Raw genomic sequence first — 56,934 nt, forward strand, 5'->3', positions numbered from 1 at the left:
GCCGCCGTTACCCAAAAAACGGATATGTACATAAATCTAGAAACCGTCAGCGGCCGTGACCGCAGAAACGGATATGTACACAATCAAAGAGCCCGGTCGGCTATCAGGCCACCTTCGCAGGCAAGCCAGCTCCCACAGGGATGATGAACATCTGCAAGAGCCTGGTCGACTATCAGGCCGCCTTCGCGGGCAAGCCTCGCTCCTACGAAGACGGGCGATAACCGCCAGCCGCCGTTACCCAAAAAACGGGTATGTACATAAATCCAAAGTCCACCTCCCGCCCCTAAAAACCATACCCCCCATCAGTCGCCCATCCAAAGCAATTGGCTCACTTCCTGCAAGTCCCCCATATATCGCCATAAAACCTTCACTCCAAAGGCGTGAAGGCCCCAGTGGCTGCGGGTAAATGATGTGCATCTGACGGTTCGCCGACCCTTGCGGGGGTGGCCAAACCGCGTGAAGAGCAAGAGGACAGCGATGAAGGCAGTAATTCTGGCGGGTGGTCTCGGTACGCGGATCAGCGAAGAGTCGCACCTCAAGCCCAAGCCAATGATCGAGATCGGCGGCAAGCCAATTCTTTGGCACATCATGAAACAGTACTCGGCCCACGGGATTCATGACTTCGTGATCTGCCTTGGCTACAAGGGCTACGCAATCAAGGATTTCTTCGCCAACTACTTCCTGCACACCTCCGACGTCACCTTCGACATGTGCAACAACCGCATGGACGTTCACCAGAACTACAGCGAACCATGGCGCGTGACCCTGATCGACACCGGCGAAGACACCATGACCGGTGGCCGCCTGCGTCGCGCCGCCCGTTACCTGGAAGGCGAACAGGCGTTCTGCTTTACCTACGGCGACGGCGTCTCGGACCTCAATATTGGTGCGTTGGTGGACTTCCACCTGGCCCACGGCAAGATGGCTACCGTGACCGCCGTACAGCCGCCAGGCCGTTATGGCGCGCTGGAGCGCGACGGTGACAGCGTTAAAGGATTCATTGAGAAGCCACGCGGTGACGGCGGCTGGATCAATGGCGGTTTCTTTGTGCTTTCGCCAAAAGTGCTGCCGTACATTGGCGACGATCAAACTTCCTGGGAAGCCGAGCCGCTGGCCGCGCTGGCCAGCGAACAGCAGTTGCAAGCTTTCCAGCACGACGGTTTCTGGCATCCGATGGACACCCTGCGCGACAAAAACCACCTTGAGCAGTTGTGGCTGAGCGGGGAGGCCCCATGGAAACAATGGGATTGAGCCCGGAGTTCTGGCGCGGCAAGCGCGTTCTGCTGACCGGCCACACCGGTTTCAAGGGCAGTTGGCTGACGTTGTGGCTGCAAAGTCTGGGTGCCGAGGTCAGCGGTTTTTCGCTTGACCCATCGACTGAGCCGAGTCTGTTCGAACTGGCGCGTGTGCATGAAGGCATCAACGATCAGCGCGGCGACCTGCGTGACCTGGGCGCGTTGCTAGAGTTGATCGCCGAGACCCAACCGGAAATCGTCCTGCACCTGGCGGCCCAACCGCTGGTGCGCGAAGGCTATCGCGACCCGCTGGGGACTTACTCCAGCAACGTCATGGGCACCCTCAATCTGCTCGAAGCGATCCGCCAGGTCGGCGGCGTGCGCGCCTGCGTGCTGGTGACCACCGACAAGGTTTACGCCAACAAAGAATGGCTGTGGCCGTACCGCGAAGACGAAGCCCTGGGTGGTCACGATCCTTACAGCAGCAGCAAGGCTTGCTGTGAATTGTTGGCGCAATCTTATGCAGCGTCGTTTTTCCCGGCTGACAAGTACGCCGAGCATGGTCTGGCCCTGGCCACAGCGCGTGCCGGCAACGTGTTGGGCGGTGGAGATTTTGCCCCGGAACGTTTGATTCCTGACGTGCTCAAGGCCTGGTCCGCAGACGAGCCCGTGACCCTGCGCTACCCGCAAGCCGTGCGCCCGTGGCAGCACGCGCTTGAGCCTTTGGCGGGTTATCTGCAACTGGCCGCCGGCCTTTACGAGCAAGGCCCGGAGTTTGCCGGTGCATGGAATTTCGGCCCGAGCGAAGCGGACATGTGCAGCGTCGGCGAAGTGGTCGAGCTGCTCGCCAACCGCTGGCCGCAAGCGCGTGGTTTGCGCATCGAACCGAGTGATTTGCATGAGGCCGGTCTGCTGCGCCTGGACAGCAGCCGCGCCCGTCAACGGTTGGCCTGGCAACCGCGCTGGTCGTTGCAGCAATGCCTGACCCAGACCCTCGATTGGCACCTTGCGTGGCAGAACGGCGATGACATGCGTGAAGTCACCCTGGGCCAGTTGAACCTGTACCGAGGCGCGCTGTGAGCGAGTTTCTGTTGAAAGCCTTGCCGCTGGCCGGTCTGTTCAGCGTGCAGCACAAACGCGTCGAAGATGATCGCGGGCACTTCGCGCGGCTGTTTTGCGAAGGCAGCCTGAGCGCCTTCGGCCAGCCGTTTCATATTCGCCAGATCAACCATTCCTGCACCCGCGAACGCGGCAGTGTGCGCGGTTTGCATTACCAAAACGCCAATGCGCCGGAAGCCAAGTTGATCACCTGCCTGCGTGGTGAGGTCTGGGACGTGGCGGTGGACTTGCGGCCCGACTCCGAGACATTCCTGCACTGGCACGCCGAACACCTGCGGGCCGGCGATGGTCGCAGCCTGCTGATCCCTGCCGGGTTCGCCCACGGCTTCCAGACCCTCACCGATGACGCCGAATTGCTCTACCTGCACAGCGCCGATTACACGCCTGCGCATGAGGGCGGTTTGAGCGTGAACGATCCACGGTTGGCCATCGCCTGGCCGTTGCCTGTCAATAATCTGTCGGCGCGGGATTCCAGCCATCCCTTGCTCGATGAACACTTCGCTGGAGTGCGTGTATGAATTGCCGTGGTTGCGGTACTCCTCTGGCTTTGCCGCTGATTGACCTGGGCACCTCGCCACCGTCCAACGCTTACGTGCGCGCCGATCAACTTGAGCAAGCCGAACAATGGGTGCCATTGAAAGTTGCGGTGTGTCAGCAATGCTGGCTGGTGCAAACCGAGGATTACACCAGTGCCGACAGCCTGTTTGACGCCGAATACGCGTATTTCAGTTCGTTCTCCAGCACTTGGCTGGCCCATGCCGAGCGCTATGTGGCCGAGATGGTCGAGCGCTTCGGCCTGACCGCCGACAGCCGAGTGGTGGAAATCGCCGCCAACGACGGTTACCTGTTGCAGTACGTGGCCGGGCGCGGCATCCCTTGCCTGGGCGTCGAACCGACCCGCAGCACCGCGCAAGCGGCGCGGGAAAAAGGCCTGGAAATTCGCGAACTGTTCTTCGGCCGTCAGACCGCCGCGCAGCTGAACAGCGAAGGCTGGGCCGCCGACCTGATGGCCGCCAACAACGTGTTGGCCCACGTGCCGGACATCAATGATTTCCTCGGTGGTTTCGCCACCTTGCTCAAGCCGACCGGCGTGGCGACGTTCGAGTTTCCGCAACTGCTGACGCTGATGGCGGGGCAGCAGTTCGACACGCTGTATCACGAGCATTATTCCTACCTGTCCCTGACCGCCGTGCAGGCCTTGTGCGAACGCAATGGCCTGGAGGTGTTCGATGTCAGTCAGCTGTCGACCCATGGCGGTTCGCTGCGGGTGTTCGTCCAGCGTATCGATGGCGAACGACGCGAAGTGCAGCCAGCGGTTCAGCAGCAGTTGCAGGCCGAACTTGCAGCGGGGGTGAAAGCGCCCGAGTACTACGCGACCTTGGCGCCCGCTGCCGAACGCATCAAGCACCAACTGCTGCGCTTTCTGTTGCAGGCCAAGGCCGACGGCAAGCGCGTGGTCGGTTATGGCGCCGCCGCCAAGGGCAACACGTTGCTCAACTACGCCGGGGTCAAACCGGACTTGCTGGCCTGGGTTGCCGATGCCAATCCGCATAAACAGGGCAAGTACCTGCCAGGCAGTCGCATTCCAATTGTTTCGCCGGCGCAGATCGATCTGGAGAAACCCGATTACATCCTGGTTCTGCCATGGAATCTGTTGCACGAAGTCAGTCAGCAACTGGCGCAAGTACGGCAGTGGGATGGCCGTTTCGTGATCGCCGTGCCTGAGTTGACCGTGCTGTGAAAGTGCTCGTGACCGGTGCCACCGGGTTCGTCGGCCGACACTTGGTCGAAGCCTTGCTCGCCCGTGGCTGTGAAGTCCGGGCCGTGGCGCGTAACGCCGAAGCCGCTGCGAGTTTGCCGTGGATCAATGCCGTGGAGTTCATCGCGGCGGATATTCACGCCGACGATCTGAACATCGCAGCGCTGACCGATGGTATCGACGCCCTGGCGCATCTGGCGTGGCCGGGGTTGCCGAACTATCAGGCGCTGTTCCATTTCGAGCATAACTTGATGGCCGATTACCGGTTCATCAAGGGCGCGGTCGAGGCGGGTGTATCGCAAGTGTTGGTCACCGGCACCTGTTTCGAATACGGCCTGCAGAGTGGGCCGCTCAGCGAGCAGACCGCGCCGCAACCGAGTAACCCTTATGGGTTGGCGAAAAACACGCTGCGGCTGTTCCTCGAAAATCTGCAGAGGGTTCAACCGTTCACCCTGCAATGGGCGCGGTTGTTTTACCTGCACGGGGAAGGGCAGAACCCGAACAGTCTGCTCGCAGCGCTGGACCGGGCAATCGAGGCGGGAGACCACAGCTTCAACATGTCCGCCGGCGAGCAGCTGCGCGATTACCTGGCGATTGAAACGGTGGCCGGTTACCTCGCCGCGATCATGCAACAGCGCGAATTCGACGGTGTGATCAATTGCTGCAGCGGCCAGCCGATATCGGTCAGAGCGCTGGTCGAACAACGGCTGCGTGAACGCGGCGCGTCGATCGATTTGAACCTGGGTCATTACCCATACGCGACCCATGAGCCGATGGCGTTCTGGGGCGTGGCGGACCGCTTGCAACAGCTACTGGGAGCAGAGCATGAAGCATGAGTTGTATCGGGTCGCCGACCTGCCGGTGTTGCAGAACCGCACCTTTGCCGACGCGCAATCGGCGAAAGCTTCTGCCAGCGCCGACATGGTGCTGGTGCAGGACGAGCAGAGCGGGCTGATCTTCAACCAGGCCTTCGATGCCAACAAGCTCAGCTACGACGCCGATTATCAGAACGAGCAGGCGCATTCCGGCCAGTTCCAGAAGCACCTGAGCGATGTCGAAGGGATCATTGCCCGTCACTTCAAGGGCCAGGAGCTGATCGAAGTCGGCTGCGGCAAAGGCTACTTTCTTGAACTCCTGAAAGGCCTGGACTACGCCATCACCGGTATCGACCCGGCCTACGAAGGCGACAGCGCCGATGTGATCAAGGCGCCGTTCACTCGCGGCCTGGGTCTGTCGGCAGACGCTATCGTGCTGCGTCACGTGCTGGAGCATATCCAGGACCCGGTGAATTTCCTCGCCGAGATGGCCGATGCCAATCAGGGCGGGCAGATCTACATCGAAGTGCCGTGCTTCGACTGGATTCTGGAGCATCGTGCCTGGTTCGACCTGTTCTACGAGCACGTCAATTATTTCCGCCTCGATGACCTGTGCCGGATGTTCGGCACGGTGCATGAGGCCGGTCACCTGTTCGGTGGCCAATACCTGTACATCGTCGCCGACCTTGCGACATTGCGTCTGACGCCGGAGCAACCGGTGCCGCGCCTCGAGCTGCCTGAAGGTTTCACCAGCAGCCTTGAGCACGCGGTGCAGATTATTCAGGCCGCACCCGAGCAAGGTTCGGCGATCTGGGGCGCGTCGTCCAAAGGCGTGATTTATTCGCTGTTCCTGCAACGAGCGGGCGTGGCGGTGGATCGCGTGGTGGATATCAACCCGGCCAAACAGGGCCGATATCTACCCCTGAGCGGCGCGCGGGTGTCCTCGCCGCAAGAGGCCATGGATGCTCTGCCCGAAGGCGCCAACCTGTTTGTGATGAACTCCAATTACCTCGAAGAAATCAAGCGGATGACCGGTGGACGCTACGTCTACCACGCCGTCGACAGCGCTTCGTTCCAGTGACTATTGAGATTCCAGAAATGACCGACAACACTATCAATAAAGCCTTCGAAGCCGAATGCCAGGCAGAAATCGCAGCCCAGGGCGACGACCAGAAACTCACCGGCCTGGCCCAGGATTTCTTCAACCAGTCGGCCAAGCACAAGTACAGCTACCACTTCTCGTGGATGGGCCGTCCGATCATCCAGTTGCCGCAAGACATGATGGCGATGCAGGAAATCATCTGGCAGGTCAAACCCGACCTGGTGATCGAATGCGGCATCGCCCACGGCGGTTCGATCATTTACTACGCCTCATTGCTGGAGCTGCAAGGCCACGGTGAAGTGCTGGGCATCGACCTCGACATTCGCCCGCACAACCGCGAAGCCATCGAAAGCCACCCGATGAGCAAGCGCATCAAAATGATTGAAGGTTCGAGCATCGACGCGGCCATCGCCGAGCAAGTGCGCGCTGCGGCCGAAGGCAAGAAAGTCATTCTGGTACTCGACTCCAACCATACCCACGACCACGTGCTGGAAGAGCTGCGCCTGTACGCGCCACTGGTTTCGGTTGGCAGCTACTGCGTGGTCATGGACACCGTGGTCGAAGACATGCCGGCCGATTTCTTCCCGGACCGTCCATGGGGCCCGGGCGACAACCCGAAGACCGCCGTGTGGAAATACCTGGAAGAAAACGCTGACTTCGAAATCGACCGTCAGTTGCAGAACAAGCTGCTGATCACCGTGGCGCCGGACGGTTATCTGCGTCGCGTTCGTTAATCATTATTGAATGTAGGTTCTCGGCGTCTGGCCGGTTGTGGGGATAGAAATATGCGCGTTCAAAACACTGCTCGAAACGATGTGGCACCGCTGAATGAACGGTTGACGGTGGTGGTGATCTCCCACAACCGCAATGCCTATCTGCGGCGTACCTTGCAGTATTACAGCAGCTATCCCTGCACGATTCTGGTTCTGGACTCTTCGCTGAAGAGCGACGAGAACATCGCCCGTGATTACCCGATGGTCGATTACCGGCACCTGCCGCAATTCACTTACACCGGGTTGCAGGAAAAACTCGCCTATGGCGTGAATCAGGTAACCACGCCGTACATGGTGCTGGCGGCCGATGACGATTTCCTGCTGCACGATGCGGTCACCGAGTCGCTGGAGTTTCTGGAAGACAACGCCGACTACGGCATGTGCCACGGCTACGGAATCATGTACCTGGCCCGCGCCACGGAAGTGAATTACTTCCGTCGCGATCGCAAGGGGCCGGAAGATTACTGCTCGGATCAGGCCGAGGAGCGCCTGATGCAATTCATGGGGCACTTCCTGCCGCCGTTCTACGCGGTCAGCCGCACAGCGTTGCTGCAAGACTGGCACAACGCGCTGCTGCCGGGCACCAGCTTTGAGTGGCAGGAAATCGGGCATGCCTATTACATGCTCGCACGCGCCAAGGCGCGGGTTTTGCCGATCCCGTTCGCCGTGCGGGAAATCCCCTACGGTGCCTCGGAGCACAACACCAACGTCTTGACGGTGTTGACGCTCAAGGACGCGAAAACCGTTGCCGACCGCGAGCACTTTGCCGAGTTTCTGGCCTCGTTGCCCACCGGTATGAGCCACAAGACGCTGGCCGAGGGCAAGCAGGTTGCACTGGACAGTTTCGCCACCATGGCCGACTGCCTGAATAACATGCGTTCGCTGAAGGGGACGCTGATTTTCACCTCGGCCTGGCTGGAGGCCGGCAAAGAACCGGTGCGTACGTTTAATACCGAGCAGTTTGTCGAGATGCCGTTCTACAACCAGCCGGTGTTCGATCTGCTGACCGAATTCGAATTCCTTCTGCACACCATGCCCGCCGGTAAATTGCAGTTGCAGGAACTGGAAGGCATTTTGCTCAAGCAGCATGAACTGATGCGCGTTCATCCCAACGACAACGAGCGCACCCTGCGTAGCCGATTGTGGGAAGCCCTTAGCCTCTATGCGTTCAACCGCACCGTCATTGCACGTCTGACCGCGTCGTTGAAAGGCACCGAAGACGAGGAAGAAGGCCTCAAGCTGCAAGCCTGGGCCGAACGCCTGGCGTCGGTGCCGGCACAGGACGAACAGTCACTGTTCCAGAACATGCCGTCCGGGCGCCTGCTGAACTGGTTGGACGCGCGCAGCCCTGATGCGAAACAACTCAATTCGATTGCGGCGCACTTGGCCAAACACAACGGCGGTCCGCAATTCGGGATCATGTTGCTGGACCTGGACGCTGACATGGTCAAGTTGCAGAGCACCTTTGATAGCCTGGTCAGTGGCCATTACAAGGCGTTCAAACTGGTGGTGTTCACCACTGGTGATTTGCCGGCAACCACTTCGCCGCGTGACACCGTGCATTTTGTCAAAGTGACCGCGACCAATTACGTCGAACGCATCAACCAGAGTGTTGCCCAGTCTACCGCCGACTGGCTGGTGCTGGCCGAAGCCGGTGATCAGTTCACCGCCAGCGGCCTGCTGCGCGCCAGCCTCGAGTTGATGGGCGCTGAAGGCGTGCGCGCCGTGGCCATGGACGAAATCCAGCGTCAGGAAAACGGTTCCCTGAGCGATGTGTTCCGTCCGGGCGTCAACCTTGATCTGCTGCAAACCGTACCGTCGCTGATGGCCCGGCATTGGTTGATTCAGCGTGACGTTCTGGCTGACGCCGGTGGCTACTCGACTGAATATGCATCTGCACTGGAATTCGACTTGCTGCTGCGCCTGATCGAAAACGGCGGGCTGGGTGGCCTGGCGCATCTGGCCGAGCCGCTGCTGATCTGCAACGCTCCATCCGCCGAGGAAAACCCTCACGAACGCCAGACCTTGACCCGTCACCTCAGGGCGCGCGGTTATCGCGGTCAGGTCAGCTCCGAACTGCCGCAAACCTGGCAGATCGACTACCAGCACGCCGAGCGGCCGAAGGTGTCGATCATCCTGCACAGCCAGGACAATTTAGAGTCGCTGCAAAGTGCCTTGGTCAGCGTGTTGCAACGCACCCGTTATCAGCAGCACGAAATTCTGATTGCCGATAACCACAGCCAATCCGAAGAACTGGCGACCTGGTTGGCCAGCCTGGAAGGCAAGGGCGATCGCCTGCGCGTCTTGCGCTCCGGCAAGCGCCTGAGCACCTCGGCGCTGCATAACTTTGCCGTGCGCGAAGCCAAGGGTGCCTATGTGGTGCTGATGTCGGCCGACGCCGTGGTGGTCAACTCCAACTGGCTCGATAGTTTGCTCAATCAGGCCCAGCGTCCAGAAGTCGGGATTGTTGGCGCCAAGCTGATGGACATTCGTGGCGTCACCACGCAGGCCGGCCTGGTGCTGGGCTTGAACGGCGTGATGGGCTCGGTGTTTATCGATGAGCGCAAAGATGCCAAAGGCTACATGCACGGTCACCAGGTCGAGCAGAACTACTCGGCGGTGTCCGGGGCTTGCATGATGGTTCGCAAGGACATTTATGAAGCGGTCGGTGGTCTGGACGAAGAGCACTTCGACGAAGCTTTCGGCGATATCGATCTGTGCCTGAAAACCGCCGATGCCGGCTACCTGATTGTCTGGTGCCCTCAGGCGCAGCTGCTGCACCCGGGCCTGTTGCCTGACGCGCCGCAGACGGCCGCGGCCCTGCAAGACAAGTGGCAAGTGCGCTTCGCACACGATTCGGCCTACAACCAGAACCTGGCCTTGACCGGCAAGGGCTTTACTCTCAGCGAACCGACCAGCGTGAACTGGGCGCAGTTGCTCGCATAAGCCTGGCTGACAGGTAAAAGGACTCAAGGCATGTTCAACGGTAAATCGATTTTCATCTCTGGCGGCACCGGTTCGTTCGGGCGCAACTTCATCCGCCGGCTGCTGGAGCAATACCAGCCCAAGCGCGTGGTGGTGTTTTCCCGCGATGAGCTCAAGCAGTACGAGATGCAGCAGACGTTCAACGCGCCGTGCATGCGTTACTTCATCGGTGATGTGCGCGATGCCGACCGATTGCGTCAGGCCATGCGCGGTATCGATTACGTGGTGCATGCCGCGGCCCTGAAACAAGTGCCGGCGGCGGAATACAACCCTACTGAATGCATTCGTACCAACGTCAACGGCGCGGAAAACATCATTGCCGCGGCCATCGATAACGGCGTGAAAAAAGTCGTCGCGCTGTCCACCGACAAGGCCGCCAGCCCGATCAACCTGTACGGCGCGACCAAGCTGCTGTCGGACAAGTTGTTCGTGGCCGCCAACAATATTGCTGGCGAACAGCAGACTCGTTTTGCCGTGGTGCGCTACGGCAACGTCGCTGGCTCGCGGGGTTCGGTAGTGCCGTTCTTCAGCAAACTGATTGCCGAGGGCGCCAAAGAGCTGCCGATCACCGACGAGCGCATGACGCGTTTCTGGATCACCCTCGATCACGGTGTGAAGTTTGTGCTCGACAGCTTCGCCCGCATGCACGGCGGTGAAGTGTTTGTGCCGAAGATCCCGTCGATTCGCATCGTCGATCTGGCGCAGGGCATGGCTGGACATTTGCCGCACAAAAACGTCGGCATTCGTCCGGGTGAAAAACTCCATGAACTGATGGTGCCGCTGGACGACGCGCGCATGACCCTGGAGTTCGATGATCACTACACCATTCAGCCGTCGATTCGCTTCACCAGCGTCGACGTGGATTTTGCCGTCGACAAACTGGGCGAGCAGGGCCGGCCGGTGAGCGAAGATTTCGAGTACCGCTCCGACACCAACCCGCACTTCCTGTCGGTCGGCCAGATCGCTGATCTGCACGCGGAGCTGTCGGCATGATTCCCTACGGTCGGCAAAGCCTCGATCAGGAAGATATTGACGCGGTGGTTGCCGTGTTGCAGTCCGACTGGCTGACGCAAGGGCCGACCATCGAGCGTTTCGAACAGGCCATGGCCGAGCGTTGCCAAGCCGATTTCGCGGTGGCGGTATGCAATGCCACGGCGGCGCTGCACATAGCGTGTCTGGCGACAGGACTCGGGCCAGGCGATCGCTTGTGGACCACCCCGAACACCTTTCTGGCCTCGGCCAACTGCGGTCGCTACTGCGGCGCCGAGGTCGATTTTGTCGACATCGACCCGCTGACCTGGAACCTCGACGCCTGCACCTTGGCATCGAAGCTTGAGATCGCCGAGCGCGACGGCACTCTGCCGAAAGTGCTGGTGGCGGTGGCGTTCTCCGGGCAAAGCTGCAATATGCGCGTGATCGCCGAATTGGCCGAGCGCTATGGTTTTACGGTGATCGAGGACGCTTCCCACGCGGTCGGCGCATCTTATGCCGGACGTCCGGTAGGGTGCGGCGATTTTGCGGCGATGACGGTGTTCAGTTTCCACCCGGTGAAGATCATCACCAGCGCCGAAGGCGGCATGGTCCTGACCAACCGCCCGGAACTGGCCGAGCGCTTGCAGCGCCTGCGCAGCCACGGCATGACCCGTGACCCTGCGCAGATGACCGAACCCAGCCACGGTCCCTGGTACTACCAGCAAGTGGAGCTAGGCTTCAATTACCGGATCACCGACCTGCAAGCGGCCCTCGGTCTGTCGCAGCTGAACAAGCTCGATGGCTTCATCGAGCGTCGTCGCGAACTGGCGGCGCGTTATGAGCGGTTGCTGGCGTACTTGCCGCTGACCTTGCCCAGTGCGCAGCCCGAGGCCGAATCGGCTTGGCATCTGTACGTGGTGCGCTTGCAGACTGACCGAATCAACCTCAGCCATCGACAGGTGTTCGAAGGCTTGCGAGCGGCCGGGGTGGGTGTGAACCTGCACTATATTCCGCTGCACTTGCAGCCGTACTATCGCGACCTGGGTTTTGCCGAGGGGGATTTCCCCCAGGCCGAACGTTATTACGCCGAGGCCATCAGCCTGCCGCTGTTTCCTCTGCTGAGCGATGAACAACAGGATTATGTGGTCGAGCAATTGCGACGACTGATCCTTGATGAGCAGTGACTTGAGGAGTAGTGACTCTTGAGCAGTGTTGCGATCATTCCGGCCCGCGGTGGCAGCAAGCGAATCCCGCGCAAGAACCTCAAGCCGTTCGACGGCGTGCCGATGATCGTCCGTTCGATTCGCACGGCGCTGGCGTCGAACCTGTTCGACCAGGTGATCGTCAGTACTGACGATGAAGAGATCGCCGAGGTCGCACGGGCCAATGGGGCTCAAGTGCCATTCATGCGGCCCGCGGCGCTTGCCGACGATTTCACCGGGACCGCAGCAGTGATCGTACATGCCTTGAAGCAATTGCCGCCGTTCGACTATGCGTGCTGCGTCTATGCGACGGCGCCGTTGTTGCAGGCGCGTTATCTGCGTCAGGGGCATGAGTTGCTGGTGCAGCATCCGGACAAGTCTTTCGCGTTTTCAGTCGCCGGTTTTGGTTTCCCGGTGCAACGGGCCTTGACCCTCGACGAGCAGGGCGCCTTGACCTCGCTCTACCCGGAATTTCGCGAGACCCGTTCCCAGGACTTGCCCGAAGCTTTTCAAGATGCCGGCCAGTTCTACTGGGGACGCAGCGAGGCCTGGTTGCGTGGCGATGTGCTGTTCTCGCCGGCAAGCCTGCCGGTGATTCTGCCGCGTCATCTGGTGCAGGATATCGACACGCTTGAAGACTGGACGCGTGCCGAATATCTCTATTGCGCCTTGAAGGCTGGGGGTGAGCTGCAATGAGGGTGCTAATCCGCGCTGATGCGTCGCCGACTATTGGCAGCGGCCATATCGCCCGTTGCCTGACCCTGGCCAGGGTGTTACGCAAGCAGGGCACGCATGTTGCCTTCGCGTGTCGTCAGTTGCCGGGGCATCGGCTGGACAGTCTGCAGGCTGAGGATTTCGAGATTTTCGCGCTGCCGGAGCGCTATCCCGATGAAGACCCACAGCAGGCCATCGAGTCGATGCTGCCGTGGCAGGCGGACATCGCTGCGCTGGGGCAAGCATTGGAAAGTCATCCGGCTTTCGACTGGATCATCGTCGACCACTATGGTCTTGATCACCATTGGCAGACCGCCGCGCGCCGTTGGGCTCCGCGAATCGCGGCGGTGGACGATTTGGCCACTCGGCAATACAGCGTCGATCTGCTGCTCAATCAAAATCTGTCAGGCACGCCAGAGGCTTATGCCTCGCTGCTGACGCCCGATTGCCAGACTTTGCTCGGCCCACGGTTTGCCTTGCTGCGCGATGAGTTCTATTGCCCGGCGATCGAGATCAAACCTCGAGCCAGGCGCGTGCTGGTGAACTTCGGCGGCTTCGACGCGGCCATGCAGACTCACCACGCGATGTTGGCGCTGGCGGACCTCCATGAGCTGGAAGTCGATTTCGTCGCGGGTGCCGACAACCCGGCCTGGGAGCAGATGCAGAGTCTGGTGGACTATCGTCCGAACTGGCGCCTGCACCGTTTTGTCAGCGATTTCTACCAGCTGATGACCGAGGCCGACCTGTTCATTGGTGCCGGTGGCGGTACCAGCTGGGAGCGGGCGGCCATGGGACTGCCGACGATCTGCATTGCGGTTTCGAATAATCAGCAGGCCAACGGTGAGGTGATGGCGACCTCGGGTGCTCATGTGTTCCTGGGCAACCGCGAGCGGGTCAGCGTCGAGCAGTTGCATCAGACCATCGGTTTTGTCGTGGGCAATCAGGGGATTCGTCAAAGTCTGGCCGAACGTTCGCGGCAGTTGGTCGATGGCCGTGGGGCGCAGCGGGTGGCGGCAGCGCTGGCGGGGGCGGTGTTGCAGGTTCGTCAGGCCACTCAGGACGATGCGCAATTATTGTTCGAGGGGCGCAATGCCGAGGTGGTACGGCGCTGGTCTCTGGACACGCACGTCATCGACTGGCAGCGGCATCAGGCCTGGCTGGCCGCGAGCCTGAGCAATCCGCGGCGGCTGCTGTTGATCGCCGAGGCGGATGATGGCCCGGTCGGTGTGCTGCGTTATGACCTCGACGATGCTCGTGCCGAAGTCTCGATTTATCTGTTCGAAGGCCGATTTGGCCTGGGTTGGGGCAGGGCGTTGCTGGCGCGGGGTGAAGCCTTCGTCACCGCTCATTGGCCTGCGCTGGAAGTCATCACTGCTCAGGTATTGCCGGCCAATTCAGCGTCGCTGAAAGTTTTCCGCGAGGCAGGTTTCACTCAGAGTGCTTGCGCGTTCACGCGCGTATTGAAGGATCCAAAACAATGACCAGTTTCAAGATCGGCAACCGCTCGATCGGTGCCGATGCGCCGCCGTTCATCATTGCCGAGATGAGCGGCAACCATAATCAGTCGCTGGACGTGGCGCTGCAAATCGTCGAAGCCGCGGCCAAGGCCGGCGCGCACGCCTTGAAGCTGCAAACCTATACCGCCGAGACCATGACCCTGGACTTGTCCGAAGGCGAGTTCTTCATCAAGGACCCCAACAGCCTGTGGGCCGGTTCTTCGCTGTACGCGCTGTACGAGAAAGCCCATACGCCGTGGGAATGGCACGCGCCGATCTTCGCCCGGGCCAAAGAGCTGGGCATGCTGGCTTTCTCCACGCCGTTCGATGACACCGCGGTGGACTTCCTCGAAAGCCTCGACGTGCCGGCCTACAAGATCGCCAGTTTTGAGAACACCGATCTGCCGTTGATCCGGCGGGTCGCTGCCACCGGCAAGCCGCTGATCATCTCCACCGGCATGGCCAGCATCGCCGAGCTCGATGAAACCGTGCGCGCCGCCCGTGAGGCCGGTTGCAAGGACCTGGTGTTGCTCAAGTGCACCAGCACCTACCCGGCGACACCGGCGAACAGCAACGTGCGCACCATCCCTCATCTGCGCGAGTTGTTCGGCTGTGAAGTCGGTTTGTCCGATCATTCGATGGGTGTCGGCGTGTCCGTCGCTGCAGTAGCGCTGGGGGCAACGGTGGTGGAAAAACATTTCACCCTCGACCGTGCCGCCGGTGGGGTGGACGCCAGCTTTTCCCTGGAACCTGCTGAACTCGCCAGCCTGGTGATCGAAACCGAACGCGCCTGGCAGGCCATGGGCCAGGTGCATTACGGCGTAACCGAGGCCGAGCGCAAGTCCCTGGTGTACCGCCGTTCGCTGTACGTCACTCAGGACATGGCCGCCGGTGAGCCTTTCACCGTTGCCAATCTGCGGGCCATCCGGCCTGGCCTGGGGCTTGCCCCCAAACACGCTGAAACCCTTCTGGGCCGCCGCGCCCGACAGGCCATCAAGCGCGGAACGCCGCTGGACTGGTCTCTGGTCGAATAACCTGTTGTGGGGCTGATTCGGCAAAATAGCGTGACCTGCGAGTCATAACGCGCATCTTCACTGTATTGTATAAAAAGGGGAGATGGCGCCTGGTCTGTTTTTTAGCCCAGTGATGGCCTTTTATTCTTCCCGCTGTCACCCCTTGAGGGCGACGTTATTCGTTGTTTGTCGGCGCCCCTCGATTCCTTGCGAGCGGTGGTATTGGGCTGTTTATTATTGGGAAGCCGTAATGATTGGCATAAAGAGCATTGCGAGCTACGTTCCTGTAGCCGGCGTGGACAATTACGCACAAGGTGCAAAATTCGAAAAGGATGAAGAATTCATCCTGGGCAAGATCGGTTCGGCCTTCCTGCCGCGCAAAGATGCCGGTCAGGAAACCTCGGACCTGTGTGTCGAAGCAGTCAACGCGCTGTTCGCCAACAATCCCGAATTGAAGCGTGAAGCCATCGACGTGCTGATCGTCGTCACCCAGAACGGTGACGAAGAAGGTCTGCCGCACACCGCCGCCATCGTTCAGGACAAACTGGGCCTGCCGACGACCGTGGCGGCGTTCGATATTTCCCTGGGCTGCTCGGGTTACGTCTACGGCATCTATGCCATCAAGGGCTTCATGGAAGCCGCAGGCCTGAAGAATGGCCTGCTGGTGACCGCCGATCCGTATTCCAAGATCGTCGACCCGGAAGACCGCAACACCACCATGCTCTTCGGCGATGCCGCCACTGCCACCTGGATGGGCGAAGACGCACCCTGGCAGTTGGGCAAGGCCAAGTTCGGCACCGACGGTTCCGGCGCGCCGCACCTGAAGGTTTCCGATGGGGTGTTCTTCATGAACGGCCGTCAGGTCTTCAACTTCGCGCTGCTCAAAGTGCCGGCGCATTTGCATGAGTTGCTCGCTGACTCGGGGCTGACGGCTGACGATATCGATGCCTTCTGCATTCACCAGGGCAGTGCGGCAATTGTCGACGCCGTGGCGCGGCGTTTCGAGGGTGAGCCTGAGAAGTTCATCAAGGACATGGTCGAAACCGGTAATACCGTGTCGTCGAGCATTCCATTGCTGCTGGAAAAACATGTATTGGACTCGAAGTGGAAGCGTGTTGCGCTGAGTGGTTTCGGTGTTGGATTGTCGTGGGGTTCGGCGATCATCTATCGCCCTTGAATCCCGGCTCTTTAGTCAAAGAAAGCCAGGCAAAAAAAAGCGTTCAAGGTGTAACCTTGAACGCTATTTTTTTGCCCGAATGAAAAGCGAGGCTCCATGAGCGAGTTCTTTGAGCGCAACGCCGAGGTCATACAGCGCCGTTGGCCGCTGCTGTCTGCGCGCTTGCTGGTTGAGGATGCGAGCCTGTTGCAGGCCGATCTGGTCGAAGGCCTGGGCTCGACGTTGAGCATCAACGGCATCCAGCTGACCAGTCGCCACGACCGCACCCGCGAGGCCAGGCTTCAGGCCGCCAGCCTGCCCATCGACAGTCCGTCGGTGCATGTCTACGGCACCGGGCTTGGCGATCTGCAGATAGAGCTTCTGCAGCGCGCCGGGCTCGAGCGTTTATACGTACACATCCTCAACGGCGCGGTGTTTGCGCTGGTGCTGCAACTGCTCGATCAACAGCAGTGGCTCAGCGATCCGCGAGTCGAGCTGTTGTATGCCGGCGATCTGGCGGAAATCCAGCTGCCGTTCTTCGCGTTGCCGTCCGAGTTGGTGCTGGCCGATGACTTCAATGCGAAGATCCGCGATCGCTTGATCAGCGAAACTCACCTGACCTTCAATAATCGCGAATTCGACCCCCGGTCGCCCGAGATTGTCGAGTGCCTACAGGCCAGTCTTTCTCTGGTGCAGACCGATCATGACGTGGCCGAGTTGTTCGGCTCTCGCCCGGGTCAGGAGGTGTTTGTCATCGCCACCGGTCCAAGCCTGGAACAGCATTTCGACACCTTGCGCGCGATTCGCAATCAAGCTGAGCGGCCGTTGTTTATCTGCGTCGATACGGCCTATCGCCCATTGCTCGCGCACGGCATTCGCCCCGATGTGGTGGTCAGCATTGACCAGAGGATCTCGGCCCGGCACCTGCCGCCTGAAGACACGACCGACATCACGCTGGTGTACATGCCGATGCTCGATCCTCTGGTGCTCGAGGCTTGGCAGGGGCCACGATATGCCGGTTACTCCGCCAGCCCGATCTACCAGCAGTTGAGTGCGCAATTACCCAAAGGCGAGCTGTATGTAGGCGGCAGCGTGATTCATCCGGCGGCAGACCTGGCGGTAAAGATGGGGGCGGCGCAGATCACACTGTTCGGTGCCGACTTTGCCTTCCCCAACAACAAGACTCATGCGGGCTGGAACGATGGCGATCTGGGGCCGCAACTGGGGGCCGCCAAACACTGGGTGCTCGATGGTCATGGCCAGCGGATCAAAACCCAGCTCAACTTCCGCAGCTATCTGTGTGAGCTGGAGCGTTATATCGCCGGCCATCCTCAGGTGCGCTTCTATAACAGCAGTCGGGCAGGGGCGATGATTGCCGGCACGGTTTTCCATCCGGAGTTTGCGTCATGAGCGGGTTTGAGTCCTTCGTCGTCGACGCGCAGCAATGCGCCGCACTGTTCCGTCTGGGGCGTGATGTAGAAGCCGGGCTGGCGATGATCGAGCTAATCGATGAGATGCACCCGAGGCTGGATTCGACGCCGCGGGAATCTCAACAGCAGTGGGCATTTCTGCTCGGCGAAATGTTCGCATGTCAGGAGGCGCAGAACTGGCTCGCGCTGGCGGATTATCTGGAATATGAACTGGTCGAGATACTGACCGACAACCTGTCCCTTTAAACAGTTTCCCTTCTGCCGGTGCGGGCGAGTCCTCGCCAACCTGTCACCGGCACTTCTCTGACGTCATTTTTTTTGCTGCTGGAGTGTCGCAAGCCGTTGTTTTACGGGGGGTGGCAACGTGATGGCAAATATTTTTGAAAATCCCCTAAAGCAAGTTGCATTGCCGACGATAACTATTACGAAGGTTCTCTAGGCCATACCCGGCGGTTGCCAGGGCCGGAAGCCGCAGTACCCAACCAACGAGGAATTCGTCATGGCTTTAACAGTAAACACCAACGTCACATCGTTGAGCGTTCAGAAGAACCTGAACCGCTCTTCCGATGCACTGTCGACTTCGATGACTCGCCTGTCTTCCGGCCTGAAAATCAACAGCGCTAAAGACGACGCCGCCGGCCTGCAGATCACTACCCGTATGACCTCGCAAATCCGCGGTCAGACCATGGCGATCAAAAACGCCAACGACGGTATCTCGATCGCTCAGACCGCTGAAGGCGCGATGCAGGAAACGACCAACATTCTGCAGCGTATGCGTGAACTGGCCGTACAAGCTCGAAACGACTCGAACGGTACTCAAGACCGTGTCGCTCTGAACAAAGAATTCGCGGCAATGTCGGACGAGATTACTCGTATCGCCAACTCCACCAACCTGAACGGCAAGAACCTGCTGGACGGCACCGCTGGCACCATGACCTTCCAGGTCGGTTCCAACACCGGTTCGGCTAACCAGATCACTCTGACCCTGGCTTCCGGCTTCGGCGCAGCGACCCTGTCCGTTGACTCGGCTACCACCCAGATCACTGGTAACAGCTCGGCTACCGCCCAAGCTTCGTTCTCCGCTGCCCTGACCCGTATCGATGCCGCTCTGCAGACCATCAACACCGCCCGTGCTGACCTGGGTGCTGCACAAAACCGTCTAACCAGCACCATCTCCAACCTGCAGAACATCAACGAAAACGCTGAAGCTGCTCGTGGTCGCGTACAAGACACCGACTTCGCTGCTGAAACTGCTCAGCTGACCAAGCAACAAACTCTGCAACAGGCTTCCACCGCAATTCTGGCTCAGGCCAACCAACTGCCATCCGCTGTACTGAAACTGCTTCAGTAATAGCTGGGTGAGTTTTAGCGGGGGAGTGCGCACGCCGTGCTCTCTCGCTTTTTACTTGTTCAAGAGGTGATGGACATGGATATGAGCGCCAAGCTGAACTTGTCTTATCCTGCGGCCAGGCAGGCGACGACTGTTGCTGACAAGCCTGCGGAGAAGCCTCGAGCGGTAGTTGCTCCAGTAGCTGCCGTCAAGGAAGAAGGCAAGAGCGGACAGACCGAGCAGGACAAACTGAAAATGGCCGTTCAAGAAATTGAAAAGTTCGTTCAGTCGGTCAAGCGTAATCTGGAATTCTCGATCGACGAGCCTTCGGGCAAAGTGGTCGTCAAGGTCATTGCCAGCGAATCCGGTGAGGTGGTCCGTCAGATCCCCAACGAAGAAGTCCTGAAGCTGGCCAATAGTTTGAATGATGCAAGCAGCCTGTTGTTCAGCGCTAAAGTCTGACACCTGGCACGAATTTTGTTGCTATGTTCTTTTGGGCGTTGTAGTGGTCAAAAGGCCGGCGACACACTGAAGGGAGTTTCACATGGCAAGTCCAATTCTACCGGGCACGGGGTTAGGCTCTGGCCTTGATACCGGTGCTATCGTCAAAGCCTTGGTGAACGCTGACAAAGCGGCCAAACAAGGTCAGATCGACCGTGGAACCACCACTAACACGGCGAGTATTTCCGGGATTGGTACTCTGAAGTCGCTGCTGGCCACGTTCCAGAAAGCACTCACCGACCTGGGCAGTACGACAACCCCTCAGTTCACGGGTTTTTCTGCTACCTCCTCCGACGTAAAAGTGCTGACGGCTACCTCCAGCAACACGGCTGTGTCCGGAACCTATTCCGTCAACGTGACCAAGCTGGCTACCTCGTCGAAAGTGGCTTCTGAAGCGTTTGCTGGCGGTGCGACCAGTGCTATCCCTTCGGGCACGCTGACCATCACCCAGAACGGCACCAGCTACCCTGTCACTGTAGGTGCGGGCGCCACGTTGCAATCGGTACGTGACTCGATCAACACTCAGTACCAGGCCAGTGGCCTGAGCGCCAACATCGTGACCGACAGTTTCGGTTCGCGTCTGGTGCTGGGTTCCACCACCACCGGTGCCGGTTCCGACATCTCCGCCAGTGGTATTGCCGGTCTGGTAATCGACGGGTCGACCCCGATGGCCGCCGTGCCGACCGCCACCTCTTCAGGTGCTATCGGTGGCCTGGCCCAGGATGCCGTGTTCACAGTCGATGGCCTGGCAATGACCAGCAAGTCAAACACCCTCGACCAAACGATCTCCGGGCTGACCTTGAAGCTGGTTACCACCGGCACGTCTACCGTCACGGTAGCGTCCAACAACGATGGTCTGAAAGCATCGATCCAGAAGTTTGTCGACGCTTACAATGCTGTCGCAAACGCTGTGACTTCCCTGACCAAGCCGTCCCTGGACGACGATGGCAAACCGACTGTCGCTGCCGCGCTGACCGGTGATCCGTTGCCACGTTCGCTTCTGGCTGCCATTCGTGGTCCATTGTCCCAGACGGGTGCCGGTGACAAGCTGACTGTACTGTCGCAGCTGGGGATTACTACGGATCAGAAAACCGGTGCACTGAACTTCGACTCCACCAAGTTCACTGCGGCGATGAATGACAAGAAGCTCGGCGGTGAGGTTCAGACCCTTTTTACCGGTACTAATGGTCTGATCGAACGCATGAACAATGTGATCAAGCCGTACACCGATACGGGCGGTATTCTTGATACTCGCACCACCAACCTGAATACGACCAAGACCAGGCTGGCCGCCGACCAGGAAGCCCTGGATCGTCGGGTCGAGACCCTGACCGCTGTACTGACCAAAAAGTACAACGACATGGACACCCTCGTCGGCAAATTGAAAGCGACGGCCAGCAACATCACTTCGATGTTTGAAGCCATGGCTGCGCAGCAAAAGAACTCGTAATACTCGTACCGCCAAAAGCCCGGCAGCGTTTTCAAGCGCTCCGGGCTTTTTGCTTTTGAATCTAAAGTTTTTTGACGCGTCGTCGATACACTGGTTAGACGGACTACAGAATTTTGATGAGGTACAACATGAATCCAATGTTAGCCCTTCGCCAATACCAGAAGATTGGCGCTCAGGCGCAAACTTCCGAAGCCACCCCGCATCGTCTGGTGCAGATGCTGATGGAAGGTGGCCTGGATCGTATCGCCCAGGCCAAAGGCGCGATGGAACGCAAAGACATTCCGAACAAAGGTGTTCTGATCGGCAAGGCCATCGGCATTATTGGTGGTTTGCGTGAAGGTCTGGACCTTGAGAACGCTGTCGAAACCGTCGGTGAACTAGACAACCTGTACACCTACATGATGAAGCGTCTGGCCGAGGCCAACATCAAGACCGATCCAGCGATTCTCGACGAAGTCTCTGATTTGCTTAGAACAGTCAAAGACGGTTGGGATGCCATCGCCGCGCCGGGTCCGCAGTTTTAAGGAGATCACCATGAGTCTTGTATTGCAGCGAATCGAACAAACCCGCGAGGCTCTGGTCGATGCATTGGCCGAGCGCAACTGGGAAGCCATCGGTGAATTGGACCTGGCTTGCCGTTCCTGCATGGAAGACGTCTTGAGTGAAGCTTCGGTGGACGAATTCGCGTTGCGCGATAACCTTGAGGAGTTGCTGAGAGTGTATAAGCAGCTTCTGGAGGCGGCGACGGGGGAGAGGCAAGCGATAGTCGACGAGATGTCGCAGATCCACCAAGCACAGAGCGCCGCAAAGGTTTACCATCTGTTTGGTTAGTTAACCCTCAGTTAATCCAAACATAGTGCGCCATAAATTTGACTGTGCACGGTTTTTTGACTTAACTAGTGGCTGGTTCCAGATTTCAGGCGTCTACAGGCATAACGTGTCTGCAAGCGTCTAGCTTGCCCCTCATTTTGGGCATTGAGTTGACTAGGGAAGTTGCTATTGCATGTGGCGTGAAACCAAAATTCTGCTGATTGATGACGATAGCGTCCGCCGCCGCGATTTGGCGGTGATTTTAAATTTTCTCGGCGAAGAAAATTTACCCTGTGGCAGCCATGACTGGCAGCAGGCGGTCGGCTCTCTGTCATCAAGTCGTGAAGTAATCTGTGTCCTCATCGGGACGGTAAATGCTCCTGGTGCACTTTTGGGCCTGTTAAAGACACTCTCAACCTGGGATGAGTTCCTTCCAGTTTTGTTAATGGGCGATAATTCTTCCATTGACTTGCCGGAAGACCAGCGTCGTCGAGTGCTTTCGACTCTCGAAATGCCACCCAGCTACAGCAAATTGCTCGATTCGCTGCACCGTGCTCAGGTCTATCGCGAGATGTATGACCAGGCCCGTGAGCGCGGTCGTCACCGTGAGCCCAATCTTTTCCGCAGCCTCGTCGGCACCAGTCGGGCGATTCAGCACGTCCGTCAGATGATGCAGCAAGTCGCCGACACCGACGCCAGCGTGTTGATCCTCGGCGAGTCCGGGACCGGCAAGGAAGTGGTCGCGCGTAACCTGCACTACCATTCCAAGCGTCGTGACGCGCCGTTCGTTCCGGTCAACTGCGGGGCGATCCCGGCCGAGTTGCTGGAAAGCGAATTGTTCGGCCACGAGAAGGGCGCCTTCACCGGAGCGATCACCAGTCGCGCCGGGCGTTTCGAGCTGGCCAATGGCGGTACCTTGTTCCTCGACGAAATCGGCGACATGCCGCTGCCGATGCAGGTCAAGCTGCTGCGCGTCTTGCAGGAGCGCACCTTCGAACGCGTGGGTAGCAACAAGACCCAAAGCGTCGACGTGCGGATCATTGCGGCGACCCACAAGAATCTCGAAAGCATGATCGAGATCGGCACTTTCCGCGAAGACCTCTACTATCGCTTGAACGTGTTCCCGATCGAGATGGCGCCATTGCGCGAGCGCGTCGAAGACATTCCGCTGCTGATGAACGAATTGATCTCGCGCATGGAGCACGAGAAGCGCGGATCGATCCGTTTCAATTCGGCGGCGATCATGTCGCTGTGCCGTCATGGCTGGCCGGGCAACGTTCGCGAGCTCGCCAACCTGGTGGAACGTATGGCGATCATGCACCCGTATGGGGTGATTGGCGTGGTCGAGTTGCCGAAGAAATTCCGCTACGTCGATGACGAAGACGAGCAACTGGTCGACAGCCTGCGCAGCGATCTTGAAGAGCGGGTGGCCATCAATGGTCATACCCCGGACTTCACCGCCAATGCCCTGCTGCCGCCGGAAGGCCTGGACCTGAAAGACTACCTCGGCGGTCTGGAACAAGGGCTGATTCAGCAGGCGCTGGATGATGCCAATGGCATCGTGGCGCGGGCGGCAGAACGGCTGCGGATTCGTCGTACGACGCTGGTGGAGAAGATGCGCAAGTACGGCATGAGTCGTCGTGACGGTGATGAGCAGGCGGATGATTGACGCCTGTTTTTCAACTCCTTCATTTATAGGTGGTTTTTTTTAGGCACGGGTATTGCTACATCCCTCGCAACGTTCCGTTTAACTGACGGTCAATCACGCGAGAGAGCCCGATGCCCCAAGCTGCCCAGATGTCTCCTGCCCTTGATGCTTCGGGGCAACCGTCGTCCGTAGAGCAGGCAAGCCGGCTTGGCCTTGAGCAGGCGTTTGCGCTGTTCAGCCAGATGTCGAGCCAATTGACCGATTCCTACAGCATGCTCGAAGCCCGGGTCACCGAGCTCAAGGGTGAGCTGGCGGTGGTCAGTGCTCAGCGCATGCAGGAGCTGGCGGAAAAAGAACGCCTGGCCAACCGTCTGCAAAATCTCCTTGATTTGTTGCCTGGCGGCGTCATCGTCATCGACGCCCAAGGTGTCGTGCGCGAAGCCAATCCCGCCGCGAGTGAACTGCTCGGCCTGCCTCTCGAAGGCGAGTTGTGGCGTCATGTGATTGCCCGATGCTTTGCACCGCGCGAGGATGACGGTCACGAAATCTCTCTCAAGGACGGTCGACGTCTGTCGATCGCCACGCGCTCGCTCGATGCCGAGCCCGGTCAGTTGGTGCTGCTCAACGACCTGACTGAAACCCGTCATCTGCAAGATCAACTGGCTCGTCATGAGCGCCTGTCGTCTCTGGGGCGTATGGTCGCCTCGTTGGCTCATCAGATTCGCACGCCGTTGTCCGCTGCGTTGCTCTATGCCAGTCATTTGACTGAGCAGGAGTTGCCGGTCGCCACGCAGCAGCGTTTTGCCGGTCGCCTGAAAGAGCGTCTGCATGAGCTGGAGCATCAGGTTCGCGACATGCTGGTGTTCGCTCGTGGCGAGCTGCCATTGACCGATCGCGTGACCCCCAAGATGCTGATGCAGTCGCTGCAAGCGACAGCGCTGACCCACGTTCAGGACCTGCCGATTCGCTGGCAGTGCGACAGTCATGCCGGTGAGTTGTTGTGCAATCGCGACACCCTGGTCGGGGCGATCCTCAATCTGATCGAGAACGCCATTCAGGCGAGTGCCGGTGATGTCCGTTTGAAGGTTCACCTGTATACCCGCGGCAACAACCTGCGCTTGTGTGTCAGCGACAGCGGCAGTGGCATCGACACGAAGGTGCTGGCGCGTTTGGGCGAGCCGTTTTTCACCACTAAAACCACCGGCACCGGCCTGGGCCTGACCGTGGTCAAGGCAGTCGCCCGTGCCCATCAGGGAGAATTGCAGTTGCGCTCACGGCCGGGGCGCGGCACTTGCGCGCAGGTGATCTTGCCGCTTTTTTCTGCTGAACAACCCAGCGCTCAGGGAGCGAAGTGAAGGACATGGCCATCAAGGTTTTACTGGTCGAGGATGACCGCGCGCTAAGGGAAGCATTGGCCGATACGCTATTGCTTGCCGGGCACGATTACACGGCGGTCGGTTCGGCGGAAGAGGCGTTGGAGGCTGTCGGTGCCGAGTCGTTTAACCTGGTGCTCAGTGACGTCAACATGCCGGGCATGGATGGTCATCAGCTGCTGGGATTGCTGCGGGCTCGTCAGCCCCAGCTGCCGGTGTTGCTGATGACCGCTCACGGTGCTGTCGAGCGAGCGGTCGACGCTATGCGCCAGGGTGCAGCGGATTATCTGGTCAAACCGTTCGAGCCCAAAGCCTTGCTCGATCTGGTGGTGCGTCACGCACTGGGCAATCTTGGCGCGGCCGAGAACGAGGGGCCTGTGGCATTCGAGTCGGCCAGTGCGCAATTGCTGGAACTGGCTGTGCGGGTGGCACGCAGTGACTCCACGGTGTTGATCTCCGGTGAGTCCGGGACCGGTAAGGAAGTGCTGGCGCGTTACATCCATCAGCACTCTCATCGCGCCAGTCAGCCGTTCATTGCGATCAACTGCGCAGCGATCCCGGACAACATGCTCGAAGCCACCTTGTTCGGTCACGAAAAGGGCTCGTTCACCGGTGCCATCGCGGCGCAGGCCGGCAAGTTCGAACAGGCCGATGGCGGGACGATCCTGCTCGATGAAATCTCCGAAATGCCCCTCGGCCTTCAAGCCAAATTACTGCGTGTATTGCAAGAGCGTGAAGTCGAGCGAGTCGGCGCACGCAAGCCGATCACGCTGGACATTCGAGTGGTCGCTACCACCAACCGAGACCTGGCCGCTGAAGTGGCGGCGGGGCGTTTTCGTGAAGACCTTTACTATCGCCTGTCGGTGTTCCCGCTGGCCTGGCGTCCACTGCGCGAGCGCACCGCCGACATCCTGCCGCTGGCCGAGCGCCTGTTGGCCAAGCACGTCAATAAAATGAAGCATGCCGCGGCGAAGCTCTCGCCCGAGGCGCAGGCGTGCCTGATTGGTTATCCGTGGCCGGGCAACGTGCGTGAGCTGGATAACGCGATCCAGCGTGCCTTGATTCTGCAGCAGGGCGGTTTGATCCAGCCGCAGGATTTCTGCCTGGCCGGGCCTGTGGCGTGCGCGCCATTGCCGACATTAGTACCGACGCCCGTGCGCGCAATTGAAGTCGACGCTGAATCGGCGGGGGCCCTCGGCGATGACCTGCGGCGCCGCGAATTCCAGATGATTATTGACACCTTGCGCTCAGAACGCGGTCGTCGCAAAGAAGCCGCCGAGCGACTGGGCATCAGCCCGCGCACCTTGCGCTACAAGCTGGCACAGATGCGCGACGCCGGAATGGATGTGGAAGCGTACTTGTTCGCCACCTGACATTGCTTTGGATCGTGTTGGGGGCTGAGAGCCAAGGATGAGCTTTTGTTTAGCGCGGCCACGGAGCTGGCACCCTTGTTGCTAATACCTCACTGCCCGCCGAGTGAGTGTCAAAAAATTGCGGGTAGCCAAAGACGTAGCTTCGTCAAAGAGAGAGACCATGAGCCAAGGTATTGAATTCAATCGGTTGATGCTGGACATGCGCTCCATGCAAATGGATGCGATGTCTGCGCCGAAATCGGCTGCCGCAGTCCCTGAAGTGGGTGGCAGCAGCTTTTCCGACATGCTCGGTCAGGCCGTCAATAAAGTGAACGACACCCAGCAGGCGTCCAGCCAGTTGGCCAGTGCCTTCGAGATCGGCAAGAGCGGCGTCGACCTGACGGACGTGATGATTTCTTCGCAGAAGGCCAGCGTGTCTTTTCAGGCGTTGACCCAAGTGCGCAACAAGTTGGTTCAGGCATACCAAGACATCATGCAGATGCCGGTTTAAGGACGAATTGAGTCATGGCAGAAGCAGTCGCCGATAATGTTCCGGCCAAGGCCACTCCGATAGACGGTAAACCGCCGCTGTTCGGGTTGTCCTTCCTGGAAAACCTCTCCGAGATGACCATGTTGCGTCAGGTGGGCCTGTTGGTCGGCCTGGCTGCGAGCGTGGCGATTGGTTTTGCCGTGGTGTTGTGGTCCCAGCAGCCGGACTACCGGCCTCTGTACGGCAGTCTTGCCGGTTTGGACGCCAAGCAGGTCATGGAAACCCTGGCCGCGGCCGACATACCCTATACCGTTGAACCGAACTCCGGTGCCTTGCTGGTCAAGGCCGATGACCTGTCCCGTGCGCGGCTCAAGCTCGCGGCCGCTGGTGTCACTCCCAGCGATGGCAACATCGGTTTCGAGATCCTCGACAAGGAGCAGGGGCTGGGTACCAGCCAGTTCATGGAAGCGACCCGTTATCGTCGCGGCCTCGAAGGCGAACTGGCCCGGACCATTTCCAGCCTGAATAACGTCAAGGGTGCCCGCGTGCACCTGGCGATTCCGAAAAGCTCGGTGTTCGTGCGTGACGAACGCAAGCCAAGCGCTTCTGTGCTGGTTGAGCTCTATTCCGGTCGTTCGCTGGAGCCGGGCCAGGTCGTCGCCATCATCAATCTGGTGGCGACCAGTGTTCCCGAACTGAGCAAGTCGCAGATCACCGTGGTCGACCAGAAGGGCAACCTGCTGTCGGATCAGGCGGAAAACTCCGAACTGACCATGGCCGGCAAGCAATTCGATTACAGCCGTCGCATGGAAAGCATGCTGACCCAGCGTGTGCACAACATCCTGCAACCGGTGCTGGGTAACGACCGTTATAAAGCCGAAGTCTCGGCCGACGTGGATTTCAATGCGGTCGAATCGACTGCCGAGCAGTTCAACCCGGATCAACCGGCGTTGCGTAGCGAGCAGTCGGTCAACGAACAACGTACCGCCAGCAATGGCCCGCAAGGTGTGCCGGGTGCCTTGAGCAACCAGCCGCCATCGCCGGCCTCCGCACCGCAAACCACAGGTGGCAGCACCGCTGCAGCCGGTATGGTTCAGCCAGGTCAGCCGTTGATTGATGCCAACGGTCAGCAAATCATGGATCCGGCTACCGGCCAGCCGATGTTGGCGCCGTACCCGGCGGACAAGCGTCAACAATCCACCAAGAACTTCGAGCTCGACCGTTCGATCAGCCACACCAAGCAGCAGCAGGGCCGATTGAATCGCCTGTCGGTGTCGGTGGTGGTCGACGATCAGGTCAAGGTCAACGCGGCCAACGGTGAAACGACACGTGCGCCGTGGAGCGCCGATGAATTGGCGCGCTTCACTCGCCTGGTGCAGGACGCCGTCGGTTTCGACGCCAGCCGCGGCGACAGTGTCAGCGTGATCAACATGCCGTTCTCCGCCGAGCGTGGCGAAGTGATCGCCGAGATTCCGTTCTACTCCCAGCCGTGGTTCTGGGACATCGTCAAGCAAGTGCTGGGTGTGTTGTTCATCCTGGTGCTGGTATTCGGTGTGCTGCGTCCGGTGCTCAACAACATCACCGGCGGCGGCAAAGACAAGCAACTGGCCGGCATTGGCAGCGACATGGAACTGGGTGGCATGGGCGGCCTGGACGGCGAACTGGCCAACGACCGTGTCAGCCTCGGTGGCCCGACCAGCATCCTGCTGCCGAGCCCGAGCGAAGGCTATGACGCACAGTTGAACGCAATCAAGAGTCTGGTGGCAGAAGATCCGGGTCGCGTGGCCCAGGTCGTGAAAGAGTGGATTAACGCAGATGAGTGATAACCGAGCCGTTGCCGCCAAACTGACCAAGGTCGACAAAGCCGCGATTCTGCTGCTGTCCCTCGGTTCCACCGATGCTGCGCAAGTGCTGCGCCACATGGGGCCCAAAGAGGTCCAGCGTGTGGGTGTGGCGATGGCCCAGATGGGTAACGTGCACCGCGAGCAGGTCGAGCAGGTGATGAGCGAGTTCGTCGACATCGTCGGCGACCAGACCAGCCTGGGCGTCGGCTCCGATGACTACGTGCGCAAAATGCTTACCCAGGCGTTGGGCGAAGACAAGGCCAACGGCCTGATCGACCGAATCCTGCTGGGCGGCAACACCAGTGGCCTCGACAGCCTGAAGTGGATGGAGCCACGCGCCGTCGCCGACGTGATCCGTTACGAACACCCGCAGATCCAGGCAATCGTGGTCGCCTACCTCGACCCGGATCAGGCCGGTGAAGTGCTGGGCAACTTCGACCACAAGGTCCGGTTGGACATCATCCTGCGGGTGTCTTCGTTGAACACCGTGCAACCGGCGGCCCTGAAAGAACTCAACCAGATTCTCGAGAAGCAGTTCTCCGGCAACTCGAATGCCTCGCGCACCACCCTGGGCGGCATCAAGCGTGCGGCCGACATCATGAACTTCCTCGACAGCTCGATCGAAGGTCAGCTGATGGACTCGATCCGCGAAGTCGACGAAGACCTGTCCGGTCAGATCGAAGACCTCATGTTCGTGTTCAACAACCTGTCCGATGTCGACGACCGCGGGATTCAGGCGTTGCTGCGCGAAGTGTCCTCCGACGTGCTGGTACTGGCGCTCAAGGGCTCGGACGAAGGCGTCAAGGAAAAGATCTTCAAGAACATGTCCAAACGGGCGGCCGAACTGTTGCGCGACGACCTCGAGGCCAAAGGCCCGGTGCGCGTCAGCGACGTGGAAACGGCGCAGAAAGAAATCCTCACCATTGCCCGCCGTATGGCCGAAGCCGGAGAAATCGTTCTCGGCGGGAAGGGCGGCGAAGAGATGATCTAAGGTCACTATGTCGTCCAAACATGATGAGTCCAACACCGACCTGATCCGTGCCAAGGATGTCGGTGGTTTCGATATCTGGTCGTTGCCCAGCTTCGACCCGTTTGTGCCGGAACCCGAGCCGGAGCCGGAGCCTGAACCGCCGGAAATGGAAGAAGTGCCGCTGGAAGAAGTCCAGCCACTGACCCTCGAAGAGCTCGAAAGCATTCGCCAGGAGGCCTACAACGAAGGCTTCGCCGTTGGCGAGAAAGAAGGTTTTCACAGCACCACGCTCAAGGTCCGTCAGGAAGCCGAAGTGGCCCTGACGGCCAAGATCGCTGGTCTGGAACAGCTGATGGCCAACCTGTTCGAGCCCATTGCCGAGCAGGACACCCAGATCGAAAAATCCTTGGTCGACCTTGTGCAGCACATCACCAGGCAGGTGATTCAGCGCGAACTGGCCATCGACTCGACGCAGATCGAACACGTCATGCGCGAAGCGCTCAAGCTCTTGCCGCTGGGCGTGGGCAATGTGCGGCTGTACGTCAACCCGCAGGATTTCGAGCAGGTCAAAGCCCTGCGCGAGCGCCATGAAGAAACCTGGCGCATCGTCGAGGACGAGTCCTTATTGCCGGGCGGTTGCCGGGTCGAAACCGAACACAGTCGGATCGACGCCACCATCGAAACCCGTGTTACCCAAGTCATGGCCAAGCTGTTCGATCAATTGCACGATCAGGCGCTGCACCCGGCCGCGCCGGACCTGAGTCTGGAACTACCGGTTGACGAAAAGCCTTCGGTTACCCCGGTCGAGCCAGAACCGGACGCTGCCGATGCGCCTTGATCGCACCAGCTTCGCCAAGCGCCTGGGCGGTTACGCCGAGGCCACGATGCTTGCCGGTGCGCCGATCCTTGAAGGTCGCCTGCTGCGCATGGTCGGCCTGACCCTCGAAGCCGAAGGCTTGCGCGCCGCCATGGGCAGTCGCTGCATGGTCATCAACGATGACAGCTATCACCCGGTGCAGGTCGAAGCCGAAGTCATGGGCTTCTCTGGTAGCAAAGTTTTTCTGATGCCGGTCGGTAGCGTCGCCGGTATCGCCCCCGGTGCCCGTGTGGTTCCCTTGGCCGATACCGGTCGTCTGCCCATGGGTATGAGCATGCTCGGGCGGGTGCTCGATGGCGCCGGTCGTGCGCTGGATGGCAAGGGCGGGATGAAGGCTGAAGACTGGGTGCCAATGGATGGCCCGACCATCAACCCGCTCAAGCGCGAGCCGATCAGCGAGCCACTGGATGTGGGCATCCGCTGCATCAACGGTTTGTTGACGGTCGGTCGCGGTCAGCGGCTCGGGCTGTTCGCCGGTACTGGAGTGGGCAAGAGTGTGCTGCTGGGTATGATGACCCGCTTCACCGAGGCCGACATCATTGTCGTCGGGCTGATCGGTGAGCGGGGTCGTGAAGTTAAAGAGTTCATCGAGCACATCCTCGGTGAAGAAGGGCTCAAGCGTTCGGTGGTGGTGGCTTCGCCGGCGGACGACGCACCACTGATGCGTCTGCGCGCGGCCATGTACTGCACGCGGATCGCTGAGTACTTCCGCGACAAGGGCAAGAATGTCCTGTTGCTCATGGATTCCCTGACCCGTTTCGCCCAGGCCCAGCGGGAAATCGCCCTGGCCATCGGCGAACCGCCGGCGACCAAGGGCTATCCGCCATCGGTATTCGCCAAGTTGCCGAAACTGGTGGAACGGGCCGGTAATGCCGAAAAGGGCGGTGGTTCGATCACTGCGTTTTACACCGTATTGTCCGAAGGCGACGATCAGCAAGATCCGATCGCCGACGCGGCGCGGGGCGTGCTCGACGGACACATCGTGTTGTCCCGGCGTCTGGCTGAGGAAGGGCATTACCCGGCCATCGATATCGAAGCCTCCATCAGCCGGGTCATGCCATCGGTGGTCGGCATCAAGCACATGAACCACGCGCAGATGTTCAAGCAATACTGGTCGCGCTATCAGCAGAGCCGCGACTTGATCAGCGTCGGCGCCTATGTGTCCGGCGGTGACCGGGAAACCGACACCGCGATCAATCTGCAACCGGCCATGACCATGTACCTGCGCCAGGGCTTGAACGACAACATCAACATGGGCGCCAGCGAGAACCATCTCGCTTCGATCTTTGCGCCAGCGCCGGGCGGTTAACCAGTCATGGCCTCGAGCCGCGCAGCACGCCTGGCGCCTGTGGTGGAAATGGCTGAAAAGGCCGAAAAAACCGCTGTCCTGCGCCTGGGGCATTTCCAGGGCCAGGTTCGCCTGGCGGAAAGCAAACTCGCCGACCTGGAAAATTTCCGTCTCGAATACCAGGAACAATGGATCGTGCGCGGCAGCAGCGGCGTCTCGGGCCAGTGGTTGCTGGGCTATCAGGGCTTTCTTGCGCAACTGGGCACGGCCATCGACCAGCAGCGCCAGAGCCTGAACTGGCATCAAAACAACCTGAACAAGTCTCGGGAAGCCTGGCAGCAAGCATTTGCCCGGGTCGAAGGCTTGCGCAAACTGGTTCAGCGCTACATGGATGAGGCACGGCAACTGGAAGACAAGCGCGAGCAAAAGCTGCTGGATGAGCTGTCTCAGCGGTTGCCGCGTCACGACCCGTATTGAAGACCGCGTTATCGTTCTTCGCGGGCAAGCCTCGCTCCTACAGAGGCGGTGTCGAACGACAACGGTGTGTTCGACCATTTTTCGTAGGAGCGAGGCTTGCCCGCGAAGTCGATTTCACAAACCGAACAACTCTTCAGCCTTGCTCCAGCCCTCATCAGGTGCTAAACCTTGTACACGTACGTTCGTTCGCCAATGACAAGGAAGCCGTGAAATGTCAGTCGTTACAGAAGTATCTCAGGATGGGAAAAAGCTGACGATCTCGATCGAGGGGCGATTCGATTTCGGTCGGCATCAGGAGTTTCGCGAGTCCTACGAAAAACTCAACAGTAAACCCGATTCCATTGTGGTGGACCTGAAGAAAGCCACTTATCTCGACAGCTCGGCGCTGGGCATGCTGCTCTTGCTGCGCGATCACGCCGGTGGCGACAACTCCGATATTCGCGTCGTCAACAGCAGTACCGACGTTAAGAAAATCCTCGCCATCTCCAATTTCGACAAGCTGTTCGACATCAGTTGACCGTCATGCAGCCACTCGAACCGCTGACGATCCTGATCGCCGAAGACAGCGCGGCCGATCGTATGCTGCTGTCGACGATCGTCCGGCGCCAGGGCCATGAAGTGCTGACGGCCGCCAACGGCGCCGAGGCGGTCGAAGTGTTTCGCTCGCAACGACCACACCTGGTGCTGATGGACGCCATGATGCCGGTGATGGACGGTTTCGAGGCCGCGCAGCAGATCAAGGCGCTGGCTGGCGAAACCTTGGTGCCGATCATCTTTTTGACGTCGCTGACCGAAAGCGAGGCCTTGGCCCGTTGCCTGGAGGCCGGGGGCGACGATTTTCTGGCAAAGCCATACAACCAGGTGATCCTTGCCGCCAAGGTCAAGGCCATGGACCGCTTGCGACGTTTGCAAGCCACGGTGCTGGAGCAGCGTGACCTGATCGCCAGGCACCACGATTACCTGCTCAACGAACAACGGGTGGCCAAAGCCGTGTTCGACAAGGTCGCCCACTCTGGTTGCCTGAGCGCACCAAATATCCGATACCTGCAATCGCCCTATGCCCTGTTCAACGGCGATCTGTTGCTGGCCGCGTTCACCCCGGCCGGCGACATGCATGTGTTGCTCGGCGATTTCACTGGCCATGGTTTGCCGGCCGCTGTGGGTGCCATGCCCCTGGCTGAAGTCTTCTACGGCATGACCGCAAAGGGTTACGGCCTGTCCGAAACCCTGCGCGAGATGAACGCCAAGCTCAAACGCATTCTGCCGGTGGACATGTTCTGCTGTGCGACCCTGCTGTGCCTGAGCTTTCAGCGAGGATCGGTGGAGGTCTGGAACGGTGGGATGCCGGACGGTTACTTGCACAGCACCGCCAACGGCGAACGTATCACTCTGACGGCCCGGCACTTGCCGCTGGGGGTACTGAGCCCGCAAACCTTCGATGACCGCACCGAGGTGTTCCCGATGGCCGTCGGGGATCGGGTCTTTCTGTTGTCCGACGGGGTGATCGATACCTGCGATGCCAATGAACAATTGTTTGGCGTAGAGCGATTGGAGCAGGTGTTTGCAGCCAATCGTCAGCCTGATGCGCTGTTCGAAGAAATCGAACAGGCCCTGCGGGATTTTCGCGGCGAGGCACGGGATGACGTGAGCATGGTCGAGGTCAGTCTGCTGGAGGCTGCGCAACTGAGTCCGCCAGTGCCGGTGTACTCCGACAGCGGCCAATCCAGCCCGCTGGACTGGTCGGTGAGTTTCGAGTTCCGCGCCGCCACTCTCAAGCGCTTCAACCCGCTGCCATACCTGTTGCAATTGCTGCTTGAGGTGCATGGCCTGCGCGCTCAGAGTGGCGTGCTCTACAGTGTGATGGCAGAGCTTTATTCCAACGCCCTGGAGCATGGCGTGCTGGGACTGGATTCGAGTCTGAAACGCGATGCTTCGGGTTTTGCGCGCTATTATCAGCAGCGCAATACACGCCTGGACGAGTTGCGGGACGGTTATGTGCGGGTGCATTTGCAGGTGGCACCAAAAGGCGAGGGCGGTTGCCTGACGGTCCGGGTCGAAGACAGTGGCAAGGGTTTCGATGTGGCGCGGGTGATGGCGCGTCCGGTCGATGATGTCCGTCTGTCAGGACGTGGGGTCAATTTGATCCGCCAGTTGAGCGATCATGCGACCTGGTCCGATAATGGTCGAAGTGCTCGCGTGGAGTTTTTCTGGGAGGCTCTGGCATAATGCCAGGCATTCTTGATCAAGGAGTGAACAAGTGGACGACACACATCTGGACCGTGACGTGCTGAGCGCGTTGCAGGAAGTTATGGAGGACGGGTATCCAGAATTGCTCGATACCTTTCTCGCTGATTCCGAAGAGCGTTTACGCGTCCTGCGAAAGGCCGAGGATGCCGCGCAGCTTATGAATGCTGCCCATAGTTTCAAAGGTAGCAGCAGCAACATGGGCGCCAGTTATCTGGCCAAGCTGTGCGGTGAGCTGGAGCAGCGTGCCAAAGAAAAGAGTCTCGTCGGCATTGAACGGCTCATTGATGACATTGACGGCGAATTCGCTATTGTCCGACCGCTCTACGAAGCGGAGCGCCAGCGTTCCCTGGCTGAACCAGCATCCGTCCGGCGTTTTTAGCAGCTAGCGAACAAAGCTGGCTCGCCCCTTGCATTGAACTTGCTCAACTGTACCTACGATCCCAGTGCAGCGGAGACCGTTTTATGCCCGTTACCCCCAATATTCTTCTTCAGGCCGCCGCTACGGCCAAGACTCAAGCCGCATCCGCCAATACGCCGGCGGTGACGGCTGAGCCCGGGGACAAGGCGTCCAGCTTCGCTGAGGTCTACGCCAATCAAGCCCAGAGCAAGCCTGTTGTGGTCGCTGATAAATCGGCCAAGCCGGCGACTGATAATGCGCCGCAAGGCACCGGCAAGCCGGACGTCAGCAGCGATAAAGCTGCCGCCCCGGAACCTGCGGTTGCCGATAGCGGCAATTCCTTGCCCGCCGATAAACCGGCGTCGACAGACGACACGACGGCCAGTGATGGCGAGCCGGAGACGACCGATACGCCGGTAGCCGATGCTCCACCGGTTGATCCTGGCCTTGATCCGGCCCTCGATCCTGCCTTGATGCAGGCCGTTCAACCGTTGGCGGCCGTGCCGGTAGCGCAAGTACCTGCGCCGGTTGTGACGAGCGGTGCGCCGCAGGTTGAAGCGCCGGTTGCCGCTGCTATCGTTGCCGCACCCGCGCAAGCCGCCGCCGTCGACAGCGATTTCGATCCTGAAGCCGATCCACTCGATGCGCTGCCAGCGGTGCGTCTGGCCATGGAGCAAGGTGGTCACGTTTCCGCTTCTAGCCAGGCCCAGCCAAAAGCGTCCCCGGCCCAGGCTCAGGCTGACGGCGAGCCGACCTCGGCGCAAAACTTTGCCGCAGGCATGGCGAGCATGCTCGACGTGCAAACCGACCAGGACAGCACCAGCCAGGGCGGCGAAAAGGCCTTCAGTGGCCTGATTGATGACGGCCTCAAGGATCTCAAATCCGCCAGCAGTGATACCCGTGTCGATGATTTCGCCAACCGCCTGGCGGCACTGACCCAGGCGGCAACGCCGAAGACTGCCAATGCATTGCCGGTGAATCAGCCAATCGCCATGCATCAGAGCGGTTGGACTGAAGAGGTGGTCAATCGGGTCATGTACCTGTCCAGCGCCAACCTCAAAGCGGCCGACATTCAGTTGCAACCGGCCGAGCTGGGACGCCTCGATATTCGGGTGAACATGGTGCCGGATCAGCAGACCCAGGTGACCTTCATGAGCGCCCACCCAAGTGTTCGCGAAGCGCTCGACGGGCAAATGCACCGCTTGCGTGACATGTTCGCGCAGCAGGGCATGGGCCAGGTCGACGTCAACGTTTCCGATCAGTCCCGTGGCTGGCAGGGTCAGGAACAGGCTCAACAGGGGCAGGGTGGGCGTACCAGCGCCAATGGCGGTCGCCTCGACTCCGCCGATGAAGAGCTCCCTGCGACTGTCGCTGAAGTAGGCGCCAACACCACCAGCGTGATTGGCTCCAGCGCCGTCGATTATTACGCCTGATCAAACGCAACACCCCTGTAGGAGTGAGGCTTGCCCGTGAAGAACGATAACTCGGTTTAACCAATAAACCGCGTCAACGTTATTCGCGGGCAAGCCTCGCTCCTACGGTTCCTTCGATGTCTTTAAGCCTGCGCCTCAACTCCCTCCCGACACTTCTGGCATAACACTTGCTCTTGCCTTGCCGTGCGACTGTGAAAACCCGAATAGTGACGGATTATTGGCATGGCTAAGAGCGACGCAGCACCAGTGAAAGACCCCGCAACCAAAGGCAAAATAAAGCTGATCATTGTGATCGTCGTGGCCCTGCTGCTGGCGATCGGCTTGTCCGTGGGGGCGACCTGGTACTTCATGCACAGCGCCCAGAGCAAGCCTGCCGCTGCGGCTGAAACCGCTGTGGTCGGCAAGCAGCCGGCGATCTTCGAGCCCATGGCGCCGGCCTTCGTGGCCAACTACACGCAGAACGGCCGCCAGCGCTACATGCAGGTGAGCATCACCCTGCAGGGTCGCAATCAGGCTGATCTGGATGCGCTCAAAGTCCACATGCCGGTGATTCGCAATAACCTGGTGATGCTGTTTTCCGGTCAGGATTTCGCCACGCTGGCGACCCCGGTCGGCCAGGAGATGTTGCGTCAGAAGGCCACGGCCAGCGTCCAGGAAGTGGCGCAGAAAGAGCTTGGCAAAGTGGTGATCGAACAGTTGCTTTTCACTAATTTCGTACTGCAGTAGGAACACGACATGGCCGTGCAGGACCTGCTGTCCCAGGATGAGATCGATGCGCTGTTGCATGGCGTCGACGATGGTCTGGTACAGACCGATAACGCTGCCGAACCCGGCACCGTCAAAAGCTACGACCTTACCAGCCAGGATCGCATCGTCCGCGGACGCATGCCGACCCTGGAAATGATCAACGAGCGTTTCGCCCGTTACACCCGCATCAGCATGTTCAACATGCTGCGCCGCTCGGCGGACGTTGCCGTCGGTGGCGTGCAGGTGATGAAGTTCGGCGAATACGTGCACTCGCTGTACGTGCCGACCAGTCTCAACCTGGTCAAGATCAAGCCGTTGCGCGGCACTGCGCTGTTCATCCTTGACGCCAAACTGGTGTTCAAACTGGTGGACAACTTCTTCGGCGGCGATGGCCGTCACGCGAAGATCGAAGGGCGTGAATTCACCCCCACCGAGCTGCGTGTGGTGCGCATGGTGCTGGAACAGGCCTTCGTCGATTTGAAGGAAGCCTGGCAGGCGATCATGGAAGTGAACTTCGAGTACATCAATTCGGAAGTGAACCCGGCCATGGCCAACATCGTCGGCCCGAGCGAAGCGGTTGTGGTGTCGACGTTCCACATCGAACTCGATGGTGGTGGCGGCGACCTGCACGTGACCATGCCGTACTCGATGATCGAGCCGGTGCGCGAAATGCTTGACGCCGGCTTCCAGTCGGACCTCGACGATCAGGACGAGCGCTGGATCAACGCCTTGCGCCAGGACGTGCTGGACGTCGATGTACCCATCGGTGCCACCGTTGCCCGCCGCCAGTTGCGCCTGCGCGACATCCTGCACATGCAGCCGGGGGATGTGATCCCGGTCGAGATGCCTGAAGAAATGATCATGCGCGCCAATGGCGTGCCGGCCTTCAAGGTCAAGATGGGCTCGCACAAAGGCAACCTCGCGTTGCAGGTGATCGAGCCGATCGAGCGCCGCTGACCGGCGCTCCAACCCCCTTTTAATTGACTGCTCTTGATTGAGCAGGTGCCCGCCGAGGACAAATGATGAACGACGATATGAACGCCCAGGACGACCAGGCACTGGCTGATGAATGGGCTGCGGCCCTGGAAGAAACCGGTGACGCCGGGCAGGACGATATCGATGCCTTGTTGGCCGCCGATGCCATCGGTTCGTCGTCCAACCGTCTGCCAATGGAAGAATTCGGCAGCGTGCCGAAGAGCAACGATCCGGTGACGCTGGACGGTCCGAACCTGGACGTGATCCTCGATATCCCGGTGTCGATTTCCATGGAAGTCGGCAGCACCGATATCAACATCCGCAACCTGCTGCAACTCAACCAGGGCTCGGTAATCGAGCTCGATCGTCTGGCCGGTGAGCCACTGGACGTGTTGGTCAACGGCACGCTCATCGCCCACGGTGAAGTGGTGGTGGTCAACGAAAAGTTCGGCATCCGCCTGACCGACGTGATCAGCCCAAGCGAACGCATCAAGAAGCTGCGCTGAGTGAAGAGGGTTCTGGGTGCTTTGCCGGGATTAGCGCTGGCGTTGCCGTTCAGTGTTCTGGCTGCCGAACCGGTTGCGACTGCGACAGCGGCCGCTGCACCGGCTGTCAGCAGCGGTGTGGCTGGGCAATTGACGCAATTGGTGTTTGGCTTGCTGCTAGTGCTGGGGTTGATCTTCTTCCTCGCCTGGTTGCTGCGCCGGGTCCAGCAGGCCGGGCCGGCCGGCAAGGGGCAGGTGATCGAGCTGATCGGTTCCCGCGCACTAGGTCCTCGTGACCGTTTGATGCTGGTGCAGGTCGGCAACGAACAGATCTTGCTCGGCCTGAGCCCAGGCACCATCACCGCGTTGCATGTACTCAAGGAGCCGGTGCAGGTGCCGGACAATGCCGAGAAAGCCACGCCGGAATTTGCCCTGCATCTGCTGAAGATGCTCGGCAAGGATCAGAAGGATAAGAAGTAATGGCTGCGTTACGCATCATCTTGACGCTGGCCCTGATGCTGGCCGCGCCGCTTGCGTTCGCCGCAGATCCATTGTCGATCCCGGCGATCACCTTGGGCACCAACGCCGAAGGCGCTCAGGAATATTCGGTCAGCCTGCAAATCCTGCTGATCATGACCGCGCTGAGTTTCATCCCGGCGTTCGTCATGCTGATGACCAGCTTCACCCGGATCATCATCGTGTTCTCGATCCTGCGTCAGGCCCTGGGCTTGCAGCAGACGCCGTCGAACCAGATCCTCACTGGCATGGCGCTGTTCCTCACCATGTTCATCATGGCGCCGGTGTTCGATCGCGTGAATCAGGATGCCTTGCAGCCGTATCTGGCGGAGAAACTCACCGCTCAGGATGCCGTGACCAAGGCGCAGGTGCCGATCAAGGATTTCATGCTGGCCCAGACTCGCAGCAGCGATCTGGAGCTGTTCATGCGCTTGTCCAAGCGCACTGACATTGCTTCGCCTGATCAGGCGCCGCTGACGATTCTGGTTCCGGCGTTTGTCACCTCGGAGCTTAAAACTGCGTTCCAGATCGGCTTCATGATCTTCATTCCGTTCCTGATCATCGACCTGGTCGTGGCCAGTGTGCTGATGGCGATGGGGATGATGATGCTTTCGCCACTGATCATTTCCCTGCCGTTCAAAATCATGTTGTTTGTGCTGGTGGATGGCTGGGCGTTGATCATCGGGACCTTGGCCAGCAGCTTCGGCGGCGTTTCACCATGACGCCGGAAGTTGCCGTAGACATCTTTCGCGAAGCGCTGTGGCTGACCACCATGATGGTTGCCGTGCTGGTGATCCCGAGCTTGTTGGTGGGGCTGTTGGTGGCGATGTTCCAGGCGGCCACCCAGATCAACGAACAGACCCTGAGCTTCCTGCCGCGTCTGCTGGTGATGCTGGTGACGCTGATCGTTGGTGGCCCGTGGATGGTTCAGACTTTCATGGAATACATTCTGCAGTTGTACGGCAGTATTCCTCAGGTCATCGGCTAAACCATGTCGCTGCTGCAGCTGACCGATACCCAGATCAGTACCTGGGTGGCGACATTCATGTTGCCGCTGTTTCGCATCGGTTCGTTGCTGATGGTCATGCCGATTTTCGGTACGAGCCTGGTGCCCCAGCGCGTGCGTCTGTACTTCGCTCTGGCGATAACGTTCGTGATCGCTCCCGGCCTGCCGCCGATGCCGCCGGTCAACGCACTCGACCTGAGTGCGCTGCTGCTGATTGCCGAACAAATCATTATTGGCGCGGTGTTGGGTTTCTCTTTGCAGCTGTTCTTCCAGGCTTTCGTGGTCGCCGGGCAAATTGTCGCGATCCAGATGGGCATGGGCTTCGCCTCGATGGTCGACCCTACGAACGGTGTGTCGGTGGCGGTGATCGGGCAGTTTTTCACCATGCTGGTGACGCTGCTGTTCCTGTCGATGAACGGCCATCTGGTGGTGTTCGAAGTCCTCACCGAGAGCTTCACCACGCTGCCGGTCGGTGGCGGGTTGATGGTCCATCATTTTTGGGAGCTGGCCGGGAAGCTGGGTTGGGTGCTTGGCGCGGCGCTGTTGCTGGTGCTGCCGGCGATCACCGCGTTGCTGGTGGTCAACATTGCGTTTGGCGTGATGACCCGGGCGGCGCCGCAGCTGAACATTTTCTCGATCGGCTTCCCGCTGACCTTGGTGCTCGGACTGTTCATCGTCTGGGTCGGCCTGGCAGACATTCTCAATCAGTATCAACCGTTGGCCTCCGAGGCTTTGCAGTTGTTACGCGAACTGGCACGGGCGCGCTGAGTCATGGCTGAGAGCGAAAGCGGTCAGGACAAAACAGAAGACCCCACGGAGAAACGTAAAAAGGACTCCCGTGAGAAGGGCGAGATTGCGCGCTCCAAGGAGCTCAATACCTTGGCGGTCATGCTCGCCGGCGCCGGTGCGTTGCTGATTTTCGGTGGTGCATTGGCCCAGGACATGATGGAGCTGATGCGGATGAACTTCACGCTGTCGCGGGAAGTGATTCTGGATCAGCGCAACATGGGCACCTTCTTGCTGCACTCGGGACAGATGGCTCTGTTGGCGATTCAGCCGGTGATGATCACTTTGCTGTTGGCTGCGTTGATCGGCCCGATCTCCCTGGGTGGCTGGCTGTTCGCGGCCGGCTCCATGGCGCCCAAGTTCAGTCGCATGAACCCCGGCGCGGGCCTGAAGCGGATGTTCTCGGCCAAGGCTTTGGTTGAGCTGCTCAAGGCCCTGGCGAAGTTTTTCATCGTCTTGTTCGTGGCGTTGGCGGTCCTGTCGTCGGACATCGATGATCTGATGCGCATCGCTCACGAACCGTTGGACATGGCGATCATTCACAGCTTGCAAGTGGTCGGCTGGAGTACCTTGTGGATGGCTTGCGGGCTGATCATCATCGCCATGGTCGACGTGCCGGTGCAGCTCTGGGAAAGCCACAAGAAGCTGCAGATGACCAAGCAGGAAGTGCGCGATGAGCACAAGGATCAGGAAGGGCGGCCGGAGGTCAAGCAGCGTATTCGTCAGTTGCAGCGCGAGATGTCGCAGCGGCGGATGATGGCCGCGATCCCCGAGGCTGATGTGGTCATTACCAACCCGACCCACTACGCCGTGGCCCTCAAGTACGATCCAGACAAAGGTAATGCACCGGTGCTGTTGGCCAAGGGTAGCGACTTCCTCGCCCTGAAGATCCGCGAAATCGCCGTGGCCAATAATGTGCTGCTGCTCGAATCGCCGGCGCTGGCGCGTTCGATCTACTACTCCACGGAGCTGGAACAGGAAATTCCCGGCGGGCTCTATCTGGCGGTCGCCCAGGTACTGGCCTACGTCTACCAGATCCGCCAGTACCGCGCCGGCAAGGGCAAGCGCCCGGATCCGCTCCAGGACGATTTGCCGATTCCGCCGGACTTGCGCCGCGATTCTTGATGGGTCAAAGATCGCAACCTTCCGCCTATCCGAAAAAGCTTCTACCTGTTAATTCTGACAGTAGACGCCTACCTTCTGACGCGTTGTCATGGATCCGGAAATCTTTCCAGATGATGTTCATGGGAGCACGGTCATGGCAGAGCGTCAGTACAGAAAGCTTCAAGGAATGGAGTTGGCCTTTGTTTCGGGTGTTTTAGAGGAAAATTCCCTTGAACGGGCGATCGGTTACTCGGTTACGTTCAGAATGTCATTGGACTTTACGCATTTTGTGCACATGGCCAATCAATACATTGAGGATTACTTGAATGATCCGCTCAATGCCATTCGGCCCGAGTTGGAAGGGTTGGCCTATCATTATTCCTACAACTATCTCTTTGGTGCCGCGGGCAGCATTGAAAGCAGTTTGGCCTTGTTCGAGGTTTTCACCAATCCCTTGTATTACATGAAGGCATGGTCAGCTGGCACGTTACAGCGTCGATACGGCAAGCCAGGGTTTGCAGTGGTCGATGGAAAGTTGCAGGTTACTGCGCGGATGGACTTTCGTCGTAAGGATAAGCGCCCGATGCTGATAGGCGATTTGCCGATCATTCAATTTGGGTGGGCACTTAACCTTATGCAAGGTCACGAGTTTTCGTTTCCCCTTGTAGCGCCTGCTACGGCGGTGGTGCTTGGTTATGCTGAGGAAGATCTTGTGGCTGTAGAGGACACTCGGATGCATAGGGGGACGCTTTATATGGTGGGCCGCGAGTTGCAGTTTGGCGCCATTAATCCAAAGCAGATTTTGACTGCTGGCTGACTCCGCTGGTGCGCCGCGATTCCTGATAGTTGTGTTGGCAAATGCTGGCCTCTTCGCGGGCAAGCCTCGCTCCTACAGTCCCGTGTCGTTCGCACATGTCGACCGACACAGGCCTGTAGGAGCGAGGCTTGCCCGCGAAGGCGTGGGTTCAAGCAATACAAATCCCCGAAACAGACCTCTATTTCAAGCCCCGGCAAAAGTTGGAAGGCTTCTTGCAATAGCCGCCCTGCGCCTGCTTCAGGCGTCAAAAGTTTGCTTTAAAGGAACGGGGAAAACCGGTGGATCGCTCTCAGTTAATCAACACTGCACGCACAAACGTTGCCGACCTCAGTCGGGGCAATCTGGGTGTGCCGCTGTTGCTGCTGGTCATGCTGGCCATGATGATGTTGCCGGTGCCGCCGTTCCTGCTGGACGTGTTCTTCACGTTCAACATTGCCTTGTCCATCGTCGTGTTGCTGGTCTGCGTGTACGCCTTGCGGCCGCTGGATTTTGCCGTGTTCCCGACCATTTTGCTGGTGGCGACGTTGTTGCGACTGGCGCTGAACGTGGCCTCGACGCGGGTGGTGATGCTCCACGGTCAGGATGGTCATGCCGCCGCCGGTAAGGTGATCCAGGCCTTCGGTGAAGTGGTGATCGGCGGCAACTACGTGGTTGGTATCGTGGTCTTCGCGATTTTGATGATCATCAACTTCGTCGTAGTGACCAAGGGTGCCGGGCGGATTTCCGAGGTGAGCGCGCGTTTCACCCTCGACGCAATGCCGGGCAAACAAATGGCCATCGACGCCGACTTGAACGCCGGCCTGATCGATCAGAACCAGGCGAAACTGCGCCGGATGGAAGTGGCCCAGGAGGCCGAGTTCTACGGTTCCATGGACGGTGCCAGCAAGTTCGTGCGCGGTGACGCCATCGCCGGCCTGCTGATTCTGTTCATCAACCTGATCGGCGGCATGGCAGTCGGTATCTTCCAGCACGGTATGACCTTTGGCGATGCCGGTCGGGTGTACGCCTTGTTGACCATTGGTGACGGTTTGGTGGCGCAATTGCCATCACTGCTGTTGTCGACTGCCGCCGCGATCATGGTGACCCGAGCTTCCGGCTCGGAAGACATGGGCAAGCAGATCAATCGTCAGATGTTCGCCTCGCCGAAAGCCCTGGCCGTGGCCGCTGGCTTGATGGCGGTGATGGGCCTGGTGCCGGGCATGCCGCATTTTTCCTTTCTGAGCATGGCAGCCCTGGCGGCCGGCGGCGCTTACCTGTTCTGGAAGAAGCAGAACGTGGTCAAGGTTCAGGCCTTGCAAGAGGTCAAGCGTCAGCAGGAACTGCTGCCATCGCCGGCCCGCGCCCAGGAAACCAAGGAGCTTGGCTGGGATGACGTGACGCCGATCGACATGATCGGCCTGGAAGTCGGCTATCGCCTGATTCCGCTGGTGGACCGCAACCAGGGTGGTCAGTTGCTGGCGCGGATCAAGGGTGTGCGTAAAAAGCTCTCCCAGGACCTGGGTTTCTTGATGCCGACTGTGCATATCCGTGACAACCTCGACCTGGCGCCAAGCGCCTACCGCCTGACCCTGATGGGCGTGATCCTGGCCGAGGCCGAGATTTACCCGGACCGCGAACTGGCGATCAACCCAGGGCAGGTCTACGGTACGCTCAACGGCATTACCGCCAAAGATCCGGCTTTTGGTCTGGAGGCGGTCTGGATCGAAATTAGCCAGCGTGCCCAGGCGCAATCCCTCGGCTACACCGTGGTCGACGCCAGTACGGTAGTGGCAACGCATTTGAACCAGATTTTGTACAAACACTCCAGCGAGCTGATTGGTCACGAAGAAGTCCAGCAACTCATGCAATTGCTGGCCAAAAGCTCACCCAAACTGGCTGAAGAGCTGGTGCCGGGAGTGGTTTCGCTGTCGCAGTTGCTCAAAGTCTTGCAGGCATTGCTGGCCGAACAGGTGCCGGTACGGGACATTCGCAGCATCGCCGAAGCCATCGCGAACAACGCCGCCAAGAGTCAAGATACTGCCGCTTTGGTGGCTGCGGTGCGCGTCGGCGTATCCCGCGCAATCGTGCAAAGCATTGTAGGTACTGAGTCGCAGCTGCCTGTGATCACCTTGGAGCCAAGGTTGGAACAAATATTGCTCAATAGTCTTCAGAAGGCAGGGCAAGGCTCGGAAGAGGGCGTTCTGCTGGAGCCAAGCATGGCAGAGAAGCTGCAACGCTCGTTGATCGAAGCGGCGCAGCGTCAGGAAATGCAAGGTCAACCGGTGATTCTGCTGGTGGCCGGTCCGGTTCGCGCGATGCTCTCGCGATTCGGCCGACTGGCAGTCCCGGGTTTGCATGTGTTGGCTTATCAGGAAATCCCTGACAACAAGCAAGTGACCATTGTTGCGACAGTAGGGCCCAACGGCTGAGGTAGTGGTTTATGCAAGTTAAGCGTTTTTTCGCCGCCGATATGCGTCAGGCCATGAAACTGGTTCGTGATGAGCTGGGCGCTGATGCCGCCATCATTGGCAATCGCCGGATCGCCGGTGGTGTCGAGCTGACGGCTGCCCTGGATTACAAATTGTCGGCGCTGGCCCCGCGTGTTCCGAACATGGAACTCGAGGACGAGCTGCGCAAGACCCAGTCGCGGATCGTCACCGCCCAGGCCGAACTGAGCCTGCGTGGCGATGGCGAGAGCGACAAGAGCACCAATCGCCAGTTGTTCGCCGGCCTGCCGTTGACCGCCGCCGAGCCGCTGATCGAGCCGACGCTGGCCGAGCCTCGGCGTCCGGCACCTGCGCCTGCCGCAGCGACCGGCGTCGACCTGCGTGCGTTCGACTCGATGCGTTTCGAGCTCAACAGCCTGCGTGAACTGATGGAAGTGCAACTTGGCTCGCTGGCTTGGAATCAGTTGCAAGGCAGCCGTCCGGCCCAGGCCAACCTCTGGCGTCGCTTGCAACGCATCGGCCTGTCCGGCCCGTTGTCGCGCGATCTGCTGGCGCTGATTACCGACATTGAAGAGCCCCGTCAGGCCTGGCGCATGTTGCTCGCGCACCTGGCGCGGATGATCACCACCCCGGAAGTCGAGCCACTGGAAGAGGGCGGCGTGATTGCCATGGTCGGCCCGGCCGGCATGGGCAAGACCACCACGCTGGCCAAGCTGGCGGCTCGTTACGTGCTCAAGTACGGCGCGCAGAACATCGCGCTGGTCAGCATGGACAGCTATCGCATCGGCGCTCAGGAACAGCTCAAGACCCTCGGCCGGATCCTCAACGTGTCGGTCACCCACGTCGATCCGGGCCAATCCTTGGTGCAGGCGCTGGAGCCTTTGCTGCGCAAACGCGTGGTGCTGATCGATACCGCCGGCCTGCAGGCCAGCGATCCGGCACTGCGCATGCAGCTTGAAAGCCTGGCCGGACGCGGCATCAAATCAAAAAATTATCTGGTCTTGGCAACCACCAGCCAGAAACAGGTTCTAACTGCCGCTTATCACAGTTACAAACGTTGCGGCCTTGCTGGCTGCATCCTGACTAAACTGGATGAAACGGCAAGCTTGGGCGAGGTGTTGAGCCTGGCCATCAGTCATGAATTGCCGGTGGCTTACCTCACCGATGGCCCGCGGATTCCGGATGATTTGCATCTGCCGCGCCGTCATCAGTTGGTCAGCCGTGCCGTTAGCGTGCAAATGCAGGAAGAACCCAGCGAAGAAGCCATGGCTGATATGTTCGCTGACCTTTACCACAGTCCGACCAAGCGGGTTGGCTGAGGTATTTAATGAACGGTTTTTGTACCTACATCGATGGTCTGCCATGCATTGTTCAGTTGGTGAACGCGCAGCCAGTAATGTGGCCTCCGTCTAAGTAAGACAAGGTAAAGAAAATAACATGGGCAGCATGCATCCCGTACAGGTGATCGCGGTGACCGGCGGCAAAGGTGGCGTCGGGAAGACTAACGTGTCAGTGAACTTGTCCCTGGCTCTAGCTGAGCTCGGCCGGCGCGTCATGCTGCTGGATGCCGATCTGGGGCTGGCGAACGTTGACGTCCTGCTGGGGCTGACACCCAAACGTACCCTGGCCGACGTGATCGAAGGCCGCTGTGAGCTGCGCGATGTGCTGTTGCAAGGGCCCGGCGGTATTCGCATCGTCCCGGCCGCATCCGGCACCCAGAGCATGGTTCATCTGAGCCCGGCCCAGCATGCCGGCCTGATCCAGGCCTTCAGCGACATCGGCGACAACCTCGACGTATTGGTGATCGACACCGCTGCGGGCATTGGTGACTCGGTGGTCAGTTTCGTCCGCGCAGCGCAAGAAGTCTTGCTGGTGGTGTGCGACGAGCCGACCTCGATCACCGACGCCTACGCGCTGATCAAACTGCTGAACCGCGACTACGGCATGAACCGTTTCCGCGTCCTGGCCAACATGGCGCAGAGCCCGCAGGAAGGCCGCAACCTGTTCGCCAAGTTGACCAAGGTCACGGATCGTTTCCTTGACGTCGCCTTGCAATATGTCGGTGCGGTGCCTTACGACGAAAGCGTACGCAAGGCCGTGCAGAAACAGCGTGCCGTCTACGAAGCCTTTCCGCGTTCCAAGTGCGCCCTGGCGTTCAAGGCCATTGCGCAGAAGGTCGATACCTGGCCACTGCCGGCCAACCCACGCGGGCACCTGGAGTTTTTCGTCGAGCGCCTCGTGCAACAAACGGCAGGACCCGTCCTATGACAGCCAGTGGCTACAACCTCTACAAGAAGTCGGCACGTGACGCGCAGTACGAGCTGATCGAGCGTTACGCGCCACTGGTCAAACGCATTGCCTACCACTTGCTGGCGCGTTTGCCGGCCAGTGTCCAGGTCGAAGACCTGATCCAGGCCGGGATGATCGGCCTGCTTGAAGTATCAACCAAATATGACGCCAGCAAAGGCGCGAGTTTCGAGACGTACGCGGGCATTCGAATCCGCGGCGCGATGCTCGATGAAGTGCGCAAGGGGGACTGGGCTCCACGTTCGGTTCACCGCAATACCCGTATGGTCAGCGACGCGATTCGCTCGATTGAAGCTAAAACCGGCCGTGACGCTAAAGATCATGAGGTTGCGGCCGAACTCCAATTGAGTCTCGACGATTATTACGGGATTTTGAACGACACCCTCGGCAGCCGGTTATTCAGTTTCGACGATCTGTTACAGGACGGCGAACACGAAGGGCTGCATGAGGATGGCGCCAGTGCTCATCTCGAGCCGTCACGCGATCTGGAAGATGAACGCTTCCAGGCGGCGCTGGCGGACGCGATTGCCAATTTGCCGGAGCGTGAGCGACTGGTGTTGGCGCTGTACTACGACGAAGAGTTGAATCTCAAGGAAATCGGTGAGGTCCTGGGGGTCAGCGAATCGCGGGTCAGCCAGTTACACAGCCAGTGCGCGGCCCGTTTGCGGGGGCGTTTGGGGGAGTGGCGAGCGCGCTGAAGGCAGTGTGGGGACACTGCGAATGGAGCCGGTGTGGTGTTGAACTGCGCCGGTCTCGATCTGTTGTGCTCCAGACAGTCATTGAGTGCTTTGCCGGATTGATTGAAATGGCGCGTCCAGGTGCTGGGCGCGTTTAAGACTGCTTGGAGGTCGAATTGGACAAGAACATGAAAATCCTCATCGTTGATGACTTCTCAACGATGCGGCGGATCATAAAAAACCTGTTGCGTGATCTTGGGTTCACCAACACGGTCGAGGCTGACGATGGCACCACTGCCATTCCGGTTCTCAACAGTGGGAGCATCGACTTTCTGGTAACGGACTGGAACATGCCTGGCATGACCGGTATCGATCTGCTGCGTCACGTGCGCGCTGATGAAAAGCTCAAGCACCTTCCGGTGCTGATGGTGACCGCTGAAGCCAAGCGCGAGCAAATCATCGAAGCGGCCCAGGCCGGTGTAAATGGCTATGTGGTCAAACCCTTCACGGCCCAGGCGTTGAAAGAAAAAATCGAGAAGATTTTCGAACGCATCGGTTGATGGACTGCGCCACGGGGGAGCTATGGAGCATAAAGAATCTTCAATGGGCGATTTTGAATCGACCCTGAAAAAACACGCGGTCGAACTGGTCGAGAGCCTTGAAAAAGGCAGGTTTGGCGATGCGGTGCAATTGATCCATGAGCTCAATCAGACCCGTGACCGCGGCCTGTACCAGGAAGTAGGCAAGCTCACCCGCGAGCTGCATAGCGCGATCGTCAATTTCCAGATTGACCCGCACATGCCGCAAGCCGAGGAAGTGTCTCAGATCACGGATGCCACCGAGCGCCTGGGTTATGTGGTCAAGCTGACCGAGGCCGCGGCGAACCGCACCATGGACCTGGTGGAAAACGCCACGCCGCTGATCAACAGCCTGAGCGACGAAGCTCAGGCGCTAAGCACGGATTGGGGACGGTTCATGCGTCGCGAAGTCGGGGCTGAAGAGTTTCGCGATCTGGCCCGGCGCGTCGACGGTTTCCTGACACGCAGCAGCGAAGATAACCGCGTCGTGTCGAGCAACCTCAACGACATTCTGCTGGCCCAGGATTACCAGGACCTCACCGGTCAGGTAATCAAGCGCGTGACCCAGTTGGTCACCGAAGTTGAAAGCAATCTGCTCAAGCTCGTGCTCATGGCCAGTCAGGTCGACCGCTTTGCGGGTATCGAACATGACCGTGATGCGATGCTGGCTGAAAAAGATCCGCAAAAACATCTCTCTCAGGGTGAAGGTCCGCAGATTCATGCCGATAAAAGAGAAGACGTTGTGTCCGGTCAGGACGATGTGGACGATTTGTTATCCAGCCTAGGATTTTAGAGTTTTAGCATTTTAGGTTTTTTAGGTTTTTAGACCTCAGGAGCACCCCCTTAATGAGCTTCGGCGCCGATGAAGAGATCCTTCAGGATTTCCTGGTTGAGGCCGGCGAGATTCTAGAGCAACTGTCCGAACAGCTGGTCGAGCTTGAAAGTCGACCGGATGATGCGGATTTGCTCAATGCAATTTTTCGCGGTTTTCACACTGTAAAAGGGGGCGCCGGCTTCCTCCAGCTCAACGAGCTGGTGGAGTGCTGTCACATCGCCGAGAACGTGTTCGACATCCTGCGCAAGGGTGAACGACGCGTCGACTCGGAACTGATGGACGTGGTTCTCGAAGCACTGGACGCGGTGAACAGCATGTTCAGCGAAGTCCGCGAACGCAGCCCGATCACGGCTGCCACTCCAGAATTGCTTGCAGCGTTGGCCCGTCTGGCCGAGCCGCAAACCGCCGATGAGTCGGCACCGGTCGCTGAGGTGGTGGAAGAACCTGCCGCTGAAGAATCGGGCGATATCACGGATAACGAATTTGAACAGCTGCTGGACTCGCTGAACGCCGTCAAGGCTCAAGCCGAGGCTCCAGTGGCTGCGCCAGTGCCGACCAGCGATGCCTCGGCCAGCGATGAAATCACCGATGCCGAGTTCGAGTCGTTGCTCGATCAACTGCACGGCAAAGGCCAGTTCGCCGTCGATGCAGTAGTCGCGGCACCCGCCGCGCCGGCTGCCCCGAAAGCGGCAGGCGACAGCTCCGATATTACCGACGACGAGTTCGAAGCACTGCTCGACCAGTTGCACGGTAAAGGCAACTTTGCCGTCGATGCATTGGAGTCGGCGATTGCCGCCGTACCAGCCCCGGCTGCGCCAACCGCTAAAGCGGCCGGCGGCGATCTGATCTCGGATCATGAGTTCGAATCGCTGCTCGACGAATTGCACGGTAAAGGCAAATTCACTGAAGTGGGCACCGGTTCTGCTGCTTCCGCTGTAGCGACCCCAGTCGCCAAGGCGCCGGCACCTGTGGCCAAAGCGCCCGAGCCAAAAGCCGAAGCGCCGAAACCGGCCGCCGCTGCTGCACCGGCCCCGGCCCGTGCCCCGTCTGCGCCACCACCAGAAAAACCGGCCAGCGAAGCCGAGACCACCGTGCGGGTCGATACCGCGCGTCTCGACGAAATCATGAACATGGTCGGCGAGTTGGTACTGGTGCGTAACCGCTTGGTCCGTCTGGGCCTCAACAGCGGCGACGAAGCCATGTCCAAGGCCGTGTCGAACCTCGACGTGGTCACGGCCGACCTGCAGACCGCGGTCATGAAGACCCGGATGCAGCCGATCAAGAAAGTCTTCGGGCGCTTCCCGCGTCTGGTTCGCGACCTGGCTCGCCAGCTCAAGAAAGAGATCAACCTGGAGCTGGTCGGCGAAGAAACCGACCTCGACAAGAACCTCGTCGAGGCCCTGGCCGACCCGCTGGTCCACTTGGTGCGCAACTCGGTCGACCACGGTATTGAAGAGCCGGCTGAGCGCGAAGCGATGGGCAAGCCTCGCAGCGGCAAGGTGATCCTGTCCGCGGAACAGGAAGGCGATCACATCCTGCTGTCCATCTCCGATGATGGCAAAGGTATGGACGCCGATGTTCTGCGCGGTATCGCCGTGAAGAAAGGCCTGATGGACAAGGATGCGGCGGACCGTCTCAGCGAGTCGGATTGCTTCAACCTGATCTTCGCTCCGGGCTTCTCGACCAAGACCGAAATTTCCGACGTCTCCGGGCGCGGCGTGGGCATGGACGTGGTGAAAACCAAGATCGCCCAGCTCAACGGCACCATCAATATCTACTCGACCAAGGGCAAGGGCTCGAAGATCGTCATCAAGGTCCCGTTGACCCTGGCGATCATGCCGACGCTGATGGTCATGCTCGGCAACCAGGCGTTCGCGTTCCCGCTGGTGAACGTCAACGAGATCTTCCACCTCGACCTGTCGCGCACCAACGTGGTGGACGGCCAGGAAGTGGTGATCGTGCGGGACAAGGCGCTGCCTCTGTTCTACCTCAAACGCTGGCTGGTCAGCTCCGCTGCTCATGAAGAGCAGCGCGAAGGCCATGTGGTGATTCTTTCGGTGGGCACTCAGCGGATCGGCTTCGTCGTCGATCAACTGGTGGGCCAGGAAGAAGTGGTCATCAAGCCATTGGGCAAAATGCTCCAGGGAACCCCGGGCATGTCCGGCGCCACCATCACCGGTGACGGCCGCATTGCGCTGATTCTCGATGTTCCGAGCATGCTCAAGCGTTACGCCGCACGGCGTATTTGATTCTGGGGGAGCGGGGCGACTGAGCCTCGCCCCGTCTAACGGAGTGTTTATGGCAGTCAAAGTCCTGGTGGTGGACGATTCGGGGTTTTTCCGCCGCCGCGTCTCGGAAATTCTTTCAGCGGATTCGAATATCCAGGTCGTCGGTACGGCGACCAACGGCAAAGAGGCGATCGATCAGGCACTGGCTCTCAAGCCAGACGTGATCACCATGGACTACGAGATGCCGATGATGGATGGCATCACCGCAGTGCGGCACATCATGCAGCGCTGCCCGACCCCGGTGTTGATGTTCTCCTCGCTGACTCACGAAGGCGCGCGGGTCACCCTTGATGCGCTGGACGCCGGCGCGGTGGACTTCCTGCCGAAGAATTTCGAAGACATCTCCCGTAACCCGGAGAAGGTCAAGCAACTGTTGTGCGAGAAGATTCTCAGCATCTCGCGCAGTAACCGTCGCGTCAGCACTTACAGCGCCCCGGCCCCAGTCGCTGCGCCAGCCCCGACGCCTGCGCCTTCGAGCGTCAGCAACTACGGCAGCAGCGCGCCTGCGCGTCCGGCACCTGCACCGATTCCGGTTCGCACCCATGCAGCGACTCCATCGTCCCCTGCACCAAAACGCAAAGCCTACAAACTGGTCGCCATCGGCACCTCCACCGGTGGCCCGGTTGCCCTGCAACGGGTGCTGACGCAGTTGCCGGCCAGCTTCCCGGCACCGATCGTGTTGATCCAGCACATGCCAGCAGCCTTCACCAAGGCTTTCGCCGAGCGTCTGGACAAGCTGTGCCGTATCAGCGTCAAGGAAGCCGAGGATGGCGACATCCTGCGTCCGGGCCTGGCGCTGCTGGCTCCGGGTGGCAAGCAAATGATGATCGACGGCCGTGGCGCGGTGAAAATCCTGCCGGGCGACGAGCGTCTGAACTACAAACCGTGCGTGGACATCACCTTCGGCTCCGCGGCCAAATCCTACGGCGACAAAGTTCTGGCGGTGGTATTGACCGGCATGGGTGCCGACGGTCGCGAAGGCGCGCGTCTGCTCAAGCAGGGCGGCAGTGCGATCTGGGCCCAGGATGAAGCCAGTTGCGTGATCTACGGCATGCCGATGGCCATCGTCAAAGCCGACCTGGCAGATGCGATCTACGGTCTGGAAGATATTGGCAAACACCTGGTCGAGGCGTGTATCTGATGGATGTTTTAAGCCTGATCGGGATCATCATGGCGTTCGTCGCCATTATTGGCGGTAACTACCTTGAGGGCGGTCACCTCGGCGCGCTGGCCAACGGCCCGGCGGCGTTGATCGTACTCGGTGGGACCATCGGTGCTTCGCTGCTGCAATCGCCGATAAGCGCCTTCAAGCGCGCCATGCAGATTCTCACCTGGATCCTGTTTCCTCCCAGGGTGGACCTGGCCGGCGGCATCGATCGCGTAGTGAATTGGAGCCTGACCGCCCGCAAGGAAGGTTTGCTCGGTCTGGAAGGAGTGGCCGACGCCGAACCCGACAGCTACTCACGCAAAGGTCTGCAACTGCTGGTGGACGGCGCCGAACCGGAAGCGATTCGCAGCATTCTGGAAGTGGATTTCTACACCCAGGAAAGCCGCGACATCGAAGCCGCCAAAGTCTTTGAAAGCATGGGTGGCTACGCGCCGACCATCGGCATCATCGGTGCGGTAATGGGCCTGATCCATGTCATGGGCAACCTGGCCGATCCGTCGCAACTGGGCAGCGGCATTGCCGTCGCCTTTGTCGCCACCATCTATGGCGTAGCCAGTGCCAACCTGATCTTGCTGCCGATTGCCGCCAAGCTCAAATCCATCGCGTTGCGACAGTCGCGTTATCGCGAGATGTTGCTGGAAGGGATCCTGTCGATCGCCGAAGGTGAAAACCCTCGCTCCATTGAGTTGAAGCTTCAGGGCTTCATGGATTAAGGGAAGAACCTCATGGCTCGTCGTCGGCAACCTGAAGAACACGTAAACCATGAACGCTGGCTCGTTTCCTATGCCGACTTCATTACCTTGCTGTTCGCTTTCTTCGTGGTGATGTACTCGATCTCTTCGATCAACGAAGGCAAGTACAAGATCATTTCCGAGGCGTTGATCGGGGTGTTTACCGACACCGATCGCGCCCTCAAGCCGATTCCTATTGGCGAAGAGCGACCGAAGACCGTGACCCCGGCCAAGCCGCTGGTCAAGGACAGCGAACAGATCGACGCCGGCATCGCCCAGGCTGCCAACGATCCGCTCAAAAGCATTGCCGATGACATCAGCGCGGCGTTCGGCGACTTGATCAGCTCCAACCAGATGACCGTGCGCGGCAATGAGTTATGGGTTGAGATCGAACTCAATTCCAGCCTGTTGTTCGGCAGTGGCGACGCCATGCCCAGCGACATCGCCTTCAACATCATCGACAAGGTCGCCGCGATCCTCAGGCCGTTCGACAACCCGATCCACGTCGAAGGCTTTACCGACGATCAACCGATTCGCACCGCGCAATACCCGACCAACTGGGAGCTGTCCTCGGCCCGTTCGGCGAGCATCGTGCGCATGTTGGCGATGCAGGGCGTGAACCCGGGGCGCCTGGCGTCGGTGGGTTACGGTGAGTTCCAGCCGGTGGCCAACAACGCCACCGCCGAAGGCCGGGCGCGTAACCGTCGGGTGGTGCTGGTGGTGTCACGAAATCTCGATGTACGGCGCAGCCTCACCGGCACCGGAACGGCTCATGCACAACCGGATGCCGCGTTGAAGCGGGCTGGCACACAAACTGCACCTACCCCGGTCAAGTCGCCGGGACGAGAGAGTGCCGTCAATTCTCCGTCACCCGCATTAACACGTTGAGCTAATTCTCGGTCGACCTTTTCGACCGGGAGGAACAATCCGAATGAGAGTCTGGGCAGTCGCCAATCAAAAGGGTGGTGTCGGTAAAACCACTTCCTCCATCGCTTTAGCCGGTTTGCTGGCTGAGGCGGGCAAGCGCGTGGTTGTGGTCGATCTCGACCCACATGGCTCCATGACCAGCTACTTCGGTTACGACCCCGACAGCCTGGAACACAGCAGCTACGACCTGTTTCTGCACAAGGGCAGCGTGCCGCAAGGCTTGCCCGGTCAGTTGCTGATGCCCACCAGTGACGAACGCATTTCCCTGTTGCCATCGAGTACCGCGCTGGCAACCCTTGAGCGCCAGTCGCCGGGCCAGAGTGGTTTGGGCCTGGTGATCGCCAAGAGCCTGGCGCAGTTGTGGCAGGACTTCGATTACGCGGTGATCGACAGCCCGCCGTTGCTCGGCGTGCTGATGGTCAATGCCTTGGCGGCCAGCCAGCAGTTGGTGATCCCGGTGCAGACCGAACACTTGGCGGTCAAAGGCCTGGAACGCATGGTCAACACCCTGGCGATGATCAACCGTTCGCGCAAACAGGCGCTGCCGTTCAGCATCGTGCCGACCTTGTTCGACCGCCGCACCCAGGCGTCCCTCGGCACCCTTCGCGTGCTGCGCGACAAGTACCCGGAAGAAATCTGGCAAGGCTACATCCCGATCGATACTCGCTTGCGTGACGCGAGCCGGGCAGGGTTGACGCCTTCGCAATTCGACGGCAAGAGCCGTGGCGTTCTCGCTTATCGCGCACTGCTCAAGCATCTGCTGGCGGCGCAACGTGTTCCGCAGGTGGCATGAGATGAACTCAATCCCTGTAGGAGCGAGGCTTGCCCGCGAAGCAGACGCCGCAGTGTTCACCGTTAAATCGCGTCATCGTTCTTCGCGGGCAAGCCTCGCTCCTACAGGGGGGGGCTTTTCATGAATCGGCCGGTGAAGATCACCTCGCGTCCGCAACTGGCCCTCCAGTCTTATCTGGACGCCTTGCTTCAGGACGCGACCGAAGAGTTGTTGCCAGAAGTCGAGGTGCTGCCCGAGGTTGTCGAGGTTGAAGCTGCGCTGGATGAGTTCCAGGCTGCCGTGCTTGAAGAGCAGGCCCGTGATGCGCAGAAACCGGCAGTGGCCGCTGCACCGATCGTTGCGCCAGTGGTGAAAGCACCGGTGGCCGTGATCGACGCACCGGCACCGATTCTGGCGCCCGTATCGACGATTGCCCCGTTGCTGCAAGCGTTGGTGCCACCGGTAGTTGAAGTTCATCTGCCGCCAAGCAACACGCCGCCACCGGTGGAAACCGATGGTCGCCCGTCCTGGGCTGCCGAGCCGTTCGAATGCCTGTTGTTCGACGTCGCCGGGTTGACCCTGGCGGTACCGCTGGTGTGCCTGGGCTCGATTTATTCCCTGGCCGGCCACGAGCTGACACCGTTGTTCGGCCAGCCGGAATGGTTCCTTGGGATCCTGCCGAGCCAGGCCGGCAACCTGAAAGTTTTGGATACTGCGCGCTGGGTCATGCCGGATCGTTATCGCGATGATTTCCGCCAGGGCCTGCAATACGTTATTTCGGTTCAGGGCTACGAGTGGGGGCTGGCGGTGCATCAGGTCAGCCGCTCGTTGCGCCTGGACCCGAACGAAATCAAATGGAGAAGTCATCGAGGTCAGCGGCCATGGCTGGCGGGCACGGTGATTGAGCACATGTGTGCGCTGCTGGACGTTTCCGCCCTGGCCGAGTTGATCGCCAGCGGTGGGGCAAAGCACATGAGCGGCAGCAAGCCGCTACACAAACCGACATAGCTGCCGACATAACAAGTATGCGACGGCATTGTTGAATGCCGCCAACAGAACACACACCGCCAGAAGCGGTTTTTCGAGGGGTCAGGGTATGAGTAATCAAGCGACGAATGCAAAAGGTTCTGAAGATCCGATCCTGCAATGGGTAACCTTCAAACTGGACAATGAAACCTACGGCATCAACGTGATGCGCGTTCAGGAAGTCCTGCGTTATACCGAGATCGCCCCGGTCCCGGGTGCCCCGAGCTACGTGCTGGGCATCATCAACCTGCGCGGTAATGTGGTCACCGTGATCGACACCCGTCAGCGCTTCGGCCTGATGAATGCCGAGATCAGCGACAACACCCGCATCGTCATCATCGAAGCCGATAAGCAAGTGGTCGGCATCATGGTCGACAGCGTGGCTGAAGTGGTTTACCTGCGTCAGTCGGAAATCGAGACCGCGCCAAACGTCGGTAACGAAGAGTCCGCCAAGTTCATTCAAGGCGTGTGCAACAAGAACAACGAACTGCTGATCCTGGTCGAA

General features: G+C 59.6%; 56 protein-coding genes (1 of these 56 only partly in view). All 56 read left to right on the plus strand.

Translation table 11 applies throughout. From position 1 onward, the window contains the following. Positions 1-477 precede the first annotated feature (477 nt). A complete protein-coding gene (gene rfbF / locus PMI18_RS29185) occupies positions 478-1,251 on the plus strand; it encodes a glucose-1-phosphate cytidylyltransferase (protein WP_007894168.1) in 774 nt (257 codons plus the stop codon). Then, positions 1,233-2,315: a CDP-glucose 4,6-dehydratase gene (gene rfbG / locus PMI18_RS29180; RefSeq protein ID WP_007894169.1), complete on the plus strand. Its 1,083-nt coding sequence runs from the start codon at positions 1,233-1,235 to the stop codon at positions 2,313-2,315. The genes rfbF and rfbG overlap by 19 nt, the downstream gene beginning before the upstream one ends. Beyond that, the gene (locus tag PMI18_RS29175) at positions 2,312-2,872 is read left to right on the plus strand and encodes a dTDP-4-dehydrorhamnose 3,5-epimerase family protein (protein WP_007894170.1); all 561 of its coding nucleotides are present in this window, start codon (positions 2,312-2,314) and stop codon (positions 2,870-2,872) included. The genes rfbG and PMI18_RS29175 overlap by 4 nt, the downstream gene beginning before the upstream one ends. Further along, entirely contained in the window at positions 2,869-4,095 is a 1,227-nt protein-coding gene (locus PMI18_RS29170; protein ID WP_007894171.1) for a class I SAM-dependent methyltransferase, read from the plus strand. Before PMI18_RS29175 ends, PMI18_RS29170 begins: the two co-directional genes overlap by 4 nt. Further along, entirely contained in the window at positions 4,092-4,949 is an 858-nt protein-coding gene (locus PMI18_RS29165) for an NAD-dependent epimerase/dehydratase family protein (protein ID WP_007894172.1), read from the plus strand. The genes PMI18_RS29170 and PMI18_RS29165 overlap by 4 nt, the downstream gene beginning before the upstream one ends. Next, positions 4,939-6,009: a class I SAM-dependent methyltransferase gene (locus PMI18_RS29160; protein ID WP_007894173.1), complete on the plus strand. Its 1,071-nt coding sequence runs from the start codon at positions 4,939-4,941 to the stop codon at positions 6,007-6,009. The genes PMI18_RS29165 and PMI18_RS29160 overlap by 11 nt, the downstream gene beginning before the upstream one ends. Before the next feature lie 17 nt (positions 6,010-6,026). After that, complete coding sequence (locus tag PMI18_RS29155; RefSeq protein WP_007894174.1) at positions 6,027-6,764, plus strand: cephalosporin hydroxylase family protein; 738 nt, start codon at positions 6,027-6,029, stop codon at positions 6,762-6,764. Between the two features lie 51 nt (positions 6,765-6,815). After that, a complete protein-coding gene (locus PMI18_RS29150) occupies positions 6,816-9,749 on the plus strand; it encodes a TIGR00180 family glycosyltransferase (protein ID WP_007894175.1) in 2,934 nt (977 codons plus the stop codon). Positions 9,750-9,779: 30 nt separating this feature from the next. Next, positions 9,780-10,781: a UDP-N-acetylglucosamine 4,6-dehydratase (inverting) gene (pseB, locus tag PMI18_RS29145; RefSeq protein WP_007894176.1), complete on the plus strand. Its 1,002-nt coding sequence runs from the start codon at positions 9,780-9,782 to the stop codon at positions 10,779-10,781. Next, complete coding sequence (gene pseC, locus PMI18_RS29140) at positions 10,778-11,944, plus strand: UDP-4-amino-4,6-dideoxy-N-acetyl-beta-L-altrosamine transaminase (protein WP_007894177.1); 1,167 nt, start codon at positions 10,778-10,780, stop codon at positions 11,942-11,944. Before pseB ends, pseC begins: the two co-directional genes overlap by 4 nt. Before the next feature lie 18 nt (positions 11,945-11,962). Then, positions 11,963-12,658: a pseudaminic acid cytidylyltransferase gene (gene pseF / locus PMI18_RS29135; RefSeq protein WP_007894178.1), complete on the plus strand. Its 696-nt coding sequence runs from the start codon at positions 11,963-11,965 to the stop codon at positions 12,656-12,658. Next, positions 12,655-14,157 (plus strand): UDP-2,4-diacetamido-2,4,6-trideoxy-beta-L-altropyranose hydrolase, encoded by a 1,503-nt coding sequence (gene pseG / locus PMI18_RS29130; RefSeq protein ID WP_007894179.1) that lies wholly within the window; start codon positions 12,655-12,657, stop codon positions 14,155-14,157. The genes pseF and pseG overlap by 4 nt, the downstream gene beginning before the upstream one ends. Continuing rightward, entirely contained in the window at positions 14,154-15,206 is a 1,053-nt protein-coding gene (gene pseI, locus PMI18_RS29125; protein WP_007894180.1) for a pseudaminic acid synthase, read from the plus strand. The genes pseG and pseI overlap by 4 nt, the downstream gene beginning before the upstream one ends. 229 nt (positions 15,207-15,435) lie before the next feature. Further along, on the plus strand, positions 15,436-16,362 hold the full coding sequence (locus PMI18_RS29120; RefSeq protein WP_007894181.1) for a ketoacyl-ACP synthase III: 927 nt from the start codon (positions 15,436-15,438) through the stop codon (positions 16,360-16,362). 96 nt (positions 16,363-16,458) lie between these two features. Beyond that, positions 16,459-17,751 (plus strand): motility associated factor glycosyltransferase family protein, encoded by a 1,293-nt coding sequence (locus PMI18_RS29115; protein WP_007894182.1) that lies wholly within the window; start codon positions 16,459-16,461, stop codon positions 17,749-17,751. Beyond that, a complete protein-coding gene (locus PMI18_RS29110) occupies positions 17,748-18,017 on the plus strand; it encodes a hypothetical protein (protein ID WP_007894183.1) in 270 nt (89 codons plus the stop codon). The genes PMI18_RS29115 and PMI18_RS29110 overlap by 4 nt, the downstream gene beginning before the upstream one ends. Positions 18,018-18,270: 253 nt before the next feature. After that, positions 18,271-19,122 carry a flagellin domain-containing protein gene (locus tag PMI18_RS29105; protein ID WP_007894184.1) on the plus strand — a complete coding sequence of 284 codons (852 nt, stop codon included), beginning with the start codon at positions 18,271-18,273 and terminating at the stop codon, positions 19,120-19,122. A 75-nt stretch (positions 19,123-19,197) separates the two neighbouring features. Next, on the plus strand, positions 19,198-19,563 hold the full coding sequence (locus PMI18_RS29100; RefSeq protein WP_007894185.1) for a flagellar protein FlaG: 366 nt from the start codon (positions 19,198-19,200) through the stop codon (positions 19,561-19,563). A gap of 82 nt (positions 19,564-19,645) precedes the next feature. After that, the gene (gene fliD / locus PMI18_RS29095) at positions 19,646-21,052 is read left to right on the plus strand and encodes a flagellar filament capping protein FliD (protein WP_007894186.1); all 1,407 of its coding nucleotides are present in this window, start codon (positions 19,646-19,648) and stop codon (positions 21,050-21,052) included. Positions 21,053-21,180: 128 nt separating this feature from the next. Beyond that, positions 21,181-21,576: a flagellar export chaperone FliS gene (gene fliS, locus PMI18_RS29090; RefSeq protein ID WP_007894187.1), complete on the plus strand. Its 396-nt coding sequence runs from the start codon at positions 21,181-21,183 to the stop codon at positions 21,574-21,576. Between the two features lie 10 nt (positions 21,577-21,586). Then, positions 21,587-21,883, plus strand: a complete 297-nt coding sequence (locus tag PMI18_RS29085; RefSeq protein WP_007894188.1) for a hypothetical protein — start codon at positions 21,587-21,589, stop codon at positions 21,881-21,883. Positions 21,884-22,055: 172 nt separating this feature from the next. Then, positions 22,056-23,531: a sigma-54 dependent transcriptional regulator gene (locus tag PMI18_RS29080; protein WP_007894189.1), complete on the plus strand. Its 1,476-nt coding sequence runs from the start codon at positions 22,056-22,058 to the stop codon at positions 23,529-23,531. Between the two features lie 128 nt (positions 23,532-23,659). After that, positions 23,660-24,865: a sensor histidine kinase gene (locus tag PMI18_RS29075; RefSeq protein WP_162131362.1), complete on the plus strand. Its 1,206-nt coding sequence runs from the start codon at positions 23,660-23,662 to the stop codon at positions 24,863-24,865. A gap of 5 nt (positions 24,866-24,870) precedes the next feature. Further along, on the plus strand, positions 24,871-26,256 hold the full coding sequence (locus PMI18_RS29070) for a sigma-54-dependent transcriptional regulator (RefSeq protein WP_007894191.1): 1,386 nt from the start codon (positions 24,871-24,873) through the stop codon (positions 26,254-26,256). Positions 26,257-26,416: 160 nt separating this feature from the next. Next, the gene (gene fliE / locus PMI18_RS29065; RefSeq protein ID WP_007894193.1) at positions 26,417-26,746 is read left to right on the plus strand and encodes a flagellar hook-basal body complex protein FliE; all 330 of its coding nucleotides are present in this window, start codon (positions 26,417-26,419) and stop codon (positions 26,744-26,746) included. A 14-nt stretch (positions 26,747-26,760) separates the two neighbouring features. Continuing rightward, a complete protein-coding gene (fliF, locus tag PMI18_RS29060) occupies positions 26,761-28,548 on the plus strand; it encodes a flagellar basal-body MS-ring/collar protein FliF (protein WP_007894194.1) in 1,788 nt (595 codons plus the stop codon). Beyond that, positions 28,541-29,560, plus strand: a complete 1,020-nt coding sequence (gene fliG, locus PMI18_RS29055) for a flagellar motor switch protein FliG (protein ID WP_007894195.1) — start codon at positions 28,541-28,543, stop codon at positions 29,558-29,560. The genes fliF and fliG overlap by 8 nt, the downstream gene beginning before the upstream one ends. A 7-nt stretch (positions 29,561-29,567) precedes the next feature. Further along, positions 29,568-30,377, plus strand: a complete 810-nt coding sequence (gene fliH, locus PMI18_RS29050; RefSeq protein ID WP_007894196.1) for a flagellar assembly protein FliH — start codon at positions 29,568-29,570, stop codon at positions 30,375-30,377. Next, entirely contained in the window at positions 30,367-31,725 is a 1,359-nt protein-coding gene (gene fliI, locus PMI18_RS29045; protein ID WP_007894197.1) for a flagellar protein export ATPase FliI, read from the plus strand. The genes fliH and fliI overlap by 11 nt, the downstream gene beginning before the upstream one ends. 6 nt (positions 31,726-31,731) lie before the next feature. Then, positions 31,732-32,181: a flagellar export protein FliJ gene (fliJ, locus tag PMI18_RS29040; RefSeq protein WP_007894198.1), complete on the plus strand. Its 450-nt coding sequence runs from the start codon at positions 31,732-31,734 to the stop codon at positions 32,179-32,181. 211 nt (positions 32,182-32,392) lie between these two features. After that, positions 32,393-32,698, plus strand: a complete 306-nt coding sequence (locus PMI18_RS29035; RefSeq protein WP_007894199.1) for an STAS domain-containing protein — start codon at positions 32,393-32,395, stop codon at positions 32,696-32,698. 5 nt (positions 32,699-32,703) lie between these two features. Continuing rightward, positions 32,704-34,407, plus strand: coding sequence for an ATP-binding SpoIIE family protein phosphatase (locus PMI18_RS29030; RefSeq protein ID WP_007894200.1), 1,704 nt, complete (start codon positions 32,704-32,706; stop codon positions 34,405-34,407). A 31-nt stretch (positions 34,408-34,438) separates the two neighbouring features. Continuing rightward, positions 34,439-34,807 (plus strand): Hpt domain-containing protein, encoded by a 369-nt coding sequence (locus PMI18_RS29025; protein ID WP_007894201.1) that lies wholly within the window; start codon positions 34,439-34,441, stop codon positions 34,805-34,807. A gap of 83 nt (positions 34,808-34,890) precedes the next feature. Next, positions 34,891-36,258: a flagellar hook-length control protein FliK gene (locus tag PMI18_RS29020; protein ID WP_007894202.1), complete on the plus strand. Its 1,368-nt coding sequence runs from the start codon at positions 34,891-34,893 to the stop codon at positions 36,256-36,258. Between the two features lie 222 nt (positions 36,259-36,480). Further along, on the plus strand, positions 36,481-36,984 hold the full coding sequence (fliL, locus tag PMI18_RS29015; protein ID WP_007894203.1) for a flagellar basal body-associated protein FliL: 504 nt from the start codon (positions 36,481-36,483) through the stop codon (positions 36,982-36,984). A gap of 9 nt (positions 36,985-36,993) precedes the next feature. Then, entirely contained in the window at positions 36,994-37,962 is a 969-nt protein-coding gene (gene fliM, locus PMI18_RS29010) for a flagellar motor switch protein FliM (protein ID WP_007894204.1), read from the plus strand. A 65-nt stretch (positions 37,963-38,027) separates the two neighbouring features. Then, the gene (fliN, locus tag PMI18_RS29005) at positions 38,028-38,486 is read left to right on the plus strand and encodes a flagellar motor switch protein FliN (RefSeq protein WP_007894205.1); all 459 of its coding nucleotides are present in this window, start codon (positions 38,028-38,030) and stop codon (positions 38,484-38,486) included. Then, positions 38,487-38,945 carry a flagellar biosynthetic protein FliO gene (gene fliO, locus PMI18_RS29000; RefSeq protein ID WP_033035581.1) on the plus strand — a complete coding sequence of 153 codons (459 nt, stop codon included), beginning with the start codon at positions 38,487-38,489 and terminating at the stop codon, positions 38,943-38,945. Then, positions 38,945-39,703: a flagellar type III secretion system pore protein FliP gene (gene fliP, locus PMI18_RS28995; RefSeq protein ID WP_007894207.1), complete on the plus strand. Its 759-nt coding sequence runs from the start codon at positions 38,945-38,947 to the stop codon at positions 39,701-39,703. Before fliO ends, fliP begins: the two co-directional genes overlap by 1 nt. Beyond that, positions 39,700-39,969, plus strand: coding sequence for a flagellar biosynthesis protein FliQ (gene fliQ / locus PMI18_RS28990; protein ID WP_007894208.1), 270 nt, complete (start codon positions 39,700-39,702; stop codon positions 39,967-39,969). The genes fliP and fliQ overlap by 4 nt, the downstream gene beginning before the upstream one ends. Before the next feature lie 3 nt (positions 39,970-39,972). Continuing rightward, positions 39,973-40,755: a flagellar biosynthetic protein FliR gene (fliR, locus tag PMI18_RS28985; protein WP_007894209.1), complete on the plus strand. Its 783-nt coding sequence runs from the start codon at positions 39,973-39,975 to the stop codon at positions 40,753-40,755. Between the two features lie 3 nt (positions 40,756-40,758). Further along, positions 40,759-41,898, plus strand: coding sequence for a flagellar biosynthesis protein FlhB (gene flhB, locus PMI18_RS28980; protein ID WP_007894210.1), 1,140 nt, complete (start codon positions 40,759-40,761; stop codon positions 41,896-41,898). Between the two features lie 133 nt (positions 41,899-42,031). Next, complete coding sequence (locus PMI18_RS28975; protein WP_007894211.1) at positions 42,032-42,694, plus strand: hypothetical protein; 663 nt, start codon at positions 42,032-42,034, stop codon at positions 42,692-42,694. 278 nt (positions 42,695-42,972) lie between these two features. After that, positions 42,973-45,102 carry a flagellar biosynthesis protein FlhA gene (flhA, locus tag PMI18_RS28970; RefSeq protein ID WP_007894212.1) on the plus strand — a complete coding sequence of 710 codons (2,130 nt, stop codon included), beginning with the start codon at positions 42,973-42,975 and terminating at the stop codon, positions 45,100-45,102. A gap of 11 nt (positions 45,103-45,113) precedes the next feature. Next, positions 45,114-46,439: a flagellar biosynthesis protein FlhF gene (gene flhF, locus PMI18_RS28965; RefSeq protein ID WP_007894213.1), complete on the plus strand. Its 1,326-nt coding sequence runs from the start codon at positions 45,114-45,116 to the stop codon at positions 46,437-46,439. Positions 46,440-46,557: 118 nt separating this feature from the next. Next, on the plus strand, positions 46,558-47,388 hold the full coding sequence (fleN, locus tag PMI18_RS28960) for a flagellar synthesis regulator FleN (RefSeq protein ID WP_003222917.1): 831 nt from the start codon (positions 46,558-46,560) through the stop codon (positions 47,386-47,388). After that, positions 47,385-48,125, plus strand: coding sequence for an RNA polymerase sigma factor FliA (fliA, locus tag PMI18_RS28955; RefSeq protein ID WP_007894214.1), 741 nt, complete (start codon positions 47,385-47,387; stop codon positions 48,123-48,125). Before fleN ends, fliA begins: the two co-directional genes overlap by 4 nt. Before the next feature lie 167 nt (positions 48,126-48,292). Continuing rightward, positions 48,293-48,664 (plus strand): chemotaxis response regulator CheY, encoded by a 372-nt coding sequence (locus PMI18_RS28950; RefSeq protein ID WP_003183998.1) that lies wholly within the window; start codon positions 48,293-48,295, stop codon positions 48,662-48,664. A gap of 22 nt (positions 48,665-48,686) precedes the next feature. Continuing rightward, entirely contained in the window at positions 48,687-49,475 is a 789-nt protein-coding gene (locus PMI18_RS28945) for a protein phosphatase CheZ (RefSeq protein WP_007894215.1), read from the plus strand. A gap of 53 nt (positions 49,476-49,528) precedes the next feature. Beyond that, a complete protein-coding gene (locus PMI18_RS28940; RefSeq protein ID WP_007894216.1) occupies positions 49,529-51,766 on the plus strand; it encodes a chemotaxis protein CheA in 2,238 nt (745 codons plus the stop codon). A 49-nt stretch (positions 51,767-51,815) separates the two neighbouring features. Further along, entirely contained in the window at positions 51,816-52,946 is a 1,131-nt protein-coding gene (locus PMI18_RS28935; RefSeq protein WP_007894217.1) for a protein-glutamate methylesterase/protein-glutamine glutaminase, read from the plus strand. Continuing rightward, positions 52,946-53,686: a flagellar motor protein gene (locus tag PMI18_RS28930; RefSeq protein ID WP_007894218.1), complete on the plus strand. Its 741-nt coding sequence runs from the start codon at positions 52,946-52,948 to the stop codon at positions 53,684-53,686. Before PMI18_RS28935 ends, PMI18_RS28930 begins: the two co-directional genes overlap by 1 nt. A 12-nt stretch (positions 53,687-53,698) precedes the next feature. Continuing rightward, complete coding sequence (gene motD, locus PMI18_RS28925) at positions 53,699-54,592, plus strand: flagellar motor protein MotD (RefSeq protein WP_007894219.1); 894 nt, start codon at positions 53,699-53,701, stop codon at positions 54,590-54,592. Positions 54,593-54,635: 43 nt separating this feature from the next. Continuing rightward, positions 54,636-55,424 (plus strand): ParA family protein, encoded by a 789-nt coding sequence (locus PMI18_RS28920; RefSeq protein WP_007894220.1) that lies wholly within the window; start codon positions 54,636-54,638, stop codon positions 55,422-55,424. A gap of 120 nt (positions 55,425-55,544) precedes the next feature. Further along, positions 55,545-56,411 (plus strand): CheW domain-containing protein, encoded by an 867-nt coding sequence (locus PMI18_RS28915; protein ID WP_007894221.1) that lies wholly within the window; start codon positions 55,545-55,547, stop codon positions 56,409-56,411. A gap of 88 nt (positions 56,412-56,499) precedes the next feature. Next, positions 56,500-56,934 carry the 5' portion of a chemotaxis protein CheW gene (locus tag PMI18_RS28910; RefSeq protein ID WP_007894224.1) on the plus strand. 51 nt of this gene lie beyond the right edge of the window, so only the first 435 of its 486 coding nucleotides appear in the window; the start codon lies at positions 56,500-56,502; the stop codon falls past the right edge of the window.

Source organism: Pseudomonas sp. GM102 (genome assembly GCF_000282555.1).
GTDB lineage: Bacteria > Pseudomonadota > Gammaproteobacteria > Pseudomonadales > Pseudomonadaceae > Aquipseudomonas.

What these genes read in the sequence shown, in the direction of transcription:
- PMI18_RS28975 (WP_007894211.1), top strand. Translation starts at nt 42,032, where the DNA reads ATGGCAGAGCGTCAGTACAGAAAGCTTCAAGGAATGGAGTTGGCCTTT.
- pseB (WP_007894176.1), top strand. Translation starts at nt 9,780, where the DNA reads ATGTTCAACGGTAAATCGATTTTCATCTCTGGCGGCACCGGTTCGTTC.
- PMI18_RS29115 (WP_007894182.1), top strand. Translation starts at nt 16,459, where the DNA reads ATGAGCGAGTTCTTTGAGCGCAACGCCGAGGTCATACAGCGCCGTTGG.
- PMI18_RS29150 (WP_007894175.1), top strand. Translation starts at nt 6,816, where the DNA reads ATGCGCGTTCAAAACACTGCTCGAAACGATGTGGCACCGCTGAATGAA.
- fliS (WP_007894187.1), top strand. Translation starts at nt 21,181, where the DNA reads ATGAATCCAATGTTAGCCCTTCGCCAATACCAGAAGATTGGCGCTCAG.
- PMI18_RS28935 (WP_007894217.1), top strand. Translation starts at nt 51,816, where the DNA reads ATGGCAGTCAAAGTCCTGGTGGTGGACGATTCGGGGTTTTTCCGCCGC.
- fliD (WP_007894186.1), top strand. Translation starts at nt 19,646, where the DNA reads ATGGCAAGTCCAATTCTACCGGGCACGGGGTTAGGCTCTGGCCTTGAT.
- fliH (WP_007894196.1), top strand. Translation starts at nt 29,568, where the DNA reads ATGTCGTCCAAACATGATGAGTCCAACACCGACCTGATCCGTGCCAAG.
- PMI18_RS29105 (WP_007894184.1), top strand. Translation starts at nt 18,271, where the DNA reads ATGGCTTTAACAGTAAACACCAACGTCACATCGTTGAGCGTTCAGAAG.
- fliR (WP_007894209.1), top strand. Translation starts at nt 39,973, where the DNA reads ATGTCGCTGCTGCAGCTGACCGATACCCAGATCAGTACCTGGGTGGCG.
- fliE (WP_007894193.1), top strand. Translation starts at nt 26,417, where the DNA reads ATGAGCCAAGGTATTGAATTCAATCGGTTGATGCTGGACATGCGCTCC.
- fliM (WP_007894204.1), top strand. Translation starts at nt 36,994, where the DNA reads ATGGCCGTGCAGGACCTGCTGTCCCAGGATGAGATCGATGCGCTGTTG.
- PMI18_RS28920 (WP_007894220.1), top strand. Translation starts at nt 54,636, where the DNA reads ATGAGAGTCTGGGCAGTCGCCAATCAAAAGGGTGGTGTCGGTAAAACC.
- fliJ (WP_007894198.1), top strand. Translation starts at nt 31,732, where the DNA reads ATGGCCTCGAGCCGCGCAGCACGCCTGGCGCCTGTGGTGGAAATGGCT.
- fliQ (WP_007894208.1), top strand. Translation starts at nt 39,700, where the DNA reads ATGACGCCGGAAGTTGCCGTAGACATCTTTCGCGAAGCGCTGTGGCTG.
- fleN (WP_003222917.1), top strand. Translation starts at nt 46,558, where the DNA reads ATGGGCAGCATGCATCCCGTACAGGTGATCGCGGTGACCGGCGGCAAA.
- rfbF (WP_007894168.1), top strand. Translation starts at nt 478, where the DNA reads ATGAAGGCAGTAATTCTGGCGGGTGGTCTCGGTACGCGGATCAGCGAA.
- PMI18_RS29110 (WP_007894183.1), top strand. Translation starts at nt 17,748, where the DNA reads ATGAGCGGGTTTGAGTCCTTCGTCGTCGACGCGCAGCAATGCGCCGCA.
- flhF (WP_007894213.1), top strand. Translation starts at nt 45,114, where the DNA reads ATGCAAGTTAAGCGTTTTTTCGCCGCCGATATGCGTCAGGCCATGAAA.
- PMI18_RS29170 (WP_007894171.1), top strand. Translation starts at nt 2,869, where the DNA reads ATGAATTGCCGTGGTTGCGGTACTCCTCTGGCTTTGCCGCTGATTGAC.
- PMI18_RS29020 (WP_007894202.1), top strand. Translation starts at nt 34,891, where the DNA reads ATGCCCGTTACCCCCAATATTCTTCTTCAGGCCGCCGCTACGGCCAAG.
- fliI (WP_007894197.1), top strand. Translation starts at nt 30,367, where the DNA reads ATGCGCCTTGATCGCACCAGCTTCGCCAAGCGCCTGGGCGGTTACGCC.
- fliF (WP_007894194.1), top strand. Translation starts at nt 26,761, where the DNA reads ATGGCAGAAGCAGTCGCCGATAATGTTCCGGCCAAGGCCACTCCGATA.
- PMI18_RS28940 (WP_007894216.1), top strand. Translation starts at nt 49,529, where the DNA reads ATGAGCTTCGGCGCCGATGAAGAGATCCTTCAGGATTTCCTGGTTGAG.
- PMI18_RS28930 (WP_007894218.1), top strand. Translation starts at nt 52,946, where the DNA reads ATGGATGTTTTAAGCCTGATCGGGATCATCATGGCGTTCGTCGCCATT.
- PMI18_RS29120 (WP_007894181.1), top strand. Translation starts at nt 15,436, where the DNA reads ATGATTGGCATAAAGAGCATTGCGAGCTACGTTCCTGTAGCCGGCGTG.
- PMI18_RS29100 (WP_007894185.1), top strand. Translation starts at nt 19,198, where the DNA reads ATGGATATGAGCGCCAAGCTGAACTTGTCTTATCCTGCGGCCAGGCAG.
- pseG (WP_007894179.1), top strand. Translation starts at nt 12,655, where the DNA reads ATGAGGGTGCTAATCCGCGCTGATGCGTCGCCGACTATTGGCAGCGGC.
- fliG (WP_007894195.1), top strand. Translation starts at nt 28,541, where the DNA reads ATGAGTGATAACCGAGCCGTTGCCGCCAAACTGACCAAGGTCGACAAA.
- fliL (WP_007894203.1), top strand. Translation starts at nt 36,481, where the DNA reads ATGGCTAAGAGCGACGCAGCACCAGTGAAAGACCCCGCAACCAAAGGC.
- fliP (WP_007894207.1), top strand. Translation starts at nt 38,945, where the DNA reads ATGGCTGCGTTACGCATCATCTTGACGCTGGCCCTGATGCTGGCCGCG.
- PMI18_RS29155 (WP_007894174.1), top strand. Translation starts at nt 6,027, where the DNA reads ATGACCGACAACACTATCAATAAAGCCTTCGAAGCCGAATGCCAGGCA.
- fliN (WP_007894205.1), top strand. Translation starts at nt 38,028, where the DNA reads ATGAACGACGATATGAACGCCCAGGACGACCAGGCACTGGCTGATGAA.
- motD (WP_007894219.1), top strand. Translation starts at nt 53,699, where the DNA reads ATGGCTCGTCGTCGGCAACCTGAAGAACACGTAAACCATGAACGCTGG.
- PMI18_RS28950 (WP_003183998.1), top strand. Translation starts at nt 48,293, where the DNA reads ATGAAAATCCTCATCGTTGATGACTTCTCAACGATGCGGCGGATCATA.
- PMI18_RS28945 (WP_007894215.1), top strand. Translation starts at nt 48,687, where the DNA reads ATGGAGCATAAAGAATCTTCAATGGGCGATTTTGAATCGACCCTGAAA.
- PMI18_RS29030 (WP_007894200.1), top strand. Translation starts at nt 32,704, where the DNA reads ATGCAGCCACTCGAACCGCTGACGATCCTGATCGCCGAAGACAGCGCG.
- PMI18_RS29070 (WP_007894191.1), top strand. Translation starts at nt 24,871, where the DNA reads ATGGCCATCAAGGTTTTACTGGTCGAGGATGACCGCGCGCTAAGGGAA.
- PMI18_RS28915 (WP_007894221.1), top strand. Translation starts at nt 55,545, where the DNA reads ATGAATCGGCCGGTGAAGATCACCTCGCGTCCGCAACTGGCCCTCCAG.
- pseC (WP_007894177.1), top strand. Translation starts at nt 10,778, where the DNA reads ATGATTCCCTACGGTCGGCAAAGCCTCGATCAGGAAGATATTGACGCG.
- PMI18_RS29160 (WP_007894173.1), top strand. Translation starts at nt 4,939, where the DNA reads ATGAAGCATGAGTTGTATCGGGTCGCCGACCTGCCGGTGTTGCAGAAC.
- fliA (WP_007894214.1), top strand. Translation starts at nt 47,385, where the DNA reads ATGACAGCCAGTGGCTACAACCTCTACAAGAAGTCGGCACGTGACGCG.
- PMI18_RS29075 (WP_162131362.1), top strand. Translation starts at nt 23,660, where the DNA reads ATGTCTCCTGCCCTTGATGCTTCGGGGCAACCGTCGTCCGTAGAGCAG.
- PMI18_RS29085 (WP_007894188.1), top strand. Translation starts at nt 21,587, where the DNA reads ATGAGTCTTGTATTGCAGCGAATCGAACAAACCCGCGAGGCTCTGGTC.
- PMI18_RS29035 (WP_007894199.1), top strand. Translation starts at nt 32,393, where the DNA reads ATGTCAGTCGTTACAGAAGTATCTCAGGATGGGAAAAAGCTGACGATC.
- rfbG (WP_007894169.1), top strand. Translation starts at nt 1,233, where the DNA reads ATGGAAACAATGGGATTGAGCCCGGAGTTCTGGCGCGGCAAGCGCGTT.
- flhB (WP_007894210.1), top strand. Translation starts at nt 40,759, where the DNA reads ATGGCTGAGAGCGAAAGCGGTCAGGACAAAACAGAAGACCCCACGGAG.
- pseI (WP_007894180.1), top strand. Translation starts at nt 14,154, where the DNA reads ATGACCAGTTTCAAGATCGGCAACCGCTCGATCGGTGCCGATGCGCCG.
- PMI18_RS29080 (WP_007894189.1), top strand. Translation starts at nt 22,056, where the DNA reads ATGTGGCGTGAAACCAAAATTCTGCTGATTGATGACGATAGCGTCCGC.